This is a genomic window from uncultured Maribacter sp. (assembly GCF_963974015.1).
Lineage (GTDB): Bacteria > Bacteroidota > Bacteroidia > Flavobacteriales > Flavobacteriaceae > Maribacter.
Genome location: NZ_CAXBBZ010000011.1, coordinates 57,672 through 102,256, shown reverse-complemented (window position 1 = coordinate 102,256; position 44,585 = coordinate 57,672). Strand labels below are relative to the sequence as shown.

At 36.1% G+C, this 44,585-nt stretch carries 34 protein-coding genes and 1 riboswitch (1 of these 35 only partly in view); of the genes, 20 read left to right on the top strand and 14 right to left on the bottom strand.

The genetic code is table 11. From position 1 onward, the window contains the following. Positions 1 to 11: 11 nt before the first annotated feature. The 6 genes from AACZ41_RS13735 to AACZ41_RS13710 all read left to right on the top strand — a co-directional run bounded on the left by AACZ41_RS13735 (position 12) and on the right by AACZ41_RS13710 (position 6,622). Positions 12 to 1,649: a 2-oxo acid dehydrogenase subunit E2 gene (locus AACZ41_RS13735; protein ID WP_339629097.1), complete on the top strand. Its 1,638-nt coding sequence runs from the start codon at positions 12 to 14 to the stop codon at positions 1,647 to 1,649. Positions 1,650 to 1,733: 84 nt separating this feature from the next. Then, the gene (locus AACZ41_RS13730) at positions 1,734 to 2,783 is read left to right on the top strand and encodes a M28 family peptidase (RefSeq protein ID WP_339629096.1); all 1,050 of its coding nucleotides are present in this window, start codon (positions 1,734 to 1,736) and stop codon (positions 2,781 to 2,783) included. After that, positions 2,783 to 3,460, top strand: a complete 678-nt coding sequence (locus tag AACZ41_RS13725) for an SDR family oxidoreductase (RefSeq protein ID WP_339629095.1) — start codon at positions 2,783 to 2,785, stop codon at positions 3,458 to 3,460. Before AACZ41_RS13730 ends, AACZ41_RS13725 begins: the two co-directional genes overlap by 1 nt. A 1-nt stretch (position 3,461) precedes the next feature. Next, the gene (locus tag AACZ41_RS13720) at positions 3,462 to 4,064 is read left to right on the top strand and encodes a SprT-like domain-containing protein (RefSeq protein WP_339629094.1); all 603 of its coding nucleotides are present in this window, start codon (positions 3,462 to 3,464) and stop codon (positions 4,062 to 4,064) included. Between the two features lies 1 nt (position 4,065). Next, positions 4,066 to 5,145 (top strand): mannose-1-phosphate guanylyltransferase, encoded by a 1,080-nt coding sequence (locus AACZ41_RS13715; RefSeq protein ID WP_339629093.1) that lies wholly within the window; start codon positions 4,066 to 4,068, stop codon positions 5,143 to 5,145. Between the two features lie 7 nt (positions 5,146 to 5,152). Beyond that, positions 5,153 to 6,622 (top strand): DUF389 domain-containing protein, encoded by a 1,470-nt coding sequence (locus AACZ41_RS13710; RefSeq protein WP_339629092.1) that lies wholly within the window; start codon positions 5,153 to 5,155, stop codon positions 6,620 to 6,622. Here AACZ41_RS13710 and AACZ41_RS13705 read toward each other — a convergent pair. Together AACZ41_RS13705 and AACZ41_RS13700 are read right to left on the bottom strand one after the other, a co-directional pair. After that, a complete protein-coding gene (locus AACZ41_RS13705; RefSeq protein ID WP_091626796.1) occupies positions 6,619 to 7,386 on the bottom strand; it encodes an ATP-binding cassette domain-containing protein in 768 nt (255 codons plus the stop codon). The two genes, AACZ41_RS13710 and AACZ41_RS13705, sit on opposite strands and share 4 nt — an antisense overlap. Next, entirely contained in the window at positions 7,386 to 8,123 is a 738-nt protein-coding gene (locus AACZ41_RS13700) for an ABC transporter permease (protein WP_091626794.1), read from the bottom strand. The genes AACZ41_RS13705 and AACZ41_RS13700 overlap by 1 nt, the downstream gene beginning before the upstream one ends. 117 nt (positions 8,124 to 8,240) lie before the next feature. Between AACZ41_RS13700 and pafA the strand changes: the two genes are divergently transcribed. Both pafA and murI read left to right on the top strand, forming a co-directional pair. Beyond that, the gene (gene pafA / locus AACZ41_RS13695; RefSeq protein ID WP_339629100.1) at positions 8,241 to 9,908 is read left to right on the top strand and encodes an alkaline phosphatase PafA; all 1,668 of its coding nucleotides are present in this window, start codon (positions 8,241 to 8,243) and stop codon (positions 9,906 to 9,908) included. Between the two features lies 1 nt (position 9,909). Continuing rightward, positions 9,910 to 10,698 (top strand): glutamate racemase, encoded by a 789-nt coding sequence (gene murI / locus AACZ41_RS13690; protein WP_339629091.1) that lies wholly within the window; start codon positions 9,910 to 9,912, stop codon positions 10,696 to 10,698. Here murI and AACZ41_RS13685 read toward each other — a convergent pair. Both AACZ41_RS13685 and AACZ41_RS13680 read right to left on the bottom strand, forming a co-directional pair. Beyond that, positions 10,685 to 11,200 carry a dihydrofolate reductase gene (locus tag AACZ41_RS13685; protein ID WP_339629090.1) on the bottom strand — a complete coding sequence of 172 codons (516 nt, stop codon included), beginning with the start codon at positions 11,198 to 11,200 and terminating at the stop codon, positions 10,685 to 10,687. The two genes, murI and AACZ41_RS13685, sit on opposite strands and share 14 nt — an antisense overlap. Then, positions 11,197 to 11,586 (bottom strand): 2TM domain-containing protein, encoded by a 390-nt coding sequence (locus AACZ41_RS13680; RefSeq protein WP_339629089.1) that lies wholly within the window; start codon positions 11,584 to 11,586, stop codon positions 11,197 to 11,199. Before AACZ41_RS13680 ends, AACZ41_RS13685 begins: the two co-directional genes overlap by 4 nt. Positions 11,587 to 11,641: 55 nt before the next feature. Here AACZ41_RS13680 and AACZ41_RS13675 point away from each other — a divergent pair, with 55 nt between their 5' ends. Further along, positions 11,642 to 12,727 (top strand): aminotransferase class V-fold PLP-dependent enzyme, encoded by a 1,086-nt coding sequence (locus AACZ41_RS13675; protein WP_339629088.1) that lies wholly within the window; start codon positions 11,642 to 11,644, stop codon positions 12,725 to 12,727. A 148-nt stretch (positions 12,728 to 12,875) separates the two neighbouring features. Further along, positions 12,876 to 13,172, top strand: a complete 297-nt coding sequence (locus AACZ41_RS13670) for an isoamylase early set domain-containing protein (RefSeq protein ID WP_339629087.1) — start codon at positions 12,876 to 12,878, stop codon at positions 13,170 to 13,172. 897 nt (positions 13,173 to 14,069) lie between these two features. Here the strand turns inward: AACZ41_RS13670 and AACZ41_RS13665 are convergent. The 6 genes from AACZ41_RS13665 to AACZ41_RS13640 form a co-directional block, all read right to left on the bottom strand. Then, positions 14,070 to 14,894, bottom strand: a complete 825-nt coding sequence (locus AACZ41_RS13665; RefSeq protein ID WP_339629099.1) for a thymidylate synthase — start codon at positions 14,892 to 14,894, stop codon at positions 14,070 to 14,072. A 127-nt stretch (positions 14,895 to 15,021) separates the two neighbouring features. Further along, complete coding sequence (locus AACZ41_RS13660) at positions 15,022 to 19,008, bottom strand: alkaline phosphatase PhoX (RefSeq protein WP_339629086.1); 3,987 nt, start codon at positions 19,006 to 19,008, stop codon at positions 15,022 to 15,024. Between the two features lie 186 nt (positions 19,009 to 19,194). Then, a complete protein-coding gene (locus AACZ41_RS13655; protein WP_339629085.1) occupies positions 19,195 to 20,664 on the bottom strand; it encodes a nucleoside transporter C-terminal domain-containing protein in 1,470 nt (489 codons plus the stop codon). 17 nt (positions 20,665 to 20,681) lie between these two features. Continuing rightward, positions 20,682 to 21,311 (bottom strand): bifunctional nuclease family protein, encoded by a 630-nt coding sequence (locus AACZ41_RS13650; protein WP_339629083.1) that lies wholly within the window; start codon positions 21,309 to 21,311, stop codon positions 20,682 to 20,684. A gap of 86 nt (positions 21,312 to 21,397) precedes the next feature. Then, positions 21,398 to 22,366, bottom strand: coding sequence for an electron transfer flavoprotein subunit alpha/FixB family protein (locus tag AACZ41_RS13645; RefSeq protein WP_339629082.1), 969 nt, complete (start codon positions 22,364 to 22,366; stop codon positions 21,398 to 21,400). Between the two features lie 39 nt (positions 22,367 to 22,405). After that, complete coding sequence (locus AACZ41_RS13640) at positions 22,406 to 23,146, bottom strand: electron transfer flavoprotein subunit beta/FixA family protein (protein ID WP_339629081.1); 741 nt, start codon at positions 23,144 to 23,146, stop codon at positions 22,406 to 22,408. A gap of 172 nt (positions 23,147 to 23,318) precedes the next feature. Between AACZ41_RS13640 and AACZ41_RS13635 the strand changes: the two genes are divergently transcribed. The 4 genes from AACZ41_RS13635 to AACZ41_RS13620 all read left to right on the top strand — a co-directional run bounded on the left by AACZ41_RS13635 (position 23,319) and on the right by AACZ41_RS13620 (position 30,043). Further along, on the top strand, positions 23,319 to 24,296 hold the full coding sequence (locus tag AACZ41_RS13635; protein ID WP_339629080.1) for a pyruvate dehydrogenase complex E1 component subunit beta: 978 nt from the start codon (positions 23,319 to 23,321) through the stop codon (positions 24,294 to 24,296). Positions 24,297 to 24,402: 106 nt separating this feature from the next. After that, positions 24,403 to 26,904, top strand: a complete 2,502-nt coding sequence (locus tag AACZ41_RS13630) for a DUF5686 family protein (protein ID WP_339629079.1) — start codon at positions 24,403 to 24,405, stop codon at positions 26,902 to 26,904. Positions 26,905 to 26,976: 72 nt separating this feature from the next. After that, entirely contained in the window at positions 26,977 to 27,504 is a 528-nt protein-coding gene (locus AACZ41_RS13625) for an inorganic diphosphatase (protein ID WP_079513354.1), read from the top strand. A 115-nt stretch (positions 27,505 to 27,619) separates the two neighbouring features. Continuing rightward, the gene (locus AACZ41_RS13620; protein WP_339629078.1) at positions 27,620 to 30,043 is read left to right on the top strand and encodes a sodium-translocating pyrophosphatase; all 2,424 of its coding nucleotides are present in this window, start codon (positions 27,620 to 27,622) and stop codon (positions 30,041 to 30,043) included. A gap of 60 nt (positions 30,044 to 30,103) precedes the next feature. On the opposite strand, the gene AACZ41_RS13615 is transcribed toward AACZ41_RS13620, so the two are convergent. Then, entirely contained in the window at positions 30,104 to 30,805 is a 702-nt protein-coding gene (locus tag AACZ41_RS13615; RefSeq protein ID WP_339629077.1) for a TonB family protein, read from the bottom strand. Positions 30,806 to 31,017: 212 nt separating this feature from the next. Here AACZ41_RS13615 and AACZ41_RS13610 point away from each other — a divergent pair, with 212 nt between their 5' ends. Continuing rightward, a complete protein-coding gene (locus tag AACZ41_RS13610; protein WP_339629076.1) occupies positions 31,018 to 32,043 on the top strand; it encodes a phosphatase domain-containing protein in 1,026 nt (341 codons plus the stop codon). A gap of 3 nt (positions 32,044 to 32,046) precedes the next feature. On the opposite strand, the gene AACZ41_RS13605 is transcribed toward AACZ41_RS13610, so the two are convergent. The 3 genes from AACZ41_RS13605 to AACZ41_RS13595 are packed head-to-tail and all read right to left on the bottom strand — an operon-like array spanning position 32,047 to position 34,248. Beyond that, positions 32,047 to 32,649 (bottom strand): aminotransferase class IV, encoded by a 603-nt coding sequence (locus tag AACZ41_RS13605; protein WP_339629075.1) that lies wholly within the window; start codon positions 32,647 to 32,649, stop codon positions 32,047 to 32,049. Beyond that, positions 32,633 to 33,607: an aminodeoxychorismate synthase component I gene (locus tag AACZ41_RS13600; protein ID WP_339629074.1), complete on the bottom strand. Its 975-nt coding sequence runs from the start codon at positions 33,605 to 33,607 to the stop codon at positions 32,633 to 32,635. The genes AACZ41_RS13605 and AACZ41_RS13600 overlap by 17 nt, the downstream gene beginning before the upstream one ends. A 26-nt stretch (positions 33,608 to 33,633) precedes the next feature. After that, complete coding sequence (locus AACZ41_RS13595) at positions 33,634 to 34,248, bottom strand: deoxynucleoside kinase (protein WP_339629073.1); 615 nt, start codon at positions 34,246 to 34,248, stop codon at positions 33,634 to 33,636. A 354-nt stretch (positions 34,249 to 34,602) separates the two neighbouring features. Here AACZ41_RS13595 and metK point away from each other — a divergent pair, with 354 nt between their 5' ends. From metK to thrA, 5 genes are all read left to right on the top strand, one after another. Next, on the top strand, positions 34,603 to 35,859 hold the full coding sequence (gene metK / locus AACZ41_RS13590) for a methionine adenosyltransferase (protein ID WP_339629072.1): 1,257 nt from the start codon (positions 34,603 to 34,605) through the stop codon (positions 35,857 to 35,859). Between the two features lie 145 nt (positions 35,860 to 36,004). Beyond that, positions 36,005 to 37,945, top strand: a complete 1,941-nt coding sequence (locus AACZ41_RS13585) for a CocE/NonD family hydrolase (protein WP_339629071.1) — start codon at positions 36,005 to 36,007, stop codon at positions 37,943 to 37,945. A gap of 91 nt (positions 37,946 to 38,036) precedes the next feature. Then, complete coding sequence (locus AACZ41_RS13580; protein ID WP_339629070.1) at positions 38,037 to 39,659, top strand: sulfatase; 1,623 nt, start codon at positions 38,037 to 38,039, stop codon at positions 39,657 to 39,659. 391 nt (positions 39,660 to 40,050) lie between these two features. Continuing rightward, positions 40,051 to 40,154: riboswitch (SAM riboswitch) on the top strand. 120 nt (positions 40,155 to 40,274) lie between these two features. Further along, on the top strand, positions 40,275 to 41,549 hold the full coding sequence (locus AACZ41_RS13575) for an O-acetylhomoserine aminocarboxypropyltransferase/cysteine synthase family protein (protein WP_339629068.1): 1,275 nt from the start codon (positions 40,275 to 40,277) through the stop codon (positions 41,547 to 41,549). Positions 41,550 to 41,666: 117 nt separating this feature from the next. Beyond that, positions 41,667 to 44,585, top strand: the 5' portion of a protein-coding gene (thrA, locus tag AACZ41_RS13570; RefSeq protein ID WP_339629067.1) for a bifunctional aspartate kinase/homoserine dehydrogenase I. Its footprint extends 468 nt past the window's final position; 2,919 of the gene's 3,387 nt are visible here — the first part of the coding sequence; the start codon lies at positions 41,667 to 41,669; the stop codon falls past the right edge of the window.

Genomic DNA, 44,585 nt, shown 5'->3' with positions numbered 1-44,585 from the left:
ATTTTAAGTAGATGGCTATAGTAGTAAATATGCCCCGTTTAAGCGATACCATGGAAGAAGGTACGGTTGCTAAATGGTTAAAAAGCGTTGGAGATAAAGTTGAAGAAGGTGATATGTTGGCTGAAATCGAAACTGATAAGGCGACGATGGAATTCGAATCATTTAATGAAGGAACCTTATTATATATAGGCGTACAAGAAGGTGATGCTGCTCCGGTGGATACACTGTTGGCTATAATAGGTAAAGAGGGTGAAGATATTTCGGGTTTAATCGGTGGTAAAAGTGCAACTGCTTCAGAAAATAAATCTTCACTAGTTGAGGATGTTGCTGAAGAGTCTTTGGAAGAAGTTGAAAACGGAGCTGAAATTCCTGAGGGGGTTGAAATTATTAAAATGCCGCGTTTAAGTGATACCATGGAAGAAGGTACGGTGGCAAGTTGGTTGAAGAAGGTTGGCGATGATGTAGAAGAAGGAGATATTTTAGCTGAGATTGAGACAGATAAGGCTACGATGGAGTTTGAGTCTTTTTATTCTGGGAAGTTATTATATATTGGTATTCAAGAAGGTGAATCTTCTCCTGTAGATGCGGTTTTGGCAGTTATTGGTCCTGATGGAACTGATGTTGATGCTGTTTTAAGTAATAAATCTGGAGGTGGTAAAAAATCATCTACATCAGAAAGCAAAAGAGTTGAAATAAAATCTGAAAATTCTTCTGATAAGAAAGAGGTTTCAAAAACGGTAACTGAAGGTGAAAGAATTTTTGCATCACCTTTAGCTAAGAAAATTGCAGAAGACAAGGGAATCGATTTAGCAAAAGTTTCTGGTTCAGGCGATAATGGTAGAATTACCAAGAAAGATATTGAAAATTATACGCCTAGTACAACGGCTGTACCAGTTGTAAGTTCGGCAGTTAAGGCTGAGTCAGGCGTAGTTTCTCAATCAATATCAATGGCTTTGCCAATAGGTGAAGAAGGTACTAAAGAAGTTAAGAATTCTAACATGCGTAAGGCAATAGCTAAAGCGCTTGGTAATTCTAAATTTAATGCACCGCATTTTTATCTAACCATTGAGGTAGATATGGATAATGCGAAAGAATCTCGTGCTCAAATAAATAGTTTGCCTGATACTAAGGTGTCTTTTAATGATATGGTGTTAAAAGCATGTGCAATGGCGCTTAGGAAGCATCCTCAAGTAAATACTTCGTGGAATGGAGATACAACTAAGTATCATCAGCATATTCATATGGGTGTTGCTGTTGCGGTTGATGAAGGTTTAGTGGTTCCAGTTGTAAAGCACTGTGATTTATTGGGCTTGACACAGATTGGTAGTGCTGTTAAAGATTTAGCTGGGAAAGCTCGAAACAAAAAAATATCACCTTCAGAAATGGAAGGTAGTACTTTTACCGTTTCAAACTTAGGTATGTTCGGTATATTAGAATTTACATCTATAATAAATCAGCCAAATTCAGCAATACTTTCAGTAGGAGCTATAGTAGAAAAACCTGTAGTTAAGAATGGTGAAATTGTAATTGGTAATACTATGAAGTTGACTTTAGCTTGTGACCATAGAACTGTTGATGGTGCCGTAGGAGCTCAATTTTTACAGACACTTCGTTATTTTGTTGAAAACCCAGTGACTATGTTAGCATAGAAATATGATTTTAAATAGAATTAAAAAAGCATCCTTTGAAGAGGATGCTTTTTTTTATCTTTAGATTTTAAAAGGCGCATCATTATGAAACATATTATTACATGCTTATTTGGTTTTTTGTTGGTTGGTTGTAGCGGAGCAAAAGTAGAACAGTCAACCGTTTTGAATCCTACTAATGAAATAGAAGGAATTAAAAGAGATGTTTTGCAAAATACATCCAATGGCGATGATGTTAAATCATCTAATTTAGCTCCCAAGCTTAAAGCATATAGTACGCCTGAAAATATCGAGGATATTATGGTTTACCTAACTTCTGATGAATTACAAGGTAGAGATACCGGTAGTGAAGGTATCTCCAAAGCTGCGGACTTTATACAAAATGTATTTGAGAAGAATAATATTCAACCTTATTTTTCTTCTTATCGTGATACATTGTCAAACTATTCTGATGGCACAGCTTTTAACGTAGTGGGGTATTTGCCAGGAACGGATGCAAAGCTTAAAAATGAGTTCGTAATAATAGGCGCACATTATGATCATATTGGTTTAATGAGCGGACAAGTTGTTGATAGTATAGCCAATGGAGCTAACGATAATGCATCAGGGACAACTACAGTTCTAGAGTTTGCTAAATATTTTGGTGAACTAGAAGAGAATAAACGAAGTATTATTTTTGCTCTTTTCTCTGCTGAAGAAAAAGGATTACTTGGATCTAAACATTTAGCCGATAAATTAAAAGAGAAGAATATAGATTTGTATGCTATGCTTAATTTTGAAATGGTTGGCGTTCCAATGGTTGGTAAAGACCATAGTTTGTATTTAACCGGTTATGAATTATCGAATTTGGCAGAGGTTAGCAATAGGTATGCACGCAAAAATCTTGTAGGATTTTTGCCGAAGGCAAAGGAATTTAATTTATTCAGACGGTCTGACAATGCTTCGTTTCACGATGTTTTTAGTGTTCCTTCTCAAACGTATAGCACGTTTGATTTTACTAATTTTGGAGAATATCATAAAGTGGGAGATGAGGCCTCTTTAATGAATTATATACATATGGCGACAATAGTAAATGAAACCATACCAATGATAACAGGAATTGTAAATTCACCAATTAAAGAATTAAGGTATAATTAATGGAATACATTATTGTTACGGGCACAAGTAGGGGAATTGGTTTTGAGCTAAGCAAATTGTTGGCAAATGCAGGATATAAGGTCTTGGCATTATCTAGGAATGAAAAACCGATTAAAGATCTTAAGCATAAGAATATTCAAGCATTTTCTTTCGATGTATCATCAGTTTTTGATCGTGAAAAACTAGCAAGCTATTTAAAAGATAACGGAAAAGTAAGGGCATTAATAAATAATGCTGGGAAATTGTTGAACAAGCCATTTTTAGAAACTACTGAAGAAGAGTTTAAATCTGTTTATGAGGTCAATGTATTTGGTGTTGCTGCGATAACAAAATTGGTAATTCCATTTATGTCAAATACAGGCCATGTAGTAACAATTAGTTCTATGGGCGGTATTCAAGGTAGCGCTAAATTTCCCGGCTTATCAGCATATAGTTCAAGTAAAGGAGCTGTGCTTACGCTTACAGAATTGCTGGCAGAAGAATTTAAAGAGACCGGACCATCGTTCAATGCCTTGGCTTTGGGCGCGGTACAGACTGAAATGCTGGAAGAGGCTTTTCCGGGATATAAAGCACCAGTGTCAGCAATAGAAATGGCTGAATACGTAATGGATTTCGCTTTGAAGGGTCAAAAATTATATAACGGTAAAATTTTACAAGTCAGTAGTAGTACACCTTAGAATGCAGCAAACTTTAGCGAAATATCTTCCTGAAACAGCAGTTATACCTTGTTTTGAACTCATTAGAGTTAGTCAAGTTCATTTGAAAATAGTTAATGAGCGCGTAACACGGCATGGAGATTATAGAAGAAGAAAAGATGGTAATCATCAAATTACGGTAAACGCATCACTCAATAAATATAGATTTTTAATTACGCTAATTCACGAAATTGCACATTTAGTAGCATTTGAAAAGTATGGGCGGAATATTAAGCCACACGGATTAGAGTGGAAAAGAACATTCCAATATTTAATGCTACCTTTTATTAGGCCAGAGGTTTTTCCTTCTCAACTACTTCCATTATTGGCAAGACATTTCAAAAATCCAAAGGCAAGTAGTAGTACCGATGCGCACTTATCTATTGCTTTAAAACAATACGACGAACAACAATCAGAAAAATCTTACGTTTACGAATTACCGATAGGTAGTGTTTTCCGTATTTATAATGGTAAACTTTTTAAAAAAGGTAACAAGCGAACGAAGCGCTATGAGTGCGCAGAAATATCAACTGGCAAGATGTTTTTGTTTCAACCAAACGCTGAAGTAGAATTAATAAAAAGCTGACATGAATAAAAATTATTATGCCGTTTTAATGGCTGGTGGAGTAGGATCTAGATTTTGGCCAATAAGTACAAGTGAAAATCCAAAGCAGTTTCATGATATGTTGGGTACGGGTAGCACACTCATACAGAAAACATTTCAAAGATTGAACAAATTTGTACCTGCCGAGAATATTTTAATTCTTACAAATGAACGCTATAATGATTTGGTCTTAGAGCAATTGCCTATGGTAAAACAAGAGCAAGTAGTTCTTGAGCCTACAATGAGAAACACGGCACCTTGTATATTATATGCTGCAATGAAAATTCAGAAAATGAATGAAGATGCAGTTATGATAGTAGCGCCTAGTGATCACTGGATCGAAGATGAAGAAGCTTTCGCCAAAGATGTTATCGCTTGTTTTAAAAAATGTGAAACTGAAGATGTACTATGCACCTTAGGTATTAAGCCTTCTTTTCCAAATACAGGTTTTGGGTACATAGAATATAATAAAGCAGATACTGCACCAATTAAAAAAGTAAATCAGTTCAGAGAAAAGCCTGATTATGAAACTGCAAAAGATTTTCTTGCACAAGGTAATTTTCTTTGGAATGCAGGTATTTTTATGTGGAGTGCAAAAACAATTATAAATGCTTTTCAGCAATATCAGCCAAAGCAGTACAAATTATTTAGAGAGGGGCTAGTTTGCTTCAATACTGAAGACGAGAGAAAATTTATTTCAGAGAACTACCCAAAAGCTGAAAATATTTCTATTGATTATGCTATTTTAGAAAATTCAAGCTCGATCTTCGTGTTAGAAGCTAGTTTTGATTGGAACGATTTGGGTACCTGGGGTTCTTTGTATGACAAGCTTGACAAAGAAGAAAATAATAATGCCATAGTAAATGCTAGAGTCTTAACTCAAGATGCAAGTGGTAATATGATTAGATCAAAGGCGGGTAAAGTAGTTGTAGTAGATGGTTTAAATGACTATATTATAGTAGATAAAGATGAGGTGCTATTAATTTATCCTAAAGCAAAAGAACAAGATATTAAACAAGTTCTTAATAAGGTGAAAGATACCTTTGGAAATGAATTTGCATAAGTAATTTATGGAGAATAATTTGAATCAAGATAATATCACCCCAACTAGTAATGAAGGGAATGGTAGTGAGGAGGTAAAAAAAGACTTTCAAGGCCTTTTAGGTAGTATAAAAAAGTTTCTTTCTGAGTTGTTGGATATTCGTACCAATACAGATCAACAGGCTACAAAAGAAGCGATTATAGCCGATATACCTTTTAAGGGGCATACATCTTGGATTTTAATTTGTTCTATTTTTATTGCCTCTATCGGTTTGAATGCGAATTCAACTGCGGTAGTAATAGGTGCTATGTTAATTTCCCCTTTAATGGGTCCTATTTTAGGTGTAGGTATGTCTGTGGCAATTAATGACATAGATACCTTAAAAAGGTCTTTGAAGAATTTTACGGTCATGGTAATTCTTAGTGTAATTACAGCCTATCTATTTTTTAATTTTTTCCCTTTACGTGATGAATCTTCTGAGCTTTTGGCCAGAACTGAGCCAGATATTAGGGATGTGTTAATTGCATTTTTTGGTGGATTGGCATTGGTTATTGCTCGCGCTAAAAAAGGGACTATCGCAAGTGTTATTTTTGGTGTTGCGATTGCTACTGCTTTAATGCCGCCATTGTGTACCGTAGGTTTTGGTTTGGCAATAGGAAATTGGTCATATGCTACCGGTGCTTTATATCTTTTTACGATTAATACAATATTTATTGCATTAGCAACATTTCTTGTTATTAAGTTGTTGCGTTTTCCAATGGTGCGTTACGTCAATTCTCAAAGGAGAAGATTAATTGCTAGGTTAGCTTCGTTGTTGGCTATTTTAGTAATGATACCTGCGGGATTTACTTTCTACAACGTATTTCAAAAATCACTATTTACTAGAGACGCAAATAATTTTATAGTTGAAAAAATAGCACCTTACCAATTTTCGGGTGAAGGTAAATTTTTAAAAGATTTTAGTGATATAGAGTTTAATAATGGCCAAAATCCAAAAGTTGAATTATTTTTTATGGGTAATGAGGCGATACCTGATAATGTAATTGCAACATGGAAAAATCAAATGTCAGATTATAAACAATTGAAGAATTGTGAATTAACAATTGTTCAGGGTTCAAGAAGCGATGAGGCGAATGAGCTAAAGTATGTGAATGAACTTTATGAATCACAAAAAACTATTCTAACGAGTAAGGATGAAAAGATTCAACTTTTAGAGAGTGAACTAACTCGTTTAAATCAGATTTCTTCAAATCAAATTCCATTTAAGGAAATTAGTCTTGAAGCTAAAACGAATTACGAAAATTTAGAACGACTAGGATATGCATATTTAATATCTACCGATTTTACTAAAACTGATAGCATTCCATTATTTGAAGTGACCTGGAAAAAGGAAGCTAATAGAGCTGAGACTGTAAAAGATATGAATAAACTACAGGATTGGTTGCGATTGAGACTGAATAATAAAAATATTCAAATAAAGGAAATGCCCAAAGATTAATTTTGTTCTTGTATATACATCTGTCGTACTTTTTTAAAGAGGTCGGATGAGTATACGAAATTGGTAACCGCTTCATTATCTGTTTTAAAAATTTCATTTTTTGTTCCTTCCCATTCTAGGAGTCCATCTTTTAGGAAAATAATTTTTTCCCCAATTTGCATTACAGAGTTCATATCATGCGTATTTATGACGGTTGTAATGTTATATTCTTCGGTAATTTCTTTGATGAGGTCATCTATTAAAATTGCCGTTTTTGGGTCAAGACCAGAATTTGGTTCATCGCAAAAAAGATATTTAGGATTCATTACAATTGCACGGGCAATAGCAACTCTTTTCTGCATACCACCAGAAATTTCAGAAGGAAATTTGTGATGTGCATCAATTAGGTTTACTCTTTTAAGTACAGCATCGACGCGATCTTTCATTTCTGATTTAGATTGCTTGGTAAACATTTCTAATGGGAACATTACATTGCCCTCTACGGTCATACTATCAAAAAGAGCACTGCCTTGAAAAACCATACCCATTTCTTGTCGTAAATCTCGTTTTTCATCATCAGAAAGTTCAGCATATTTTTTCCCGTCGTAGACAATGTTGCCCTGTTCCGGTACAAACAAACCTAATAAGCATTTAAGAAATACAGTTTTACCCGAGCCACTTTGACCAATGATTAAATTGGTTTTTCCTTTTTCAAAGGTGGTGGATATACCTTTAAGTATATGAGCGTCACCAAATGATTTGTGTATGTCTTGAACGTCTATCATTATCCTAATAAAAGTTGGGTTAAAATATAATTCAATATGATGATTACAACACTAGTCCAAACGAAAGACGTTGTGCTAGCTTTGCCAACTTCTAAGGCCCCACCTTTCATGTAAAATCCATGAAAAGATGGTATCGTAGCAATGACAAAAGCAAATATTAATGTCTTTACAAAAGCATAAGCGATATGAAACGGCACAAAGTCGGTCTGCAGTCCGGTAATAAAATCGGTACTAGTCAAGAATCCACCGAATACACCGGCCATCCATCCTCCAAAAATTCCAACATACATAGAAATAGCAATTGCAAAGGGATAAAAAAGCATGGCTATAATCTTTGGGAAGACCAAGTAATTTAATGAATTGACACCCATTACCTCTAACGCATCTATTTGCTCGGTAACCCGCATCGTTCCAATACTAGATGTAATGTAAGAGCCTACTTTTCCTGCCATAATAATAGATACGAAGGTAGGTGCGAACTCTAAAATTACTGATTGTCTCGTGGCAAAACCAATAAGATTTCGCGGAATTAAAGGGTTCGTTAAGTTAAGTGCGGTTTGTATAGCAACAACGGCACCAATAAAGAAAGAAATGAAAATGATAATACCTAGAGAGCTGAAAATCAATTCGTCTATTTCTTTATAAATAAGGGATTTCATTATTCTCCATTTGGTTGGTTTTTTAAAAACCTCACGGATCATAATTGCATAGCTTCCTACAGATGCTAAATAGTTCATTGATTAAAAATAGAATTCTTACCGTAAAAATAACAATAAAGGACTTGATTTAACCTCGGTTTAATCTTTAAAGGTGTAAATTATTTACTTTTACACTTCAAATGGATAAGTATGAAAATGAGATTTTATTTTATTATTACGTTGTTTTTTTGGATACTTCTATTTACTGCTGATTTATCCGCTCAAAATAGGGCAAAAGACAATAATAGTGATGAGCTGTTAAAGCTTAAGCCGAAATTAGTAGTAGGTATTGTGGTAGATCAAATGCGTTACGATTATTTGACACGTTTTTATGACCATTTTAGTAAAAATGGTTTTAAAAGATTGGTCGAGCAAGGTTTTAACTGTAAGAACAATCATTTCAATTATGCACCTACAAGTACTGGCCCTGGCCATACATCTGTTTATACGGGAGCAACCCCTTCTGTACATGGAATTATTGGTAATAATTGGTATGATAAGGAATTAGATGCCGATGTGTATTGCGCGTCAGATGTTTCATATACATCTGTGGGTACAACTTCTAACGCAGGGCAAATGTCTCCTCATAGAATGATAGTAACAACAATCACAGATGAATTAAGATTAAATAATCAAATGCGAGGTAAAACAATAGCCATTGCCTTGAAAGATAGAGGTGCTGTTTTACCTGGTGGGCATACCGCCAATGCTGCGTATTGGTTTCACGGAGCAAATGAGGGTAAATGGATAACTAGTTCATATTATATGGAACAACTTCCAAAATGGGTGATGAATTTTAATTCTTCCGGTAAAGCTCAATCTTATAAAAAGGCATGGAATACATTGAAAGATATTAAGGAATACAAGGAGAGTGGAACAGATGACAATGCATATGAAGGCTTGTTTGAAGGAGAAGCAACACCTACTTTTCCGCATAGTACAACCGCACTTTTAAATAAAACTCAAGATTTTGATATTATAAAAGGAACGCCTTTCGGAAATTCTCTAACTGCTGATTTTGCAATAGAGGCCTTGCTACAAGAAGGCTTGGGTAAGGATGAAATAACCGATTTCCTAGCGATAAGTTTTTCTAGTACCGATTATGTAGGTCACATGTATGGGGTTAACTCTAAAGAAATTCAGGATACCTATTTGAGATTGGATGAAGATTTGGCAAGATTATTTAAAGCACTGGATAAGAATGTTGGTGAAGGTGAATACACATTGTTCTTGACAGCAGATCACGCAGCGATTGAAGTTCCTACTTATTTAAAAGATCAAAAAATACCTGCCGGTTACATAGATAATGCATCAAATAAAAAAAGGCTTGCGGAATTTTTGAAATACACTTATGGTACACAGGATATTGTAAGAAACTATTCTAACAATCAAATATTTTTAGATCATAAAATAGTAAAGAATCTAGATCTTAATTTAGCCGATGTTGAAGTGGAAATCGCTCAAGAATTTTTAGGGTATGATGGTATAGATAGGGTATATACAGCAAATCAAATGTGGAACAATGAATACACCACTGGTATCCCTTACATTTTACAGAATGGGTACAATCAGAAAAGATCAGGCGATGTTTTAGTAGTTTTAAAACCAGGATTTATTTCATATGGCACTACCGGTTCAACACATGGTTCACCTCAGATTTATGACACTCATGCCCCATTATTATTTTATGGAAAGGGTATAAAGCCTGGGTCAACCGTTAACCGAACCGAAATACCAGATATTGCCCCTACATTATCTGCCCTTTTGGGAATTTCTTTCCCAAGTGGCACTAATGGTAAACCTATAACGGCGGTATTGGAGTAATATGGATGGTAGGCCAATAGGTATTTTTGATTCTGGTATTGGAGGAACATCCATTTGGGGTGAACTTCAAGAACTTTTAGCCAATGAAGATTTTATTTATTTGGCCGATAGCAGGAATGCTCCATATGGTGAGAAATCTGAAGAACGAATTTTAGAGCTCAGTATTAAGAATACAGAATTTTTATTGGGTCTTAAATGTAAACTCATTGTAGTTGCCTGTAATACGGCAACAACTAATGCGATTGATTACCTGCGTGAGAATTATAAAGTACCTTTTATAGGTATTGAACCAGCACTAAAACCTGCTGCAATAAACTCAAAGTCAAAAATAGTAGGAGTACTTGCTACAAAAGGAACCTTGTCAAGTAGTTTGTTTCACAGTTCCACAAAGAATCATGCAGCGGGTATTACCGTATTAGAACAACGCGGTACTGGTTTAGTTGAGTTGATTGAACAAGGAAATTTGGAAAGTGATGAATTATATACGCTTTTAGAGGGCTATATTTTACCCATGCTTGAAAAGGGGATGGATTATTTGGTGCTGGGTTGTACACATTACCCTTATTTGATTCCGATTTTAAAAAAAATGCTCCCAGCAAATGTTACAATAATTGATTCTGGTCAAGCGGTTGCTCGACAAACCAAATCGGTTTTAGAAAAATTTGATTTATTGTCCAATTCTTCTAAATGTGGAGTACATCAATTTTTTACAAATAAAAACCCAAAGGTCTTATCTAATATATTGCCTTCAAATAAATTAAACGTAACCGTTTCTTTTAAAGATTTTTAAGGGAATTATCCTTTCTTTCGAAAGTGATGTAGGTGAATGAAAATTTGTGTCGTTCATCTGCTGGGTGAAATTCTTGTTTTGTCATCATCCAACAATCTTCATCAATTTCAGGAAAGAAAGTGTCGGCATTATCAAAGTTTGCGTGTACTCGGGTAAGTTCTATTTTGTCTGATTGTTTTTCAGCCAGTTTATAAATTTCCCCGCCACCGATTATGAATGCAATTTCATTTTTCATTAGAGCGAGTGCTTCTTCTAATGAATGAACGACAATAACATCTTCAAAGCTAACGGAGTAATCCTTGTCTCTGGTTATTATTATATGGGTTCTATTGGGTAGGGGCTTTGGAAAACTTTCATAGGTTTTTCTTCCCATTATTATTTTATGGCCAGTAGTCAGTTGTTTAAAACGTTTAAAATCATCTGGTAGGTGCCATAGAAGTTCATTGTCTTTTCCAAGGGCATTATTTTCTGCCGCAGCGGCAATCATTATAAGCGTTCTCAAAACAGTTTTTTTTTAGTTTCCGATTCAATTATAGTGGGTAATTCGATTTCTTTCTTCATTTCATTTATTCGTTGCTTTTGCTTTTGCACTAATTTTTCACGCTGAGAACGTTCCCAATCTTTACCCATAAATTTATTGGTGATGAAAACATTAAAAATGTGAAGAACAAAAAGAAAAGCCCAGAAGGTAATAGCCCAAATGAACCAATTATATTCCTGACCGTATTTTAAAATTTTATTAATAAGCACCAAGAAAACGCTACCGACTAAAAAAACCACGAAATGTGTATAAAGTCGTTTTTTTTGCTGAATCCTTTTTTGAGCATTTTCTAAAAGTTCATGTTGCTCTAAATCTAATTTGGAGGTATTTTTATTTTTGGAAAACATAGCTCTTCCTATCTTTGATTCAAAGATACAGGAAATGTGTTTTACTCAATATACTATGGAAAAATTTAGAAAGGAATTTCCCGTTTTAAGAAAAGGTGTTTATGCAAATACGGCAGTTTACGGTCTGTTGTATGAATCGTTATTGGATTGGAGACAAGAACACGATCTTGACTTTCTAGTTCACGGTAGCGATATGCGAGTTAAAACATTAAAATTGTTGTCTGATACAAGAACAGCTATAGGTGCTTTTTTTAACTGCAAACGTGAGAATGTAGCATTGGTAAATAATTTTTCTACGGGGCTAAATGTCTTGTTGGAAGGTTTACATCCGAAGAAAAAAATACTTCTTATAGAAAATGATTATCCTTCTCTTAATTGGGGTTTTGAGAACCGTGGTTTTGATATTCATTATCTTAGAATGGTATCTGATTTAGAAGACCGCATTCAAGAAACAATTGAGAAGGAACATATAGATGTTCTAGCTCTAAGTCTAGTGCAATGGTTAGATGGTTTTTCTATTGAATTAGAGTTCTTAAAGCGATTAAAAGGTAAGTTTCCAAATATATTGATTATTGCAGATGGCACTCAGTTTTGTGGTAGTATGCAGTTTGATTTTGATAACTCAGGTATCGATGTGGTAGGAGCAAGTGCGTATAAATGGTTGTTGGCTGGTTATGGTAACGGATTTATGCTTTTTTCTGACCGTGTTAAAGAGGAGATTTCTATTAAGAATATAGGGTTTAATGCTGCAAATGGAGATTTAGATAAGAAGAATTCAATACGGTTTGCTAAATTATTTGAACCAGGTCATTTGTCTTCCTTAAACTTTGGAAGTTTGAAATTTTCACTGGATTATTTCACGAAAATCGGGATGGACAAAATAACCGGCCAAAACCGAAAATTATCAGAAAAGGCAAAAAGTGAATTTCAGGCATTAGGACTTTTAGATGAGAAATTTATAGAAAGAAAATCGCATAGCACAATCTTTAATATTAGAGCAGATGATTCAATCTTTCAACATCTATTGGCTAATGATGTCTATTGTGCGCAAAGAGGGCAAGGTGTACGTTTAAGTTTCCATTTTTACAATACCGAAAGTGAAATCGATTCTATTATAAAAATCTTAAAAACAAGTAGATAGCTATTCGTAAAAAACATTTTTAGTAGGGTTTAATTCTATAGCAACTATAAAAAGACCTCATTTTTTATCAATTTCATAAAAATGGTTTAAGTGTTGGAAATGAGTATTTTATTGTGCTAGTTTTGCGGTGAATTTTAAAATTAATATCATGGCAATTGCAAAACAATATTTAAAAACAAAACCTGTGTGTAAGGTAACTTTTACAGTTCCTGCAGAGGAAGCAAAAAAAGTAGCCGTAGTCGGTGACTTTAATAACTGGAGCCCAAAAGCTAGCGCATTGAAAAAATTAAAAAACGGGACTTTTAAAGGAACTTTTGACCTTCCTAAAGAAAATTCTTTTGAGTTTAAGTACTTGGTAGATGGTGAGTATGTAAATGAGGTAGAGGCTGACCGTTACCAATGGAATGAATTTGCTGGTTCTGATAATGCTGTATTAGAATTGTAGTAATACATTGATATAAGTAATAAAAGGCGTACTACTTGAAGTGGCGCGCCTTTTGTGTTTCTATACCTATTATCGGTAAGGCAAGTATAAATTTTTGCTAAGCTTTAGAATGTGCTTAAGAAACTACTACAATTGCAGCTTAAATGTAATTGGAATAGAATAGGGAACTCTATTGGGAATACCATTTAGAAGTCCTGGCTGAAAATTTGGTGGCAACGAAATTATAAGAATAGCCTCATTTTAAAGAATAGGCGCAGGCCCTATAGTTTTTTTGTTTCCTACATTTTTGTTTTTGTCAATATGTAATAATGCTAACTCTATCACTCATTTTTTTGCAATAGCTTCTTTTGGGTGATTAAATCGATGACCAATATGTTCATTTATCTGATAGATCATCAACTCCCTTGTTGGTATAGGAATAGCGGCACTTGTAGAATAATACCGCCATTAAGAATGCAGCTACAATCTCCTGAAATTTTGATTAGTTGACTATTGCTGGCCAAATAATAATTCAGGTAGTATTCTGGTCTGTAATTGGCGGGTATTTTATTGTCTACCCTTAAAACACGCAAGCCGTAAATTCTCTTGTTTAGGTCTTTATTTAACTTACTCTTCAGCTTTTTGTCAGTAATAGAAGTGAATATTCTATCATGTTAAATCTGATGTTCATTTTTAAGGTGTCAATCTCCTCACTTTTTTCTTTACTAGATCTTCAAGGACACTGAGAACTTCTTTCTCTATTTTACTATTTAAGCATTCATTTTTATCAATGGCTTTAGCACATTCGTCAATCACTATTTCCTCTTGAGAAAAATAAATTGAATTATTTTGTAATTAACAAGTCATAGGTATAAAAATACAAAATGTAAAAAAGTAAAAGGCTTTAATACTCATAAGTTAGATTGCAACTTTTCCCTTTATATGAGGATGTGGGTTATAGTCAACCAATGTGAAATCTTCAAACTTGAAATCAAAAATATCTTTTACTTCAGGGTTTATTTTCATTTTTGGTAAAGGTCTAGGTTCTCTGCTTAATTGTAATTCAACCTGTTCCATATGATTATTATAAATATGGGCATCTCCAAAGGTGTGTATGAAATCACCCGCTTTAAGTCCGCAAACTTGAGCCATCATCATTGTGAATAGGGCATAAGATGCAATGTTGAATGGCACGCCTAGGAAAATATCTGCGCTTCTTTGATATAATTGACAGGAAAGTTTTCCGTCTGAAACATAGAATTGAAAAAAGGCATGACATGGAGGTAGGGCGGCTTTTCCATTCGCTACATTTTCTGAAAAAGATTTTGAGGTATCAGGTAGTACACTAGGGTTCCAGGCAGAAACCAACATTCTTCTGCTGTTTGGGTTTGTTTTTAATGAATGAACAACTTCTTTAATTTGATCAATTTCATCATCGTTCCAATTACGCCATTGGTGTCCATATACAGGTCCGAGATTCCCGTTTTCATCTGCCCATTCATTCCAAATTCGAACACCATTCTCTTGTAGGTATTCTATATTAGTATCACCTTTTAAGAACCATAGCAATTCATATACAATAGACTTTAAATGTAATTTCTTGGTAGTAACCATAGGGAAACCTTCACTTAAATCGAATCGCATTTGATAACCAAATACACTTTTAGTTCCAGTTCCTGTACGGTCACCTTTTTGGTTGCCTTCTTCAAGAACATGTTTTAAAAGGTCGTGGTATTGTTTCATAAAATCGTTTGTATTAGCATCGAAAATGAATTTTCGATATCGCACAAAAGTACAGTTTAGTTAAATTTTCGAAAAAGAATTAAAGAACGGGTTATAAGAATTTATTAACCAAATCAAGAATAAAGATTTAGAGCTTAATTATTTTATGAGTTCCAATTATTTCTTTTTGACTAATAATTTCAACAAAATAAACGCCTGAAGCTATAGCTGATAAATCAATAGTTAAAAAGCGCTGGCCTTGGAAGTTTTTGGTAAGCACTAATTTTTTAGAAGAATTAACCAATGTTAATTCAATGATGGATTTAACCTCACCGAGGTCAATTATTATAGCTTCTGTTGTGGGATTAGGATATGCAATGATTTTATCGGAAATAGTATATGGCACGAGAATATTATTGGTAAATAAAGCACCAGGAGATATGCAATCAACTATGAATTCTTCATTATCTGCTGTACCATCTTTGTCAGCATCTAATTGCCAAATTGTTTCAGGGTTTATTTGTTCATTTTCGTCATCACAGTCAATTTTATCAGAAGGTGTAAGGATATAGTTAATACCGGGGCTACCGCAATTTTCAATGCTTTCGATAGTTGTATATCCGTCGCCGTCTGCATCCCTGTACCAGGTCGAGGTCTCAAAAACTGAGGCATCATTATCGTTACAATCGCTTTGGGACGTTATACTTTGTACATAGCCGGTCCCTGGACTATTGCAGCTTTGGACCGAGGTTCCGTCAGAGTGTCCGTCACCGTCCACATCCAAATACCAAGTCGACTCTTGGAAAACGGATGCATCGTTATCGTCACAATCCACAATTGAAGAAGATATATTTACGTATCCTTCTCCGGGGCTGCCGCAATTTTCAATGCTTTCGATAGTGGTATATCCGTCGCCGTCTGCATCCCTGTACCAGGTCGAGGTCTCAAAAACTGAGGCATCATTATCGTTACAATCGCTTTGGGACGTTATACTTTGTACATAGCCGGTCCCTGGACTATTGCAGCTTTGGACCGAGGTTCCGTCAGAGTGTCCGTCACCGTCCACATCCAAATACCAAGTCGACTCTTGGAAAACGGATGCATCGTTATCGTCACAATCCACAATTGAAGAAGATATATTTACGTATCCTTCTCCGGGGCTGCCGCAATTTTCAATGCTTTCGATAGTGGTATATCCGTCGCCGTCTGCATCCCTGTACCAGGTCGAGGTCTCAAAAACTGAGGCATCATTATCGTTACAATCGCTTTGGGACGTTATACTTTGTACATAGCCGGTCCCTGGGCTTGCACAACTTTGTACAGAGATTCCGGTCGCATGTCCATCCCCATCTGCATCCAAGTACCATGTCAATACTTCAAATACATTTGGATTGGTATCGTCACAGTCCGTTAAAGGCAGTATATTTTGAGTATATCCAGGCCCTGGAGAATTACAGCTTTGTATTGTTGGTGCAACAGCGTAACCATCACCATCTTCATCAAGATACCAAGTAGAAACCTCAAATACATTTGGATTGGTATCGTCACAATCGTTTTGAGAGGTCACCATCTGGACATATCCGGTTCCTGGGCTTGCACAACTTTGTACAGAGATTCCGGTCGCATGTCCATCCCCATCTGCATCCAAGTACCATGTCAATACTTCAAATACATTTGGATTGGTATCGTCACAGTCCGTTAAAGGCAGTATATTTTGAGTATATCCAGGCCCTGGAGAGTTGCAGCTTTGCATTGTTGGTGCAACAGAGTAACCATCACCATCCGAATCCAAGTACCAAGTGGTTACTTCAAACACATTTGGGTCGTTATCGTTGCAATCGTTTGTTGAGATTACTGTTTGGACATACCCGGTTCCTGGGCTTGCACAGCTTTGTACAGAGATTCCGGTTGCATGTCCGTCGCCATCGGCATCCAAATACCATGTCGAAACTTCAAATACATTAGGGTCGTTGTCATTACAGTCCGTTAAGGGAAGAATGTTTTGCGTATAGCCCGTTCCTGGGGAATTGCAGCTTTCTACAGTCGGTGCAACGGCATAGTTGTCGCCATCCGAATCCAAGTACCAAGTGGTTACTTCAAACACATTTGGGTCGTTATCGTTGCAGTCCGTTAAGGGAAGAATGGTTTTTGTATATCCGGTTCCGGGCGAATTACAGCTTTGTATTGTTGGTGCAACAGCGTAACCATCACCATCTTCATCAAGATACCAAGTTGAAACTTCAAATATATTAGGATTGGTATCGTCACAATCAGTTAAAGGGAGTATATTTTGCGTGTATCCAGGCCCTGGAGAGTTGCAGCTTTGCATTGTTGGTGCAACCGCATAGTTGTCCCCATCAGTATCCAAATACCAGGTTGAAATTTCGAATATATTAGGGTCATTATCGTTGCAATCCGTTAAGGGCATCACGTTTTGGGTATATCCCGTTCCTGGAGAATTACAACTTTGTATTGTTGGTGTAACGGCATAGTTGTCACCATCGGCATCAAGATACCAAGTTGAAACTTCGAACACATTAGGGTCGTTATCGTTGCAATCATTTGTTGAGATCACCGTTTGGACATATCCATTTCCGGGGCTTGAGCAACTTTGCAAGGAAGCACCAGTAGAATGTCCGTCACCGTCCACATCCAAATACCAAGTCGATTCTTGGAAAACGGATGCATCATTATCATTGCAATCACCCAAAGGTAGTTGAGTGGTTGTATAGCCTTCACCAGGACTGATAGTGCTATCAATAGTTGTTACAACTGCATGTCCATCTCCGTCTGCATCTAAGTACCATGTGTATACGATTTCGGTTGTTGCTCCTAAATTTGAATTCAATGCGATGACGATGCTTGTGTCCTTATCAAAAGCAATTTCGGTACCTGAAGCATCGGTTTGCGTTGTTGAACTATTTGAACCATTTGGATGTTGAATGGACATAAACAGAAATCGGTAATCTGGCGAAAAAGTAATACCGGTAGGTTCTGCACCAGTCGGTACTATTCCAAAAACTTCAACTTTTGGGTTGGCCTGGGTATGTCCGTTTTTAACGACCCATATATAGTTGTTGTCACCATCTTGTAAAACCCAAAGATTGCCATCATTGTCAAAAGCTAAGTTATCATTTCCATAACCCCAATTCACACTAGTTGGGCCACCGGAATGATTAATGCTATATGTTTTATTGCCAACATAGGTTTCCATATTAATTACTGTTGTTCCAGAAATTGGGTCAGAATCTTGAAATCGATATACTTGGTCTTCATTTTTTACCGCAAAATAAATGAAGCCGTCAGGTCCAATTTCTACATCTTCTATGCCATTAAAAACAGTAGCTCCTACCGCAGCGCTTTGGCCAACAGTTGTGTTTCGTTCCTCTTTTGTGGTATTATTTAATAGAATCCAATTTCCTGGTCCGTTTTTAGAACCTTTATATACATAAAGTTTACCACTACTTAAATCTTGTGGGCTATCAGCAACAAACTTATGTAGATACCCTACTGCAGCATCAGCACCTTGGTAAGCTGTTCTTTCATTACTATGTATGACTAAATTTTCATGTTTGAAATTTCCTAAAGCCCATCGTTTATCAATCACCGTTTTGGTGACAGGATTTATCTCCACTGCCCAGCCTAAATCATGGTAGCCATCATTATTGAGGTCTACGGGAATCGACTGATTTTGAAACAATTCTGCTGATGTATACTCTTCGCAACTTATTATAGTATTCCATGGGGTTACAGTTCCAGAGCAATTCGCAGCAGTTAATACATAATCACTAAAATCAACAGCTTGTGAATAGGAGGTAGACCAAAGTTTTGAGGTTGGATTAAAATTAATATCTAAAATGGATACAGCGCCTGGAGCAATTTCTGCATTAATGCTTAGGTAGCCATTTTCGCTGTTTCCTCCAATGGGAACATAGCCAGTGAAGTCTGTATTTCCAGGTAATGTTCCACCTTGCGTTAACGCATCACCTCTTGAGATAATCGACTGAAACGTATGGGTAGAGGGAAATACAAAATTAGAATTTTGAGATACTGGATTAACCGAAATGAAATCTCCAATGTTTTGAGTTTTGCCACTTAAAGGTAGCAAGAGAAAAAATATAAAAAAATACTTCATTCCAATTATAAGATTTTGCTTCAAGTACCTTTGTTAAGGTACTGAAAAGTTGAAATTTAATAAGGGGAATGGAAAGTTATTTAATAATAATGAAGTAAATCATTTACATCGATTAAGTACATATAAAGAATGCTAAAAATGCATATGTCTTTGATAATTAGTATAATGATTATTTATTTTATGTATTTATCCTAAAATCATACCTGCAATGGTTGCAGAAAGTAAGGATGCCAAAGAACCTCCTAAAACAGCTTTCATTCCAAATTCTGATAAGGTTTTTCGTTGTCCTGGTGCAAGTGAACCAATACCTCCTATTTGGATGCCTATTGAAGCAAAGTTAGCAAAACCACAAAGCATATAGGTGGCCATAATTATTGATTTTTGGTACCCTAAGTGAGGTGCGCTGGTCAAATCTTTTAGGTTGGCCAATTGTGTGTATGCTACAAATTCGCTAGAAGCCAATTTAATTCCCAATAATTGCCCCATTAAGGCGATATCCTCATTAGCTACACCAATTAGCCACATCAACGGTGCGAAAATTGTACCTAAGATAGCTTCAAGAGAAAGTTTTTCAAAGGATGTGTTGGCTGCGATGAATTGGTTTAGGTTTGTAATATCACCAATAAAGCCAAAAATTCCGTTAAGCATAGCAATAAAAGCAACGAATACCAATAGCATCGCCCCGACATTGACCGCCAGCTTAAGCCCTTCGGTAGTACCATTTGCTATGGCATCCAACAAATTAGTTCCTATTTTTTCAGTTGAAACTTTGATATTGGTATCTACTTGTTCGGTTTGTGGACACAGTATTTTAGAAACAACAATGGCTCCTGGCGCTGCCATTACCGATGCTGCAATTAAATGTCTGGCAAATTCTAATCTTAGGGCTTCATCATTTCCTCCTAAGAAACCAATATAAGCGGCCAATACGCCACCTGCTACGGTAGCCATACCCCCAATCATTACCAATAGAATCTCAGAGCGTGTCATTTTCTCTAAATAGGCTTTGATCATCAAAGGTGCTTCTGTCTGACCTAAAAATATGTTTCCAGCTACAGAAAGACTTTCTGGACCTGATATGCCTAAGGATTTAGTCAAGAGCCATGCCAATCCTTTTACCACCTTTTGAATCGCCCCTAAATAAAATAATACAGAGGTAAGCGCAGAGAAAAATATGATGGTAGGTAGAATTTGGAAGGCAAAAACATAACCAATATTTGGGTTGTTGAGGTCCATTAGATTACCTAACAAAAACTGACTACCGGCAACGGTAAAGTTCAATATCTCGTTAAATAGTTTGCCAAGAACAGTAAAGATGGCCCTTATAAAAGGGACTTTCAAAATACCTATGGCTAAAGCAAGTTGTATGGCGAGCCCTATGCCAACTGTTTTCCAATTGATGGCCCTGCGATTTGAACTGAATAGAAAAGCAATTAAAATCAGCACTGCCATACCTAAAATACCCCTGCCTAAGCTTATTGCAGAGAGCCCTTCATTAGCTACTACGGTAGCATTTTCCACAATAGAAATATTAGTATCCTGTAGTAAAGTGGAATCTACTGAATTGTCTATTTTAATAGGTATTTCAGCATCTTGGGCAAAATTTAAAGTAGAAATTAGAAGTGCAAAAAATAGCAACCATTTGCCCTTTTTCATAAATTGTAATTTAGTATTTAGTTGCGCTTAGAGATTTCATCTCTTAATTTCGCCGCTTTTTCGTAGTCTTCATTGGCGACTGCCTTTTTTAATTCTACCTCAAGTTCATCAATCGTTAGTTCTGTATATCCGTCGGAAGCTCCAGATTCTATTTCTATAGTTTCACCTTCTTGTAGAATTTCGTCTACCATTATACTATCATCACTATCTTTTTTCTCTTTGTCCTTTGAGGAGAATTTTAGAAAAATTCCAGCTTTATCCAATATAGTCTTGTAGGTGAAGATAGGAGCATTAAAACGTAAAGCCAATGCTATGGCATCACTTGTTCTAGCATCTATAATTTCTTCGATACCATCTCTTTCACAAATGATGCTAGAATAAAAAACGCCATCCACTAATTTGTGAATAATAACTTGTTTGATAACAATATCGAACCTATCAGAAAAATTCTTAAAAAGGTCATGTGTTAAGGGTCTTGGAGGCTTTATTTCTTTTTCTAAAGCGATCGCAATAGATTGAGCTTCGAAAGCACCAATGACTATTGGTAATTTTCTATCACCATCTACCTCATTCAAAATAAGTGCATAGGCACCATTTTGAGTTTGGCTATAAGAAATACCTTTTATTTTTAAACGTACTAGACTCATATATTTTTAACTAAAAAAGGCTGTTCAAAATACTTGGGGCTCCAACTATCTGAACAGCCCTTTAAGGGGCACAAAATAACAAAAAATTAACTGTTTTGAGCTTTAAAAACCTTTAATTTTTCAATCAATTGTGGAACTACTTCAAAGGCATCGCCGACAATACCGTAATCTGCAGCCTTAAAAAATGGTGCTTCTGGATCATTATTGATAACAACTTTTGTTTTTGAAGCGCTTACTCCTGCCAAATGCTGAATTGCTCCAGAAATACCAATAGCGATGTAAAGATTACTTGCAACGGGCTTACCTGTTTGACCAACATGTTCGCCATGTGGTCTCCAGCCAAGGTCAGAAACTGGCTTAGAACATGCTGTAGCAGCACCTAGTATATCGGCAAGTTCTTCAATCATTCCCCAATTTTCTGGACCTTTCAATCCTCTTCCTGCAGATACCACAATATCGGCATCTGCAATTGTAGCTTTACCTACAACTTTGTCGATTTCTACTGATTTAGTGTTGTTCGTATTTTCATCCGAAGTACTACTAATTTCTTCTATCGTAATATCGGTCTTGCTTTCATGCGCACCAAATGCATTGTTAGATACACCAATAATTTTAATATCAGTATCAATTTGAGTGTGGGCAAATCCTTTATTACTGAAAGCGGTTCTTTTTACCATGAATGGAGAGGTGCTTTCAGGGGCTTGTACCACGTTAGGTGCGTACCCAGCAGATAATTTCGCGGCCAATAATGGAGCTAAATATTTGGTATCAGTGCTAGAGCTAAGAATAACAACCTTGGTATCTGTACTTATAACAGCTTGTGCAATAGATGCAGCATAAGCGTCGGCGTTAAATGTAGTTAAAGATTCATCTTTAACATTTAAAACCTTAGAAACACCATAATTACCTAGTATTTCAGTATCGGTGCTATTGAAGGCAACTGCGGTAACAGTGGTTCCCATCATTTTTGCAACAGCTGATGCGTAAGAAGCAACTTCAAGTGCGTTCTTTTTAAATTTTCCTTTTTCTGATTCTGTATAAACTAAAACTGACATTTTTTCTTTCTTTTTAATTAGTAGCCGACTTGCGGGATATTAAATGACTTTAGCCTCATTATGTAGTAGATCGATCAATTGGTCTACACTGTCGACAAGTTTAACCTGGCCTTTTGCTGCTGGTTTGTCGAATTTTTTGTCTTCAGTTGCTTTAATACCATCTACAGGTTCTAAAACACTCAAGGTTTTTTTTCTAGCCATCATAATGCCACGCATATTCGGTATACGTAAATCACTTTCTTCCACTAAACCTTTTTGCCCTCCAACAACTAGAGGTAGTGAGCTGCTTAATTTTTCTTTGCCTCCATCAATTTCTCTTACAGCCGTAACATTGTCACCATCAATTTCTAGGTTGATGCAAGAGTTTATAAAATTCATGTTAGATAGTGAAGCCAAAATTCCAGGTACCATACCACCATTATAGTCAATGGATTCTTTACCGCCTATCACTAGGTCATAACCTCCGTTTTTAACAACTTCGGCCAATTGTTGCGCAACATAAAAACCATCGGTAGGTTCAGCGTTTATTCTAAATGCCTCGTCTGCGCCAATAGCTAGTGCTTTACGCATCGTAGGTTCAACACTTGGGCCGCCAACGGTTGCGATATGTACCGTAGCTCCTTGTTTTTCCTTAAACCACATTGCTCTTGTCAAACCGAATTCATCATTTGGGTTAATAACAAATTGCACGCCATTGGTGTCGAATTTAGTATCGCCATCGGTGAAATTTATTTTAGAGGTAGTATCTGGTACATTACTTATACAAACTAATATCTTCATGTGTAAAAACTTTAATTCAATGACGACGAAGATAACTATTTAATTCTAAATTTACTATGCATGCATAGTAAATTTTATAACTTTTTTTAAATACAGCGTTCTATTAATTGACATTATATTTCCTATTTTTGCTTGCTTTCTAGCATATAACAAAGATTAATATTTTCCATAGATGAAAACACTACAATTTAGAGAAGCGATAGCCGAGGCGATGTCAGAAGAAATGAGAAGGGACGAGTCTATCTATTTGATGGGTGAAGAGGTAGCAGAATATAACGGCGCCTATAAAGCTTCCAAGGGTATGTTGGATGAATTTGGACCTAAGAGGGTTATAGATACACCAATTTCAGAACTTGGCTTTGCAGGAATAGGAGTTGGTTCTACCATGACAGGGAATAGGCCGATTATTGAATTTATGACTTTCAACTTTGCGTTGGTCGGTATAGATCAAATTATAAACAATGCTGCTAAGATCAGACAGATGTCAGGCGGCCAGTTTCCTTGCCCTATAGTCTTTAGAGGGCCAACAGGTTCAGCAGGTCAATTAGCGGCAACGCATTCCCAAGCTTTTGAGAGTTGGTATGCCAACTGTCCTGGTTTAAAGGTTGTTGTGCCATCTAATCCGGCTGATGCAAAAGGATTGTTAAAAGCGGCTATCCGTGATAACGACCCAGTCATTTTCATGGAATCTGAGCAAATGTATGGTGATAAAGGTGAAGTTCCAGAAGGAGAATATACCATTCCATTAGGTGTTGCTGATATTCGTCGTGAAGGTAAAGATGTTACGATAGTTTCTTTTGGTAAGATCATAAAAGAAGCTGATAAAGCAGCCGATGAACTAGAGAAAGAAGGTATTAGTTGTGAAATAATAGATTTACGAACCGTTAAGCCATTAGATTACGAGGCTGTTCTTAAATCTGTGAAAAAGACAAACCGTTTAGTAATTTTAGAAGAAGCATGGCCATTTGGTAATGTTGCCACTGAAATTACATATCATGTTCAAGCACATGCTTTCGATTATTTAGATGCTCCTGTTGTTAAAATTAACACAGCTGATACTCCGGCACCCTACTCACCAGTTTTATTGGAAGAATGGTTGCCGAATTACGAAGATGTCGTTGCTGCTGTTAAAAAAGTGTTATATAAATAAAATACAATTTTGTAAAAGTATCTTAGCTTCTCCGACCAAGTCTGGAGAAGCTTTTTTTATTGATAGGTAATTTGATTTAAAAAATGCAGGACAATCAAAATTTTTGATGAAAGATATATTCTTTTTAATAGTCAGTTTTTGTTTTTTTATCACTCACGCTCAAACCAAAGTTGGGGGTATAGTCATAGATGAACAAGGCGAACCAGTGTCGTTTGCGAATGTTTTGTTTAAAAATTCTACAGAGGGTACAATCACAAATGATGATGGTAGGTTTTATTTAGAATCTGAAAACAACTATACTAAAGCAATCATATCATTTATAGGATATACGGAATATGAGCTTGAACTTACTTCAAAAGTTATGTATGATTTAAAAATTATACTTGCTGAGTCGGCCGAGCAACTTAACGAGGTAGTATTAATAGCAGGTAAACAATCTAAAAAGAATAATCCGGCTGTAGATATTCTTCGTAAAATTTGGGCAAAGAAAAGGCAAAACGGGGTTCGGCAATTCAATCAGTATGCTTTTGATAAATATGAAAAGGTTGAGTTTGATTTAAATACGATAGATAGTTCTTTAATTAAGAGTAAAATATTTAAAGGATTAGAATTTGTATTTCAAGATTTGGACACTTCTAGGGTTACGGGGAAAACCTATTTGCCTATTTTCTTGAATGAAACCTTTTCTAAAGTCTACGGTGATAATAAACTGAATGAGGAAAAGGAAGATGTTTTAGGGAATAAGAATTCGGGTTTTGAAAACAACCAAGCTATTATCGCTTTTGTAAAGGATTTATATCAGGAATATGATGTTTATAATAATTACCTGAAATTTTTCGATAAAAGTTTTACTAGTCCTTTGTCAAGAACTGGTGTTGATACCTATAATTATGCATTGCGCGATAGCGCTTTTATAGATAATAAATGGTGTTATAATATAGTATACTACCCTCGACGTAAAAACGAACTGACATTTAAAGGTGATTTTTGGGTGAATGATTCCACATACGCCATTAAAAATATAAATCTACAGGTTACCAAAAGTGCAAATATCAACTGGGTTAAAGAGATTTATATTGAACAAGATTTTGAAGTAGTTAATGATTCTGTTTTTCTTCTGAAGCGAGATTATATGTTAAGTGATTTCAGTTTTAACAAGAAAGAGGAGTCTAGAGGTTTGTATGGTAAACGAACAACGGTTTATGATAATTATGATTTTAATAAACCTAAGCCAAGGGAGGCCTATAGAAAAGAACGAAATCCATTAGATGTTAATCAAATATTGAAAGATGATGCGTTTTGGGAGAAAAATAGACTAGAAACCTTAAATAAAGATGAAAAAGGAATCTACAAGTTATTAGATACGTTAAAGACGGTTCCTAAATTTAAATCATATTATAACTTCGTAAGTATATTAGGGTCTGGTTATGTTGAAATGGATAAATGGAATCTAGATTTAGGTTCGGTTTATGATTTCTTCGGATACAATAGTGCTGAAGGTGCTCGGGTAAGAGTTGGGGCAAGAACATATTATGGTCAAAATGACCCTTGGCGAATTGAAGGTTATACGGCATACGGATTTAAAGATCATAAATTTAAACATGGCCTTGCCGGTAAATTTTTAGTAGATAGAAATAGTAGGTTAATCGTATCAGGGGGGAATAGAAGAGATATTGAACAACTTGGTGTTAGTTTAACGGCGACAAATGATGTTTTGGGTCGCAGTATTGCCTCATCATCATTATTAACGGTCGGCGCCAATAATCGATTGACCAATATTAACCTGAGTGCTCTTAATTTCGAAATTGAACCGCTAACTAATTTTAAGTTTTCGGCAGGAGGTACCTTTAGAACATTAAGTTCTGCTTTGCCAAATGATTTTAGTTTGGACTATGTGGATCCAGAATCACCTACAGGGGTTTCATCTGAAATACGACAATTCGATTTCAATGCGCTAATTCTATATACACCGGGTAAGAAGACCATTGGTTATGGTGTTGAGCGTCGTGATGTTAATGATACTTATAGTACCATATTACTGAACTACACCAAAGGAATAAAGGGAGTGCTTGATAGTGATTTTGATTATAGTAAGCTTCAATTTTCATATAGTCAGCCTTGGCAGCTAGGCGGTTTTGGTAGGTTGTTAAGTACTGTAGAGCTTGGTAAAACATTCGGAGAAGTACCTTTAGGGCTTTTAAGTGTGGTGCCAGGGAATCAAACTTTTTTCTCAAATTACGGGACGTTTCCAAATTTAGATTTTTACGAATTTGTAACCGATACTTATGCTGCGGTGCATTTGCAGCATAATTTTAATGGACGATTTTTCTCAAGAATACCATTCCTTAGAAAATATAATCTTAGAGAGATTGTGGCGATTCGTGGAGTTTGGGGCGATTTGTCTGATGCTAACAAAGTATTAAGTGCGGCAGCTACGGCAAATACACCGTTGCGTGCTCCATCAGAAAAGATATATTATGAATATTCCTTCGGTATAGGTAATATTTTCAAGATCTTTAGATTAGATTTTAATTTTAGAGGTAATTATTTAGATAATCCAGAAGCAAGGCCGTTCGGAGTTACCGGAACGTTTGGATTTGTCTTTTAATTCATTTATTTTTTACAATTATAACAGAGAAGTACCGTTTCATAGACAACTATAAATTAAACAACTTAAAATATGGCAGCAGCTAAAGGATTGACCTTTGATGTGTTAATAGAGATTCCGAAAGGAAGTAGAAATAAATACGAATACGATTTTGCTTTACATAAAATACGATTTGATCGTATGCTTTTTTCTTCCATGATGTACCCAGGTGATTATGGGTTTGTTCCAGAAACATTGGCCTTAGATAAGGATCCACTTGACGTTTTGGTAATGGGAACGGAGCCAACCTACCCAATGACAGTAATGGAAGTGAAGCCAATAGGTGTGTTTCATATGACCGATGAAAAAGGGCCGGATGAAAAAATTATCTGTGTGCCGGTTTCTGATCCAATATGGAGCAATAACAATGATATCAGCGATTTAAACCCGCATAGATTGAAAGAAATTGAACATTTCTTTCAGGTATATAAAGATTTAGAAGAGAAAAAAGTAGATACTGGCGGTTGGGGTGATGCTAAAGAAGCAATAGAAATATATCACGAATGTGTGAAGAGATATAACGAAAGTGAGCATAAAGCAAAGCGCACTTTTGTGATTTAAATAATTTCAATACATTTTAAAGCCACTTTTTGTATTAAAAAGTGGCTTTTTTTATTCTATTCTAATTTACTACTTTAGCCGCGCTAATTTTATAACTAAACAAACAACAGATTAAATGGAGTCACTAATGATTTATATGCCAATAGTAATGGCTGTTTTAGGCCTAATTTATATGGGTATCAAGAGGTCTTGGGTAATGAAACAAGATGCCGGAGATGGAAAAATGAAAGAAATATCAGATTACATTTATGAAGGCGCGTTAGCTTTCTTAAGTGCAGAATATAAGCTTTTATCCATTTTCGTAGTAATAGTGAGTGTTTTACTTGCAATAGTTTCATTTGTAGTGCCAACAACACATTGGTTAATTGTGGTAGCATTCATTTTTGGAGCTATTTTTTCGGCATTTGCAGGAAACATAGGTATGAAAATTGCTACTAAAACGAATGTTCGTACTACACAAGCCGCCCGTACAAGTTTGCCTAATGCATTGAAAATTTCATTTGGTGGTGGAACCGTTATGGGTCTGGGCGTTGCAGGTTTGGCAGTTCTTGGTCTTACCATATTTTTCATTTTATTCTTCCAATTTTTTATGGGAGGTGTTTGGACTACGACTATGGATATGACTATTGTACTTGAAACTCTTGCAGGTTTTTCATTAGGTGCTGAATCTATTGCATTGTTTGCACGGGTAGGTGGTGGTATTTATACGAAAGCTGCCGATGTAGGTGCAGATTTAGTAGGAAAAGTTGAAGCAGGAATACCAGAAGATGATCCTCGTAACCCAGCGACTATTGCCGATAACGTTGGTGACAACGTTGGTGATGTTGCAGGTATGGGAGCAGATTTATTCGGTTCATATGTTGCTACAGTTTTAGCCGCTATGGTTTTGGGCAATTATGTAATAAAGGATATGGGTGGTAGTATTTCTGATGCCTTCGGGGGTATTGGTCCTATTTTATTGCCAATGGCAATTGCCGGTGCAGGTATCATTATATCAATCATCGGTACCATGTTGGTGAAAATAAAAAGCAACGATGCTAAGGAAGCCCAAGTTATGGGTGCGTTGAATATTGGTAACTGGACATCAATTGTTCTTGTTGCTATTTCTTGTTTTGGATTGGTGACTTGGATGCTGCCAGAAACTATGAAAATGGAATTCTTCGGTGAAGGTATATTAGAAATATCTTCAATGCGTGTATTTTATGCCACTTTGGTTGGTTTAGTAGTGGGAGCCGTTATTTCTTCTGTAACTGAATATTACACAGGATTAGGAAAAGCACCGATTTTAAAGATTGTACAACAATCTTCTACAGGTGCTGGTACGAATATAATTGCAGGTTTGGCGACAGGTATGATTTCTACTTTCCCATCTGTATTATTATTTGCGGCTGCTATATGGTCGTCTTACGCATTTGCAGGTTTTTATGGTGTGGCGTTAGCGGCATCGGCAATGATGGCAACAACAGCTATGCAATTGGCTATTGATGCTTTCGGACCAATATCTGATAACGCTGGTGGTATTGCTGAAATGAGTGAGCAAGAGCCTATAGTAAGAGAAAGAACAGATATATTAGATTCTGTTGGGAACACTACGGCTGCTACTGGCAAAGGTTTTGCTATTGCTTCTGCAGCATTAACTTCTTTAGCATTGTTTGCTGCTTATGTAACATTCACTGGTATTGACGGTATTAATATATTCAAAGCTCCAGTATTGGCGATGTTATTCGTTGGGGGTATGGTGCCAGTGGTATTTTCAGCCTTGGCTATGAACGCTGTTGGTAAAGCTGCAATGGAAATGGTTCAGGAAGTTAGACGTCAGTTTAAAGAAATTCCTGGTATTATGGAAGGTACTGGTAAGCCAGAATATGATAAATGTGTTGCTATTTCTACACAAGCTTCTCTTAGGGAAATGATGTTGCCAGGTTTATTGACTATCGGTTTTCCGTTATTGATTGCTTTCGCTCCTTTATTATTCGGAATGAACAAATTGGCTATTGCTGAGATGTTAGGTGGTTATATGGCAGGTGTTACTGTATCAGGTGTATTATGGGCTATTTTCCAGAATAATGCTGGTGGTGCTTGGGACAACGCTAAGAAATCTTTTGAAGCAGGTGTTGAGATCAACGGTGAAATGACTTATAAAGGTTCTGAAGCGCATAAAGCTGCAGTAACGGGAGATACGGTTGGTGATCCTTTTAAAGATACATCAGGTCCTTCAATGAACATCTTAATTAAATTAACCTGTTTAATTGGGTTGGTAATTGCTCCAATATTGGGTGGACATGCCGAAGAAGGTGTTGCAATGCAAAACGATACAAAGGAAATATCGGTGGAGTTAAATGTTCAGAATCAAGATTTAGCAGAAGCAGTAGTAACGTATACAACAACAGTTAATGGCGAAGCGGTTACTGAAGAAGTGGTTTATAATGGAACCAAAGCTGAAGTAGAAGCGAAATTGGCTGAATTTGAAAATGCAAATGTTCTTAAAAAAGGAAAAGCAACTGAAGTTACTATTGAAAAAGTAGAGATTAACAAATAGTTGATACTTGTAATTTCAAAAAAACCATCAGCATTGCTGATGGTTTTTTTATGCTTTAACCTAGTGTAGTTTGAAAGTAATGGGAATACTGAAAGGAACTTTTACTGCGTTACCTCTTTGCATACCCGGTGTCATTTTTGGAAGTTTAGAAAGTATGCGTGCTGCTTCTTTTTCTAGTAATTCATGTGGCCCTCTTTTGCGAATAGTACCAATACTTCCATCTTTATTAATGATGAATTGAGTGCTTACTCTACCTTTAAGCCCCATTTCTTGAGCCAATTCTGGATATCTGAAGTTTTTTCGAATATGCTTTTGCATCATGTTATTAAAACAAGCTTTCTTGTCCTTTTCATCTTCACAACCTGGAAAAACGGGAACTTCTTCAATAGTAATCCAATTTACCTCTACTTCGTCTGGTCCGTCAATTACTTCTAAATCTGAAGCTTCTAAGACTTCCGTATCGGCATCGACCTCAATTGCAATTATCTCTGTCTCTTCAACTTCAGTATCATTTTCTTCAATTTTAATTTCTTGAGGTAAAACTGGTTTTGCTTTCGGTTCTTCTATTTTGAACTTCTCAACAGGGTCTTCTACTATTTCACTCTCTTTGGTGTTCATAGCTTGATCTATATAAATATCAGATTCAAAAGTTTTCCATTCTAAAGCTACATATACCATAGCTAATACTAATAGCAGTCCGAATACGAAATACATGCTGCTTTTTTTGTTGAGGTCTTTCTGTGGATTTTTTTTTGGTTCCATAATTTTGAAATTTAGACTTGTTGAGAACAAGTACGGTTATTATTCTTTTGCTTTTATAAAGCTATTCCTTAGAAAGAGGTTGTGAAACGAGTAATGAGCCAATGATAGTTTTGACTGAGGGAAATGTCTTTTAAATCTGATTATTCCTGTCATAAATGGTTTAAGCAGAGATATAAAAGCTGTATTTGTTGAAATAAAAATTTAAAAGGTTGTTGAAAGACCGTAATTTTAACGCCATGGGTATTTTTAAGAAAGACAAACTTCAAATTATTAATTTTCAGTCATATGGCACTGCAAGCCGTTTGTATGTGCGTGGTCGTGCTATTGAGGATGAAAATATTGATCTGGATCAAAAAGGAATTTTCAATTTGATGGGGAATACTTGGAAGCGTTTTGAAACGGATGAAATAAGAAATACAGCTCTTAAAATTACTTTTGCAAATGGAGAAACGGTAGAGGGTGCTACTGATGATGATGGATATTATTTAATTGATACAGATATTGAGGGACTTCAAAACTTGGCTAATGATGAGGGTTGGTTAAATTTTGAACTGTCATTCAACGATCCAAATTTGAAAAGGGAAATAGTACTACAAAATCGATTCCCTGGTGAAATGCTAATTCCTAGTGAGCATGCTAAATTCGGGGTCATCAGTGATATAGACGATACCATTCTGCACACCGGTGTAGTTTCTTCATTGAAATGGAAGGTAATCATTAATACCATGTTTAAGCGGGCCACTAAGCGCAGACAACTTGAAGGGGCTTCGGACTTTTATATGAAACTCCATAATGGGAAAACAGGAAGTGAAGCAAACCCTTTATTTTATGTGAGCCATAGCCCTTGGAATTTATACCGATATCTTGAACTCTTTTTAAAAACGAATAACTTCCCCAAAGGTCCTATTCTATTACGCAGTATGGCTAGTTTTAGAATGCGCAAAAAGAATGACGAGAAACCCCAAAAGCAAAGAGAAATCAGTAATCTACTAAAAGCGTATCCTAATTTGCCATTTATACTAATTGGTGATAGTGGAGAAAAAGATGGAGATATTTATCAAGAAATTTCTAGCTTGTTTCCGGGTCGGATTAAAGCAATATACCTGCGTAGTGTAAACCATTCAAAACGTATGAAACGGATTGAAAATCTATTTTTAGACTTCAAGGATATTCCTTTTTTAATGGTAAATAAAACAGAGGAGGCAATAGCGCATGCTAAAGAAAAAGGATTTATCTAACAATTATTCGTTAGCAATATTTTGAATAGGTATCCACCTGTTTTTATCAAAATCGTTTAATGCATTAATTAATTGAAAGCTTTTGAATAAATGAATAGAATCAGCGCTAACCGGGGCTTCTATGATTTTTTCTTCAGCAAGAAGCCTTGTTCTGCAAGTGCCGTGTAATAAGGGGGTAGAAGGTGTTATTATTTTATGGCCATCAGTAAAAAGTATATTGGAGTAGGTAGCATCGGTAATGAATCCGTTATTAATAATTAAAACATCCTCAAAATCTCCTTTTTGTTGATGAAAGTAGTTTAATTGTTTTCGGTCGGTATATTTTAATCTATAGTCTATTTCATCGTCTTTTAAAAACAATAGACTTGTGGGTATCTTATTGAAGTATTCAGAAACTGTCCATTTTATACCAATTTCATTGTATTCGATTCTTAATTTATATTTGAGAGATTTGTCAATCCGCGGTAAATTTAGATTGTCAAATAAAGAATATTTTGCATTGAAACCAAAAAGGGCATAAAAAGACGATTTGAACCTCGACTCATGGTAAGTGCCATTTTGAATCTCACCATTCGCAATACATACAGATTCAAATAATGGGTACATATATCTTTTCTAATAGTTCCTGATATTCCTCTTCTAGCCTACTTAAGTGGGTTATACCGCCGCCACTTTTGTAATATAGTAGTCCGTCAATTTGTTCAATATACCGAATACTAACGGCACTATCCATTTGGGTGCCATCGAAGACTCCGAAAATACCAGTGTAAAATCCGCGTGGCATAATTTCTACACGCTCAATAATATCTATTGTTTTCTTTTTTGGAGCTCCACTTATAGATCCGGCAGGTAAGGTTTTTAGTAGTAAGTTAGCAAAATTATCTTTCCAGTTATTGGGCAGTTCGCCTTGTATCTCGGTGCTTGTCTGCAGGAGTTCTTGATTGCCTTTTTTTATTTTTTCAATATATCTATACTTATTGACCTTTACTTTTTTTGCAATCATAGAAAGATCGTTTCTAATGAGGTCTACAATAGTATTATGTTCGTATAATTCCTTTTTATTGGAAAGTAGTAATTCTTTTGCGTTCGGTATAGCGCTATTTATAGTACCTTTCATGGGGTACGAGAAAATAGTATCGTTCTTAATTTTTAAGTAGCACTCTGGTGAAAAAAGCACAAATTTATCTTTGTATAAAAGCTTATAAGGTGCTGTCGCTTTATGATAAATCTCTTTTAAATTTGCTGGTGTATTTAATATAGTTGGAAACGTAAGATTTAGTAAAAAGCTATTGCCTGTATTCAATTCCTTTTTAACCTCGTTAAAAGCTTTTTGATAAATTTCTTTTGATATTGGCTCAGGATGTAAATCTATTGAACTCTTGTCTTGCGGTTTGGAATCTAAGTGATTATCGTTGCCTTTTCCTTTAATATTAAAATAGATGTTTCGTTCAGCTGCTTCTTCAAATGAATACACCAGTTTTTTAGACTTATTGAAGTCTATTATGAATAAAAATGGTTGTTCTTCGTGAAGAAAGTCGGTAACCTTCTTTTCAAAATCTTTCAATGAATTTGAGCTTAGAGGAGAGAAGTTTAAAACAAACCGTTAATTTCAGCGTCTATTTTGTTGAGGATAGTTCCTAAATCTTCAGGGTTGTCAACGAAATCTAAATCATCAACATCGATGATAAGTAAGTTTCCTTTTTGGTAACCGTGAACCCATGCCTCATAGCGTTCATTCAATCGGCTTAGGTAGTCAATGGAAATAGTGTTTTCATATTCACGCCCACGCTTGTGAATTTGTTTCACTAAGTTTGGAATAGAACTTCTTAAATAGATAAGAAGGTCTGGTGGTTCGACTAAACTCTCCATTAAATCGAACAGACTAGAGTAATTTTGAAAATCTCGATTGGTCATCAAACCCATGGCGTGAAGGTTAGGTGCAAAAATATGTGCATCCTCATAAATTGTTCTATCCTGTATAATATCCTTACCACTTTCCTTTATTTGAAGGATTTGACGATACCTACTATTTAAAAAGTAGATTTGAAGGTTGAAACTCCAACGTTCCATTTGATTATAAAAATCATCTAAATATGGATTCTCGACAACATCCTCAAAATGCGCTTCCCACTTATAATGTTTTGAAAGTAATCTGGTTAGGGTTGTTTTACCTGCACCAATATTTCCAGCTACTGCAATATGCATTTTGATTCTATTTAACGGTTAGATTAGTGAAAATAATAACGCACAATATACAAAGTAAATTATGCATTAAGAAAAATAGTAGATGAAATACAAGTATAAATAAAGACTGATAAAGTTATGCCAAGAAAGGTATAAAAAAACGCTTCTTAGGTTTTAAAAACAAACAATTTTCATACTTTTACCCCATTATTAAAGAGGAAGGATTTGTCTGATTGCAACCTCGGGGCCTTAAACTTGTTTTAAGGATAAAAATGCTAAAGCAGTTTATTCCAAAAATTCTTTGGATTCTCTTTAAAGAGACTCATAAACTTCTCCCTGATTATCTTCAAATCCATTACTGTCAAAAAAATTGTAATGGCTTATTTATTTACATCAGAATCTGTTAGTGAAGGACATCCGGACAAAGTTGCGGATCAAATTAGTGATGCGTTATTAGATAATTTTCTGGCATTTGATCCAGAAAGTAAAGTTGCTTGTGAAACCTTGGTGACTACCGGTCAAGTAGTATTGGCTGGGGAAGTGAAGAGCGACACCTATTTAGACGTTCAAAATATTGCACGTGAGGTAATCAATAAAATAGGGTATACGAAAGGAGAGTATCAGTTTAGCGGCGATTCATGCGGTGTTATCTCGTTGATTCATGAACAGTCTCAAGACATCAACCAAGGTGTTGATCGTGGTTCGAAAGAAGAGCAAGGTGCTGGTGATCAAGGTATGATGTTCGGGTATGCGACGAGCGAAACCGAAAACTATATGCCTTTGGCATTGGATATATCCCACAAAATTCTGCACACATTGGCAGAAATTAGACGGGAGAATAAAGAAATCAACTATTTAAGACCAGATGCCAAGGCACAGGTTACTATTGAATATTCAGATACCAATGAGCCACAACGTATCGATACGATTGTTGTTTCTACTCAACATGATCCTTTTGATAAGGATGATGAAAAAATGTTGGCGAAGATAAAGTCAGATATTATTTCTATTCTTATCCCAAGGGTAAAAGCACAATTGCCTAAGGAAGCTCAAAAGTTGTTCGATGACCAAATTAAGTACCATATTAATCCAACAGGTAAGTTTGTAATTGGTGGCCCTCATGGCGATACAGGTTTAACGGGTCGAAAGATTATCGTAGATACCTATGGCGGAAAAGGAGCCCACGGTGGTGGTGCTTTCAGCGGAAAAGACCCAAGTAAGGTAGACCGTAGTGCTGCGTATGCTGCAAGGCATGCTGCAAAGAATTTAGTTGCTGCCGGTGTTGCTGATGAAATTTTGGTGCAAGTGAGTTATGCAATTGGGGTAGTAGAGCCAACCTCTATTTTTGTAGATACCTATGGTACTTCAAAAGTAACGTTGAGTGATGGGGATATTGCCAAAAAAGTAGCTCAGTTATTTGATATGAGACCATTTTCTATTGAAGAGCGCTTAAAACTTCGGAATCCGATATATTTGGAAACTGCAGCATACGGACACATGGGTAAAGAACCTGTGACTATTACGAAGGTTTTCGAATCGCCATATAATGGTCGTATAGAACTTGAAGTAGAATTGTTCACTTGGGAAAAGTTGGACATGGTAGATGAGATAAAAAAAGCATTTAGTATATAACTTCATTGCGAAATTGTCTACAGTAAATCAGGCATATTCGAAATGATAAGTTAGCATCAAAATTAAAAAAGGACCGAAATTCGGTCCTTTTTTAATTAATACAGGGGTAAACTTTCTTAGCTTTAAGATTTCAAATTCTTAAGACATGCCAAAGTTTACCATCAAACACCTTTTTACATTTATTTTTCTTTCTACGCTTATTATTTCCTGTAGAAAAACACCCAAAGTAGCGGATGCTGAAATCTCCGAAACCTTTGTTGCGGATAACTATAATAAAAAGGAGGTCGATATCGGCATGCGTGATGGCATAAAACTGCACACCACAATTTATTCCCCAAAAGATACTTCAAAAGAATATCCTATTATCATGCAGCGAACGCCTTATAGTTCGCAGCCATACGGAGCGGGAAAATTCAAAGAGAAGATTGCACCAAATATTCATATGATGCAAGATGGCTATATCGTCGTATACCAAGATGTTCGTGGCCGCTGGTTGAGCGAAGGGCATTATGAGAATATGCGTGCATATAATCCAAAGAAAAAAACGGATCAAGATATCGATGAAAGTTCAGATACCTATGATACGATAGACTGGCTGGTAAATAATGTAGAGAACAACAATGGTAATGTGGGTATTTGGGGAATTTCCTATCCCGGTTTTTATTCCACCTATGCGGTGGTAGATGCTCACCCAGCATTGAAGGCAGCCTCTCCACAGGCAAGTATAGCTGATTTCTTTTTTGACGATTTTCACCACAACGGAGCCTATTTATTAAGCTATTTTAGAGCGACTTCTTTATTTGGTACACCAAGACCAGATGGCGATAAACCTATAGACACGGCTTGGTATGTATTACCAGAATTACCGACCGAAGATCAATACCAGTTCTTTTTAGATGAAGGTCCGTTAAAAAATTTGGATAAGTTCTTTGAATATGAAACAGCCGATACACCACGTATGGCAAAAGAAGGCGTGACCGATGATTATTTTTGGAACGAGTTAAAAGAACACCCTAACTACGACGAACTTTGGCAGAGTAGGGGATTAATTCAGCATTTAAAAGATGTAAAACCTACTGTGGCGACCATGGTGGTTGCAGGTGAGTTTGATGCTGAAGATTTATACGGACCTTTAGAAACCTATAAGAATATTGAGAAGTACAATGCCGATAATTACAATACTTTGGTTTTTGGACCGTGGGATCACGGCGGATGGGCGCGAAGTAGAGGGCAGAATACGGTTGGCAACTACTATTTCGGGGATTCTATTTCCGAATTTTTCCAAGAGAAGATAGAAACCAAGTTCTTTGACCATTTCTTAAAAGGAAACGGAGATAAGAATAGCGGATTGCCAGAAGCCTATGTTTTTGATACCGGAAGAAAAGACTGGAAAACATATGATACTTGGCCACCAAAAGGAATGGTTAAAAAAGACATGTACCTATCTGCAAACCAAGAATTGACAACCGAACCCAAAAAGGTAGAAGGTATTCAGTTCATTAGTGATATTAAAAAACCGGTTCCGTATTCTGAGGATATTAAAACCGTATTTACCCCAAGAAAGTATATGACCGATGATCAACGCTTTGCCGCTCGTCGTAGTGATGTATTGGTATTTGAAACTGAAGTCATGGAAAACGATCTGACCTTAGCAGGAGACATTTTGGCCAAATTAAAAGTAGCGACTACAGGTACTGCGGCAGATTGGATCGTAAAAATAATAGATGTACACCCAGCTGATGAGCCTGCCTATGAAGGTATGCAAGACCATTTAAAGATGAGCAATTATCATTTAATGGTGCGTAGCGAAGTATTGCGCGGGCGTTTTAGAAATAGCTTCTCCGACCCAGAACCTTTTTTGCCCAACCAAAAGACAGATGTGACTATTAAGTTGCAAGATGTTTTCCATACCATTAAAAAAGGACACAAATTACAGGTTCAAGTACAAAGTACCTGGTTCCCGCTCATAGATTTGAACCCACAAACCTATGTGGAGAATATATTTGAAGCAGACGATACAGACTTTAAAACCCAAACCCATACTGTATTTACAGATTCTAGCATTGAATTTTCGGTTTTAGAGTAGGTTAAATGTAGAATCACCAAATAACTAAGCCCATACCCAAGAATTATTTATTTTTAGTATAAATCAAACTCACCAAACAACAAAACCAAAAATGAAAAATTTAGTACTAGCAGTAGTAGTGCTTTTATTCCTTACGCCAAATTTAGGAGTAGCGCAAAAAAGCAAAACCAAAAAGCCGAATATTATTTTCATCATGTCAGATGATCACGCCTACCAAGCTATTAGTGCGTATGATAATAAATTGCTGAATACTCCCAATATAGATCGTTTGGCAAAAGAGGGTATGTTGTTTACGAATGCCAGTGTTACCAACTCTATTTGTGCACCATCTAGAGCTACAATTCTAACAGGTAAGCACACGCATATCAATGGAAAAGTAGATAACTATTTTCCGTTCGATACTACGCAAACGACCTTTCCACAAATATTTAAAGAGAATGGCTATAAAACCGCCATGTTCGGGAAGCTTCATTTTGGGAATAACCCTAAAGGAGTAGATGAGTTTATGATTCTACCGGGTCAAGGAAATTATATTAATCCTGATTTTATAGTTACCAACGGTGATACCATTACAAAGCAAGGCTATGTAACCGATATCATCACAGATGTTTCATTAGATTGGTTAAAGAAAGAAGCGGCGGACGACGAACCATTTATGATGATGTACTTGCATAAAGCACCACACCGACCATGGTGGCCAAGACCCGATAAGTTCAAAGAGTTTACCAAGAAAACTTTCCCAGAGCCAGCTACCCTTTTTGATGATTATAAAAATAGGGGTACAGCAGCTAAAACAGCTGAAATGAATCTGTTGACCCATATGATGTACAGTCACGATAGCAAGATTAGACCAGAGACCTTGGCGAAAATGGAGGGCAATGTATTTCCGGTGGTAGAAGAATATCCGAATGGATTTTATGGGCCGTATAACCGCGCTACGGCTGAACAAAAAGCATTGTATGATCCTGTACTGGATTCCATCAATGATTTCTTCTATGAGAACTGGCCTAAGATGACCGATACCGAGAAAATGAAATGGAAATACCAACGATACATGCAAGATTACTTGGGTAGTATTTCTTCGGTGGATGATAATGTAGGTAGGCTTTTGGATTATTTGGATGAGTCCGGCTTAGCAGAGAATACCATTGTTATTTACACCTCAGATCAAGGTTTTTACTTAGGTGAGCATGGTTGGTTCGATAAGCGATTTATATACGATGAATCTTTTAAAACTCCGCTATTGGTACGTTGGCCAAATGTGGTGAAACCAGGTTCTGTAGAAAATGAAATGGTACAGAATTTAGACTTTGCACAAACCATGTTAGAAGCTGTGGGTATTACACCACCAAATGATATGCAGGGCGAAAGTCTAATTCCGCTACTAAAAGGAAACAAAAAAGACTGGACCCGTGATGCAGTGTATTATCAGTACTACGAATATCCATCGGTACATATGGTAAAACGTCACTACGGCATTGTAAACAAGGAATTTAAGTTAGTTCATTTTTACTATGATGTTGACGAATGGGAATTGTACGATAGGTTAAACGATCCTAATGAAATGAACAATGTATACAACGACCCAGCTTATGCCAGTACCGTTAAAAAATTGAAAAAAGATTTAATCGCATTACGGAAAAAATACAAAGACTCCCCTGACCAGGATCAAAAATATATTGATAAGTATAAAAGTGCGGGCATGATAAAATAAAAAATTTACAGTTGTTGGTTGTTGTAAAAATATTAGTTCGAGTGCTCCTGACCTAATTGAAAATTAGGTCAGGAGTGTATTGAGAACCTTAAGGGCCAGATGGGTATGTCAATTGTTAATATATAATAAACCTAATGGCGAACAAGATTCTCCATACAATCTTTCATCCCAATAAAGTTACAAAAGACACTTGAAGTGATATTCAAGGTTCAGAAGTTTTTCTAACGGATAAACAAAAAACTAGCGATATTGAGCGATTATTTACACAATTAGTTATAAACAGCCCCTTAAACAACACAACTTGTGATTTTATATAAATTTTTCTAAATCATTAGGTTTTTAAAATTCTCTGCCCTTATATTTGCAGGGCAAAGTTCAAACACATATTGAATAGTTATCAAGAAAGGTGGAGGGATTAGACCCTTTGAAACCTTAGCAACCCTTTGTTCCACACAAAGAAGGTGCTACATTCTACCCTTACGGGAAGGATAACAGTAATCGATTTTTTTTTCGATATTACTTTCTTATAACTTTTTGATTTTACCTACCCACATTTTATGTCGGTCGAGGATGAGCTTTTTAATTATTTAAATAATATTTAAAAACATCAAAATCATGAGTGATCACAAATTAGCAACAAACGCATTACACGCAGGGCACGACACAACTACTAATGGTGGTACAAGAGCAGTACCTATTTATCAGACATCATCTTATGTATTTAAAGATACGGATCATGCTGCCAATCTTTTTTCATTAAAAGAACTTGGTTTTATTTATACCCGTTTAAACAACCCGACCAATCAAATTTTACAGGACAGGTTAGCTGCTGTAGAAGGTGGTGTTGGAGCTGTAGTATTTGCTTCAGGTACGGCAGCTATCTCGACAGGATTATTGACTCTTTTAAAGGCAGGTGACCATATTGTAGCATCGAGCAGTTTATATGGTGGTACGTTCAATTTATTGAATGTAACGCTTCCAAGATTCGGAATCACAACAACTTTTGTAGATGCCTCTGACGCCAAAAATTTTAAGGATGCAGTGAAAGATAATACGAGGGCGTTTTTCGCAGAATCTTTAGGGAATCCGAAATTAGATGTATTGGATTTGAAAGCAATTTCAAAAGAATCAAAAGCTGCAGGAGTACCTTTTATTGTAGATAACACGGTAGCTACACCGGCTTTACTGAATCCGATTGAGCATGGTGCGAACTTAGTAATTCATTCTCTTACAAAATATATTGGCGGACAAGGAACTTCATTAGGAGGTGCCATTATCGATGCCGGTACATTCGATTGGACTAACGGAAAATTCCCAGAGTTTACAGAACCATCTGCCGGATACCACGGTTTAGTATATAGCGAAGCATTAGGTGCTGCGGCCTTTACCTTTAAATTAATATTAGAAGGGTTACGAGATTTTGGTGGTGCATTGAGTCCGTTCAACGCTTTTCAAATCATACAAGGTTTAGAAACTCTGCCAGTACGTATTAAACAACACAGTGCAAATGCATTGGAACTGGCTACATGGTTAGAGGGTAGAGAAGAGGTGGCATGGGTAAATTACCCGGGACTTAAAAGTAACAAGTACAATGCGTTAGCGAAAGAATATTTACCAAAAGGACAAAGCGGATTAGTTACCTTTGGTGTAAAAGGAGGTTTTGAAGCTGCGAAAAAAGTAACCGATGCTACCAAAATATTTTCGTTGTTAGCGAATATCGGTGATACCAAGTCATTGATTATTCACCCTGCAAGTACAACGCATCAACAGTTGACTTCAGAACAACAAGAAAATGCTGGAGTAGGTCAAGATTTAATTCGTTTGTCAGTTGGTTTAGAGGATATAGAAGATTTAAAAGCCGATTTGGAGCAAGCATTTGTAAGTCTTTAAATATGTTAGTGTTAGTAATCGGTCACTTTGGCTCCGCTCAGAGTCCGATTGGCCAGAAAAATTTTATTTATTTAGGTGGCTGAGCGGAGCCGAAGCCACAAATTGATTTCGAAATAGATGTTACATCAATTACAAATTAAAAAATATAAGACCCTAAGCGGTGCAACCCAAGATATTCAATTGTCTTATCAGTTGTTCGGGAAGGAATTACATACGGCGCCCATAATTTTAGTGAATCATGCCTTGACCGGTAATTCTAATGTGACTGGTGAAGAGGGTTGGTGGTCTGCTCTTATCGGAGAAGAGAAATGTATCGACACCCAGAAATACACCATATTAGCATTCAACATTCCTGGTAACGGTCATGATAAATTTGTCATTGAAAACTACAAGGATTTTGTAGCGGGAGATGTAGCAAGAATATTTTTATTAGGTTTAGAGCAACTGGAAGTAGAGCGCTTGTTTGCTATAATCGGTGGTTCATTAGGCGGAGGAATTGCGTGGGAAATGGCAGCGTTGCAACCAATGTTAACAGAGCATTTAATACCCGTAGCATCTGATTGGAAATCTACCGATTGGTTAATTGCCAACTGTCAGATACAAGAGCAGTTTTTGGTAAATTCGAAGCAGCCTGTTCATGATGCCCGTATGCATGCGATGTTGTGTTACCGCACGCCTGCATCCTTTAAAGAGCGTTTCAAAAGAAGCACTAATGAGGAGCTAAAGGTTTTTAATGTAGAAAGTTGGTTAATGCATCATGGCGATAAGCTTCAAGAGCGTTTTCAGTTATCTGCGTATAAGTTGATGAACCAACTATTGAAGACCATTGATATTACAAGGAGTGGAGAACAGAATTTCATCAAACTTCAGAATAGTGATACCAATATTCATATTATTGGAGTGGATTCTGATATGTTCTTTACAGCTCAAGAAAATAAAGATACCTTCAAGCAATTGGCGCAAGCGAAAAGCAATGTTACATATGGTGAGGTACAATCGTTACACGGTCATGATGCCTTTTTGATTGAGTTCGACCAAATGGAGAAATTGCTAACAGGTATTTTCAATACCAATGGCAATATCAAAAAAATTAAGATCTTGAAATTTGGTGGTAAATCGTTGAGCAATGGTGAGGGACTTGAGCGTGTGTTGGATATTGTTAAAAACAAGGTGAATAATGATGAGAATATAGCCATTGTGCTTTCCGCTAGGGAAAAGGCAACGGATCAATTAGAGAATATTCTTGAGAAAGCTGCCAAAGGTAAAGATTACAAAAATGATTTTGAAGCATTAGAAAAGTACCAAAAGCATACCTACTCTAATATCAGTTTATCAGCAGAGTTTAAAGGCTTGGCGAAGTTATTTGAAGGTGTGTCGTTGTTGGGAGACTATAGTGCCAAAATCAAGGATGAGGTGTTGGCGTATGGGGAGCTTATTTCTGCGAAACTGGTAACAAAATTATTGATTGGAAAAGGGATAAAAGCCAAAATGGTAGACACCCGGGATGTTATCAAAACTGATAATACTTTTGGTGATGCTAAAGTGTTGGAGGCTGAATCGAAAGAAAAGGTCTTGTTGAAATTTGCAGAAATTCCGAAAGATACCGTAGCTGTAATTACCGGGTTTATTTCTTCTACATTGGATGGAGAGACAACCACATTGGGTAGAAATGGAAGTAACTATTCCGCAGCGTTATTGGCAAACTTTTTAGATGCCGAAGAATTACAGAACTATACACATGTTGATGGAATTTATACGGCAAATCCTGATTATGTGCCAGAAGCGAAAAAGCTTGCTAACCTTTCTTATGCAGAAGCTAATGAGCTTGCAAATTTTGGAGCTACAATTTTACACGCCAAGACCATTATTCCACTTATTGAGAAAAACATCCCTTTACGTATTTTGAATACGTATAATGATGATAATGAAGGAACGTTAATAAGTGCGAAATCGAGCAAAGAAGGTATAAAATCGCTTTCTGTCATTGAAGATGTTGCCATGATCAATATTGAAGGCCGTGGATTGTTAGGCAAGGTCGGTGTAGATGCGAGAATATTTAAGGCATTAGAAACTAGCAATATTAGTGTAAGCATTATTTCTCAAGGTTCTTCGGAAAGAGGGATTGGATTGGTGGTGAAAAAGGATAAGGCCAAAAGAGCCAAAATGGCCTTAGAAAATGAGTTTAGCCACGATTTTGAGTCGCAAGATGTCAATATGATTACGGTGATGGATGATGTTTCTATAATTTCAATTGTAGGGCAAGATTTAAGTACATTCCATAATCCGTTCAATGCACTGATAAAAAATCAAATTGTTCCCTTATTGTTCAATAATACGGTTTCAGGTAAGAATGTAAGTTTGGTCGTTAAGAAATCTGATTTATACAAGGCCGTAAATGTTATGCATGGTCAGGTTTTCGGTATCAGCAAAAAAATCAATGTGGTCATTTTTGGACATGGTAATGTTGGTGGTACATTGATAGATCAAATATTGAAATCGGCCAAGACAATTAAGGAACGAAAGAAGTTAGATCTTCGCGTATTTGGTATAGCAAACTCTAAAAAGATTTTGTTGAATGAAAAGGGTATAACCAAAAATTGGAAAACGAATCTAAAACAAAAAGGGAAATCGTATGAAATTCAAGATGTTTTCGATTTTGCAAAGCGTCATCATTTAGAGAATTTAATTATCATAGACAATACGGCAAGTGAAGATTTTGTAGCAAATTATTTTGACTTTGTAGAGCATGGTTTTGATATCGTGTCCTCTAATAAAATAGCAAATACATTGCGTTATGATTTTTATCAATTGTTACGAGAAGAACTACAGAAGAACCAAAAGCAATATTTGTATGAAACCAATGTAGGCGCTGGTCTTCCGTTAATAGATACGATTAAATTATTGCATTTATCCGGTGAAAATATTACTAGAATTAAAGGGGTGTTTTCAGGTTCGTTAAGTTATATTTTTAATACGTTTTCTGAAATCGATTTACCATTGTCGTCCATATTAAAGAATGCCATGCAACAAGGTTTT

Coding starts and splice junctions, on each gene's coding strand:
- AACZ41_RS13735 (WP_339629097.1), top strand. CDS start 12: ATGGCTATAGTAGTAAATATGCCCCGTTTAAGCGATACCATGGAAGAA.
- AACZ41_RS13730 (WP_339629096.1), top strand. CDS start 1,734: ATGAAACATATTATTACATGCTTATTTGGTTTTTTGTTGGTTGGTTGT.
- AACZ41_RS13725 (WP_339629095.1), top strand. CDS start 2,783: ATGGAATACATTATTGTTACGGGCACAAGTAGGGGAATTGGTTTTGAG.
- AACZ41_RS13720 (WP_339629094.1), top strand. CDS start 3,462: ATGCAGCAAACTTTAGCGAAATATCTTCCTGAAACAGCAGTTATACCT.
- AACZ41_RS13715 (WP_339629093.1), top strand. CDS start 4,066: ATGAATAAAAATTATTATGCCGTTTTAATGGCTGGTGGAGTAGGATCT.
- AACZ41_RS13710 (WP_339629092.1), top strand. CDS start 5,153: ATGGAGAATAATTTGAATCAAGATAATATCACCCCAACTAGTAATGAA.
- AACZ41_RS13705 (WP_091626796.1), bottom strand. CDS start 7,386: ATGATAGACGTTCAAGACATACACAAATCATTTGGTGACGCTCATATA.
- AACZ41_RS13700 (WP_091626794.1), bottom strand. CDS start 8,123: ATGAACTATTTAGCATCTGTAGGAAGCTATGCAATTATGATCCGTGAG.
- pafA (WP_339629100.1), top strand. CDS start 8,241: ATGAGATTTTATTTTATTATTACGTTGTTTTTTTGGATACTTCTATTT.
- murI (WP_339629091.1), top strand. CDS start 9,910: ATGGATGGTAGGCCAATAGGTATTTTTGATTCTGGTATTGGAGGAACA.
- AACZ41_RS13680 (WP_339629089.1), bottom strand. CDS start 11,586: ATGTTTTCCAAAAATAAAAATACCTCCAAATTAGATTTAGAGCAACAT.
- AACZ41_RS13675 (WP_339629088.1), top strand. CDS start 11,642: ATGGAAAAATTTAGAAAGGAATTTCCCGTTTTAAGAAAAGGTGTTTAT.
- AACZ41_RS13670 (WP_339629087.1), top strand. CDS start 12,876: ATGGCAATTGCAAAACAATATTTAAAAACAAAACCTGTGTGTAAGGTA.
- AACZ41_RS13665 (WP_339629099.1), bottom strand. CDS start 14,894: ATGAAACAATACCACGACCTTTTAAAACATGTTCTTGAAGAAGGCAAC.
- AACZ41_RS13660 (WP_339629086.1), bottom strand. CDS start 19,008: ATGAAGTATTTTTTTATATTTTTTCTCTTGCTACCTTTAAGTGGCAAA.
- AACZ41_RS13655 (WP_339629085.1), bottom strand. CDS start 20,664: ATGAAAAAGGGCAAATGGTTGCTATTTTTTGCACTTCTAATTTCTACT.
- AACZ41_RS13650 (WP_339629083.1), bottom strand. CDS start 21,311: ATGAGTCTAGTACGTTTAAAAATAAAAGGTATTTCTTATAGCCAAACT.
- AACZ41_RS13645 (WP_339629082.1), bottom strand. CDS start 22,366: ATGTCAGTTTTAGTTTATACAGAATCAGAAAAAGGAAAATTTAAAAAG.
- AACZ41_RS13640 (WP_339629081.1), bottom strand. CDS start 23,146: ATGAAGATATTAGTTTGTATAAGTAATGTACCAGATACTACCTCTAAA.
- AACZ41_RS13635 (WP_339629080.1), top strand. CDS start 23,319: ATGAAAACACTACAATTTAGAGAAGCGATAGCCGAGGCGATGTCAGAA.
- AACZ41_RS13630 (WP_339629079.1), top strand. CDS start 24,403: ATGAAAGATATATTCTTTTTAATAGTCAGTTTTTGTTTTTTTATCACT.
- AACZ41_RS13625 (WP_079513354.1), top strand. CDS start 26,977: ATGGCAGCAGCTAAAGGATTGACCTTTGATGTGTTAATAGAGATTCCG.
- AACZ41_RS13620 (WP_339629078.1), top strand. CDS start 27,620: ATGGAGTCACTAATGATTTATATGCCAATAGTAATGGCTGTTTTAGGC.
- AACZ41_RS13615 (WP_339629077.1), bottom strand. CDS start 30,805: ATGGAACCAAAAAAAAATCCACAGAAAGACCTCAACAAAAAAAGCAGC.
- AACZ41_RS13605 (WP_339629075.1), bottom strand. CDS start 32,649: ATGTACCCATTATTTGAATCTGTATGTATTGCGAATGGTGAGATTCAA.
- AACZ41_RS13595 (WP_339629073.1), bottom strand. CDS start 34,248: ATGCATATTGCAGTAGCTGGAAATATTGGTGCAGGTAAAACAACCCTA.
- metK (WP_339629072.1), top strand. CDS start 34,603: ATGGCTTATTTATTTACATCAGAATCTGTTAGTGAAGGACATCCGGAC.
- AACZ41_RS13585 (WP_339629071.1), top strand. CDS start 36,005: ATGCCAAAGTTTACCATCAAACACCTTTTTACATTTATTTTTCTTTCT.
- AACZ41_RS13580 (WP_339629070.1), top strand. CDS start 38,037: ATGAAAAATTTAGTACTAGCAGTAGTAGTGCTTTTATTCCTTACGCCA.
- AACZ41_RS13575 (WP_339629068.1), top strand. CDS start 40,275: ATGAGTGATCACAAATTAGCAACAAACGCATTACACGCAGGGCACGAC.